Origin of the sequence: Mesorhizobium sp. WSM4904 (assembly GCF_029674545.1) — a bacterium.
Taxonomy (GTDB): domain Bacteria; phylum Pseudomonadota; class Alphaproteobacteria; order Rhizobiales; family Rhizobiaceae; genus Mesorhizobium.
Window position 1 is genome coordinate 1,912,992 of sequence record NZ_CP121354.1, and the last position, 54,611, is coordinate 1,967,602.

57 protein-coding genes, 1 pseudogene and 1 riboswitch (1 of these 59 only partly in view) are annotated in these 54,611 nt (G+C 64.1%); of the genes and pseudogenes, 30 read left to right on the forward strand and 28 right to left on the reverse strand.

Translation table 11 applies throughout. The features are described 5' to 3' along the window. Positions 1-65: 65 nt before the first annotated feature. Both QAZ47_RS09050 and QAZ47_RS09055 read left to right on the forward strand, forming a co-directional pair. Positions 66-1,238, forward strand: coding sequence for a D-alanyl-D-alanine carboxypeptidase family protein (locus tag QAZ47_RS09050; RefSeq protein ID WP_278232998.1), 1,173 nt, complete (start codon positions 66-68; stop codon positions 1,236-1,238). Positions 1,239-1,253: 15 nt separating this feature from the next. Further along, on the forward strand, positions 1,254-2,360 hold the full coding sequence (locus QAZ47_RS09055) for a GTP-binding protein (RefSeq protein WP_278232999.1): 1,107 nt from the start codon (positions 1,254-1,256) through the stop codon (positions 2,358-2,360). Between the two features lie 19 nt (positions 2,361-2,379). Here QAZ47_RS09055 and QAZ47_RS09060 read toward each other — a convergent pair whose 3' ends face one another. From QAZ47_RS09060 to QAZ47_RS09080, 5 genes are all read right to left on the reverse strand, one after another. Beyond that, positions 2,380-2,616, reverse strand: a complete 237-nt coding sequence (locus QAZ47_RS09060) for a sulfurtransferase TusA family protein (protein WP_278073614.1) — start codon at positions 2,614-2,616, stop codon at positions 2,380-2,382. An 11-nt stretch (positions 2,617-2,627) separates the two neighbouring features. After that, the gene (locus QAZ47_RS09065) at positions 2,628-3,920 is read right to left on the reverse strand and encodes a murein L,D-transpeptidase family protein (protein ID WP_278233000.1); all 1,293 of its coding nucleotides are present in this window, start codon (positions 3,918-3,920) and stop codon (positions 2,628-2,630) included. A gap of 316 nt (positions 3,921-4,236) precedes the next feature. Next, positions 4,237-5,187, reverse strand: coding sequence for an acetyl-CoA carboxylase carboxyltransferase subunit alpha (locus tag QAZ47_RS09070; protein ID WP_278206387.1), 951 nt, complete (start codon positions 5,185-5,187; stop codon positions 4,237-4,239). 99 nt (positions 5,188-5,286) lie between these two features. Next, positions 5,287-6,201, reverse strand: a complete 915-nt coding sequence (locus QAZ47_RS09075; protein ID WP_278233001.1) for a site-specific tyrosine recombinase XerD — start codon at positions 6,199-6,201, stop codon at positions 5,287-5,289. Between the two features lie 10 nt (positions 6,202-6,211). After that, positions 6,212-6,364: a histidine kinase gene (locus QAZ47_RS09080; protein ID WP_278207805.1), complete on the reverse strand. Its 153-nt coding sequence runs from the start codon at positions 6,362-6,364 to the stop codon at positions 6,212-6,214. Positions 6,365-6,559: 195 nt separating this feature from the next. On the opposite strand from QAZ47_RS09080, the gene QAZ47_RS09085 reads away from it, so the two are divergent. The 3 genes from QAZ47_RS09085 to QAZ47_RS09095 are packed head-to-tail and all read left to right on the forward strand — an operon-like array spanning position 6,560 to position 9,200. After that, positions 6,560-7,171, forward strand: a complete 612-nt coding sequence (locus QAZ47_RS09085) for a shikimate kinase (RefSeq protein ID WP_278233002.1) — start codon at positions 6,560-6,562, stop codon at positions 7,169-7,171. Then, positions 7,168-8,313 (forward strand): 3-dehydroquinate synthase, encoded by a 1,146-nt coding sequence (aroB, locus tag QAZ47_RS09090; protein WP_278233003.1) that lies wholly within the window; start codon positions 7,168-7,170, stop codon positions 8,311-8,313. Before QAZ47_RS09085 ends, aroB begins: the two co-directional genes overlap by 4 nt. After that, positions 8,310-9,200: a transporter associated domain-containing protein gene (locus QAZ47_RS09095; protein ID WP_278233004.1), complete on the forward strand. Its 891-nt coding sequence runs from the start codon at positions 8,310-8,312 to the stop codon at positions 9,198-9,200. The genes aroB and QAZ47_RS09095 overlap by 4 nt, the downstream gene beginning before the upstream one ends. Positions 9,201-9,313: 113 nt before the next feature. On the opposite strand, the gene QAZ47_RS09100 is transcribed toward QAZ47_RS09095, so the two are convergent. The 4 genes from QAZ47_RS09100 to QAZ47_RS09115 all read right to left on the reverse strand — a co-directional run bounded on the left by QAZ47_RS09100 (position 9,314) and on the right by QAZ47_RS09115 (position 14,791). Continuing rightward, complete coding sequence (locus QAZ47_RS09100; RefSeq protein ID WP_278233005.1) at positions 9,314-10,858, reverse strand: SpoVR family protein; 1,545 nt, start codon at positions 10,856-10,858, stop codon at positions 9,314-9,316. 15 nt (positions 10,859-10,873) lie between these two features. Continuing rightward, complete coding sequence (locus QAZ47_RS09105; protein ID WP_278233006.1) at positions 10,874-12,184, reverse strand: YeaH/YhbH family protein; 1,311 nt, start codon at positions 12,182-12,184, stop codon at positions 10,874-10,876. 18 nt (positions 12,185-12,202) lie between these two features. Further along, entirely contained in the window at positions 12,203-14,152 is a 1,950-nt protein-coding gene (locus tag QAZ47_RS09110; RefSeq protein WP_278206396.1) for a PrkA family serine protein kinase, read from the reverse strand. 327 nt (positions 14,153-14,479) lie between these two features. Next, a complete protein-coding gene (locus QAZ47_RS09115) occupies positions 14,480-14,791 on the reverse strand; it encodes a hypothetical protein (RefSeq protein ID WP_278233007.1) in 312 nt (103 codons plus the stop codon). A gap of 349 nt (positions 14,792-15,140) precedes the next feature. Between QAZ47_RS09115 and QAZ47_RS09120 the strand changes: the two genes are divergently transcribed. The 4 genes from QAZ47_RS09120 (at position 15,141) to QAZ47_RS09135 (ending at position 18,519) form a co-directional block, all read left to right on the forward strand. After that, complete coding sequence (locus tag QAZ47_RS09120; protein ID WP_278206398.1) at positions 15,141-15,953, forward strand: alpha/beta hydrolase; 813 nt, start codon at positions 15,141-15,143, stop codon at positions 15,951-15,953. A 31-nt stretch (positions 15,954-15,984) separates the two neighbouring features. Next, positions 15,985-16,284, forward strand: a complete 300-nt coding sequence (locus QAZ47_RS09125) for a hypothetical protein (RefSeq protein WP_278233008.1) — start codon at positions 15,985-15,987, stop codon at positions 16,282-16,284. 124 nt (positions 16,285-16,408) lie between these two features. Beyond that, a complete protein-coding gene (locus tag QAZ47_RS09130) occupies positions 16,409-17,458 on the forward strand; it encodes an SGNH/GDSL hydrolase family protein (RefSeq protein ID WP_278233009.1) in 1,050 nt (349 codons plus the stop codon). Continuing rightward, complete coding sequence (locus QAZ47_RS09135; RefSeq protein WP_278233010.1) at positions 17,455-18,519, forward strand: acyltransferase; 1,065 nt, start codon at positions 17,455-17,457, stop codon at positions 18,517-18,519. The genes QAZ47_RS09130 and QAZ47_RS09135 overlap by 4 nt, the downstream gene beginning before the upstream one ends. 12 nt (positions 18,520-18,531) lie before the next feature. Here QAZ47_RS09135 and QAZ47_RS09140 read toward each other — a convergent pair whose 3' ends face one another. Next, positions 18,532-18,834, reverse strand: a complete 303-nt coding sequence (locus QAZ47_RS09140; protein WP_278073627.1) for a BolA family protein — start codon at positions 18,832-18,834, stop codon at positions 18,532-18,534. Positions 18,835-18,970: 136 nt separating this feature from the next. Between QAZ47_RS09140 and QAZ47_RS09145 the strand changes: the two genes are divergently transcribed. The 4 genes from QAZ47_RS09145 (at position 18,971) to QAZ47_RS09160 (ending at position 23,674) form a co-directional block, all read left to right on the forward strand. Next, positions 18,971-19,594 (forward strand): J domain-containing protein, encoded by a 624-nt coding sequence (locus QAZ47_RS09145; protein ID WP_278206403.1) that lies wholly within the window; start codon positions 18,971-18,973, stop codon positions 19,592-19,594. A 123-nt stretch (positions 19,595-19,717) separates the two neighbouring features. Further along, positions 19,718-20,704 carry a cobaltochelatase subunit CobS gene (gene cobS, locus QAZ47_RS09150; RefSeq protein WP_278206404.1) on the forward strand — a complete coding sequence of 329 codons (987 nt, stop codon included), beginning with the start codon at positions 19,718-19,720 and terminating at the stop codon, positions 20,702-20,704. Positions 20,705-20,756: 52 nt separating this feature from the next. Further along, the gene (gene cobT / locus QAZ47_RS09155; RefSeq protein WP_278206405.1) at positions 20,757-22,655 is read left to right on the forward strand and encodes a cobaltochelatase subunit CobT; all 1,899 of its coding nucleotides are present in this window, start codon (positions 20,757-20,759) and stop codon (positions 22,653-22,655) included. Next, a complete protein-coding gene (locus QAZ47_RS09160; RefSeq protein WP_278233011.1) occupies positions 22,652-23,674 on the forward strand; it encodes an esterase-like activity of phytase family protein in 1,023 nt (340 codons plus the stop codon). The genes cobT and QAZ47_RS09160 overlap by 4 nt, the downstream gene beginning before the upstream one ends. A 39-nt stretch (positions 23,675-23,713) precedes the next feature. On the opposite strand, the gene QAZ47_RS09165 is transcribed toward QAZ47_RS09160, so the two are convergent. The 4 genes from QAZ47_RS09165 to rpmB all read right to left on the reverse strand — a co-directional run bounded on the left by QAZ47_RS09165 (position 23,714) and on the right by rpmB (position 27,579). Continuing rightward, the gene (locus tag QAZ47_RS09165; protein WP_278233012.1) at positions 23,714-25,495 is read right to left on the reverse strand and encodes a GtrA family protein; all 1,782 of its coding nucleotides are present in this window, start codon (positions 25,493-25,495) and stop codon (positions 23,714-23,716) included. Between the two features lie 191 nt (positions 25,496-25,686). Continuing rightward, positions 25,687-26,361: a hypothetical protein gene (locus QAZ47_RS09170; RefSeq protein WP_278206409.1), complete on the reverse strand. Its 675-nt coding sequence runs from the start codon at positions 26,359-26,361 to the stop codon at positions 25,687-25,689. Between the two features lie 104 nt (positions 26,362-26,465). Further along, positions 26,466-27,146: a queuosine precursor transporter gene (locus tag QAZ47_RS09175; RefSeq protein ID WP_278233013.1), complete on the reverse strand. Its 681-nt coding sequence runs from the start codon at positions 27,144-27,146 to the stop codon at positions 26,466-26,468. A gap of 136 nt (positions 27,147-27,282) precedes the next feature. Next, positions 27,283-27,579, reverse strand: a complete 297-nt coding sequence (gene rpmB, locus QAZ47_RS09180) for a 50S ribosomal protein L28 (protein ID WP_192251560.1) — start codon at positions 27,577-27,579, stop codon at positions 27,283-27,285. Positions 27,580-27,834: 255 nt separating this feature from the next. On the opposite strand from rpmB, the gene QAZ47_RS09185 reads away from it, so the two are divergent. The 3 genes from QAZ47_RS09185 to QAZ47_RS09195 all read left to right on the forward strand — a co-directional run bounded on the left by QAZ47_RS09185 (position 27,835) and on the right by QAZ47_RS09195 (position 30,329). Further along, positions 27,835-28,626 (forward strand): DUF3108 domain-containing protein, encoded by a 792-nt coding sequence (locus QAZ47_RS09185; RefSeq protein WP_278233014.1) that lies wholly within the window; start codon positions 27,835-27,837, stop codon positions 28,624-28,626. Between the two features lie 147 nt (positions 28,627-28,773). Then, positions 28,774-29,661: an EamA family transporter gene (locus QAZ47_RS09190; protein ID WP_278233015.1), complete on the forward strand. Its 888-nt coding sequence runs from the start codon at positions 28,774-28,776 to the stop codon at positions 29,659-29,661. Further along, the gene (locus QAZ47_RS09195) at positions 29,658-30,329 is read left to right on the forward strand and encodes a lysoplasmalogenase (RefSeq protein WP_278233016.1); all 672 of its coding nucleotides are present in this window, start codon (positions 29,658-29,660) and stop codon (positions 30,327-30,329) included. The genes QAZ47_RS09190 and QAZ47_RS09195 overlap by 4 nt, the downstream gene beginning before the upstream one ends. On the opposite strand, the gene QAZ47_RS09200 is transcribed toward QAZ47_RS09195, so the two are convergent. Beyond that, a complete protein-coding gene (locus QAZ47_RS09200) occupies positions 30,326-30,757 on the reverse strand; it encodes a cupin domain-containing protein (protein ID WP_278233017.1) in 432 nt (143 codons plus the stop codon). The two genes, QAZ47_RS09195 and QAZ47_RS09200, sit on opposite strands and share 4 nt — an antisense overlap. Before the next feature lie 68 nt (positions 30,758-30,825). Continuing rightward, positions 30,826-31,593 (reverse strand): hydroxyacylglutathione hydrolase, encoded by a 768-nt coding sequence (gene gloB / locus QAZ47_RS09205; RefSeq protein WP_278233018.1) that lies wholly within the window; start codon positions 31,591-31,593, stop codon positions 30,826-30,828. Positions 31,594-31,692: 99 nt separating this feature from the next. Here gloB and QAZ47_RS09210 point away from each other — a divergent pair, with 99 nt between their 5' ends. The 3 genes from QAZ47_RS09210 (at position 31,693) to QAZ47_RS09220 (ending at position 35,350) form a co-directional block, all read left to right on the forward strand. Further along, positions 31,693-32,475, forward strand: a complete 783-nt coding sequence (locus QAZ47_RS09210) for a methyltransferase domain-containing protein (RefSeq protein ID WP_278206417.1) — start codon at positions 31,693-31,695, stop codon at positions 32,473-32,475. Between the two features lie 107 nt (positions 32,476-32,582). Then, positions 32,583-34,394, forward strand: coding sequence for an ABC transporter ATP-binding protein/permease (locus tag QAZ47_RS09215; protein ID WP_278233019.1), 1,812 nt, complete (start codon positions 32,583-32,585; stop codon positions 34,392-34,394). A 155-nt stretch (positions 34,395-34,549) separates the two neighbouring features. Continuing rightward, positions 34,550-35,350, forward strand: a complete 801-nt coding sequence (locus QAZ47_RS09220; protein WP_278233020.1) for a DUF1194 domain-containing protein — start codon at positions 34,550-34,552, stop codon at positions 35,348-35,350. A gap of 49 nt (positions 35,351-35,399) precedes the next feature. On the opposite strand, the gene QAZ47_RS09225 is transcribed toward QAZ47_RS09220, so the two are convergent. After that, positions 35,400-36,329, reverse strand: a complete 930-nt coding sequence (locus QAZ47_RS09225) for a glycosyltransferase family A protein (RefSeq protein WP_278233021.1) — start codon at positions 36,327-36,329, stop codon at positions 35,400-35,402. Between the two features lie 194 nt (positions 36,330-36,523). On the opposite strand from QAZ47_RS09225, the pseudogene QAZ47_RS09230 reads away from it, so the two are divergent. Next, positions 36,524-36,724, forward strand: a pseudogene (locus tag QAZ47_RS09230) (DUF1330 domain-containing protein); the annotation flags it as partial. A 67-nt stretch (positions 36,725-36,791) separates the two neighbouring features. Here the strand turns inward: QAZ47_RS09230 and QAZ47_RS09235 are convergent. From QAZ47_RS09235 to QAZ47_RS09245, 3 genes are all read right to left on the reverse strand, one after another. Next, positions 36,792-37,784 carry a glycosyltransferase gene (locus QAZ47_RS09235; RefSeq protein WP_278206422.1) on the reverse strand — a complete coding sequence of 331 codons (993 nt, stop codon included), beginning with the start codon at positions 37,782-37,784 and terminating at the stop codon, positions 36,792-36,794. A 146-nt stretch (positions 37,785-37,930) separates the two neighbouring features. Beyond that, positions 37,931-38,545, reverse strand: a complete 615-nt coding sequence (gene metW / locus QAZ47_RS09240; protein WP_278073645.1) for a methionine biosynthesis protein MetW — start codon at positions 38,543-38,545, stop codon at positions 37,931-37,933. 79 nt (positions 38,546-38,624) lie between these two features. Next, positions 38,625-39,794 carry a homoserine O-acetyltransferase gene (locus QAZ47_RS09245; RefSeq protein ID WP_278233022.1) on the reverse strand — a complete coding sequence of 390 codons (1,170 nt, stop codon included), beginning with the start codon at positions 39,792-39,794 and terminating at the stop codon, positions 38,625-38,627. 67 nt (positions 39,795-39,861) lie between these two features. Continuing rightward, a riboswitch (SAM riboswitch) is annotated at positions 39,862-39,939 on the reverse strand. A 188-nt stretch (positions 39,940-40,127) separates the two neighbouring features. Between QAZ47_RS09245 and hisC the strand changes: the two genes are divergently transcribed. Further along, positions 40,128-41,189: a histidinol-phosphate transaminase gene (gene hisC / locus QAZ47_RS09250; RefSeq protein ID WP_278233023.1), complete on the forward strand. Its 1,062-nt coding sequence runs from the start codon at positions 40,128-40,130 to the stop codon at positions 41,187-41,189. 6 nt (positions 41,190-41,195) lie between these two features. Continuing rightward, a complete protein-coding gene (locus tag QAZ47_RS09255) occupies positions 41,196-42,131 on the forward strand; it encodes a prephenate/arogenate dehydrogenase family protein (protein WP_278233024.1) in 936 nt (311 codons plus the stop codon). A 360-nt stretch (positions 42,132-42,491) separates the two neighbouring features. Here QAZ47_RS09255 and QAZ47_RS09260 read toward each other — a convergent pair whose 3' ends face one another. Next, on the reverse strand, positions 42,492-43,427 hold the full coding sequence (locus tag QAZ47_RS09260; protein ID WP_278233025.1) for a sugar kinase: 936 nt from the start codon (positions 43,425-43,427) through the stop codon (positions 42,492-42,494). An 8-nt stretch (positions 43,428-43,435) separates the two neighbouring features. Beyond that, positions 43,436-44,434 (reverse strand): DUF2125 domain-containing protein, encoded by a 999-nt coding sequence (locus QAZ47_RS09265; protein WP_278233026.1) that lies wholly within the window; start codon positions 44,432-44,434, stop codon positions 43,436-43,438. Between the two features lie 123 nt (positions 44,435-44,557). On the opposite strand from QAZ47_RS09265, the gene QAZ47_RS09270 reads away from it, so the two are divergent. The 3 genes from QAZ47_RS09270 to QAZ47_RS09280 all read left to right on the forward strand — a co-directional run bounded on the left by QAZ47_RS09270 (position 44,558) and on the right by QAZ47_RS09280 (position 46,862). Next, positions 44,558-45,094: a gamma-glutamylcyclotransferase gene (locus QAZ47_RS09270; RefSeq protein WP_278073938.1), complete on the forward strand. Its 537-nt coding sequence runs from the start codon at positions 44,558-44,560 to the stop codon at positions 45,092-45,094. A gap of 117 nt (positions 45,095-45,211) precedes the next feature. Then, entirely contained in the window at positions 45,212-46,159 is a 948-nt protein-coding gene (locus QAZ47_RS09275; protein WP_278233027.1) for an aldo/keto reductase, read from the forward strand. Positions 46,160-46,247: 88 nt separating this feature from the next. Beyond that, the gene (locus QAZ47_RS09280) at positions 46,248-46,862 is read left to right on the forward strand and encodes a LysE family translocator (protein WP_278233028.1); all 615 of its coding nucleotides are present in this window, start codon (positions 46,248-46,250) and stop codon (positions 46,860-46,862) included. A gap of 6 nt (positions 46,863-46,868) precedes the next feature. Here QAZ47_RS09280 and QAZ47_RS09285 read toward each other — a convergent pair whose 3' ends face one another. Together QAZ47_RS09285 and QAZ47_RS09290 are read right to left on the reverse strand one after the other, a co-directional pair. Further along, positions 46,869-47,669, reverse strand: a complete 801-nt coding sequence (locus QAZ47_RS09285; RefSeq protein ID WP_278233029.1) for a 1-acyl-sn-glycerol-3-phosphate acyltransferase — start codon at positions 47,667-47,669, stop codon at positions 46,869-46,871. Positions 47,670-47,703: 34 nt separating this feature from the next. After that, on the reverse strand, positions 47,704-47,946 hold the full coding sequence (locus QAZ47_RS09290) for a hypothetical protein (protein ID WP_278233931.1): 243 nt from the start codon (positions 47,944-47,946) through the stop codon (positions 47,704-47,706). A gap of 115 nt (positions 47,947-48,061) precedes the next feature. Between QAZ47_RS09290 and QAZ47_RS09295 the strand changes: the two genes are divergently transcribed. Beyond that, the gene (locus tag QAZ47_RS09295; protein ID WP_278233030.1) at positions 48,062-48,679 is read left to right on the forward strand and encodes a pyridoxamine 5'-phosphate oxidase family protein; all 618 of its coding nucleotides are present in this window, start codon (positions 48,062-48,064) and stop codon (positions 48,677-48,679) included. Here QAZ47_RS09295 and QAZ47_RS09300 read toward each other — a convergent pair. From QAZ47_RS09300 to ftsE, 3 genes are all read right to left on the reverse strand, one after another. Then, entirely contained in the window at positions 48,669-49,421 is a 753-nt protein-coding gene (locus tag QAZ47_RS09300; RefSeq protein ID WP_278233031.1) for a YdcF family protein, read from the reverse strand. The genes QAZ47_RS09295 and QAZ47_RS09300 overlap by 11 nt on opposite strands. A gap of 168 nt (positions 49,422-49,589) precedes the next feature. Next, positions 49,590-50,582 (reverse strand): ABC transporter permease, encoded by a 993-nt coding sequence (locus QAZ47_RS09305; RefSeq protein ID WP_278207806.1) that lies wholly within the window; start codon positions 50,580-50,582, stop codon positions 49,590-49,592. Then, entirely contained in the window at positions 50,575-51,234 is a 660-nt protein-coding gene (ftsE, locus tag QAZ47_RS09310) for a cell division ATP-binding protein FtsE (protein ID WP_095816884.1), read from the reverse strand. Before ftsE ends, QAZ47_RS09305 begins: the two co-directional genes overlap by 8 nt. Positions 51,235-51,415: 181 nt before the next feature. Between ftsE and QAZ47_RS09315 the strand changes: the two genes are divergently transcribed. From QAZ47_RS09315 to QAZ47_RS09325, 3 genes are all read left to right on the forward strand, one after another. Next, positions 51,416-52,063, forward strand: a complete 648-nt coding sequence (locus QAZ47_RS09315) for a hypothetical protein (protein ID WP_278233032.1) — start codon at positions 51,416-51,418, stop codon at positions 52,061-52,063. 177 nt (positions 52,064-52,240) lie between these two features. Continuing rightward, on the forward strand, positions 52,241-52,783 hold the full coding sequence (gene hpt, locus QAZ47_RS09320) for a hypoxanthine phosphoribosyltransferase (protein ID WP_278233033.1): 543 nt from the start codon (positions 52,241-52,243) through the stop codon (positions 52,781-52,783). A gap of 75 nt (positions 52,784-52,858) precedes the next feature. Then, positions 52,859-53,230 (forward strand): response regulator, encoded by a 372-nt coding sequence (locus QAZ47_RS09325; protein WP_278233034.1) that lies wholly within the window; start codon positions 52,859-52,861, stop codon positions 53,228-53,230. A 4-nt stretch (positions 53,231-53,234) separates the two neighbouring features. On the opposite strand, the gene QAZ47_RS09330 is transcribed toward QAZ47_RS09325, so the two are convergent. After that, positions 53,235-54,185: a DMT family transporter gene (locus QAZ47_RS09330; RefSeq protein WP_278233035.1), complete on the reverse strand. Its 951-nt coding sequence runs from the start codon at positions 54,183-54,185 to the stop codon at positions 53,235-53,237. Between the two features lie 186 nt (positions 54,186-54,371). Between QAZ47_RS09330 and QAZ47_RS09335 the strand changes: the two genes are divergently transcribed. Continuing rightward, positions 54,372-54,611: the start of a LysR substrate-binding domain-containing protein gene (locus QAZ47_RS09335; RefSeq protein ID WP_278233036.1), read on the forward strand. It continues 645 nt past the right edge of the window; the window shows 240 of its 885 coding nt (coding positions 1-240); its start codon is at positions 54,372-54,374; its stop codon lies off the right edge, out of view.

The window sequence follows — 54,611 nt, forward strand, 5'->3', positions numbered from 1 at the left end:
CATCGCGTAACGAAATCTTACGGAGCCAGCGGCGATTACGGCAAGAGGCGATTTCGGAATAGATCATGCGGCAAAGGCATTTCCTCAACCTATTGCTTGCGGGAGCACTGGCGCTACCGATGTTTTGCGGCGCGGCCCGCGCCAATCCGGTCGTGCTGTTCGACCTGAAGAGCGGCAAGGTGCTCGAGCATCAGGATGCCTTCAAGCGCTGGTATCCGGCCTCGCTCAGCAAACTGATGACGGCCTATGTCACGTTTCGGGCGATCGCCGCCGGCGAGGTGGCGCTCGATTCGCCGATCAAGGTGACGAAGCATTCGGCCGGCGAGCCGCCGAGCAAGATGGGCTTCAAACCGGGTTCGGTGATGCGGCTCGACAATGCGCTGAAGATGATGCTGGTCAAATCGGCCAACGACATCGCCATGGCGGTCGGCGAGAACATCGGCGGGTCGCAGGCGGCCTTCGCCGACCGCATGAATGCCGAGGCCGCCAGGCTCGGCATGGTCGGAACGCATTTCGTCAATCCGAACGGTCTCTATTCCCCGGACCAGTACACGACCGCGCGCGACCTCGCCGTGCTGGTGACGGCGCTCCGCAACGACTTTCCGCAATATGCGCCGTGGTTCTCCATCGAGGGGCTCGCCGTCGGCAAGAAGGCGCTCCCGAACTACAATCTGCTCATCGGGCGCTATCCGGGCGCCGATGGCATGAAGACCGGTTTCGTCTGCTCGTCGGGCTTCAACATGATCGGCTCGGCGACGCGCAATGGCCGCACGCTGGTCGCCGTGGTGCTCGGCGAGAAATCCGCCATCAGCCGCGCCGAAACGGCGGCGAAGCTGCTCGATCAGGGTTTTGACACACCGGCGGCGGGCTCGACGACGCTCGCGGCGCTCAAGCCCTATGGCGACACGCTGTCGCCCAACGACATGCATGACGAGATCTGCAAGAAGAAGCCGAAGGACGAGCAGTCCGAGGCTGCCCCCACCGTGGAAGCCAAGGACAAGCCGAAATCACCCTATCAGGTGAAGCTCGACCATCCGACTCTGATCGCGGTCGGCCTTGGCGGCGCGACCGGACCGGCGCCCAAGGCTTTCGTCGACCAGACCGATCAGAATTACGCCGACGTGCCGCTGCCGACGTGGCGGCCCGACATGCCGCTGCCGGACGGTGCCGCGCCCGCGTCGACCCCGACGGCCGCCGCCGCCGCGCAGGGCGATCAGCCGGCCAAGGCCGCCAACTAGCCGGTGACCGGGCGGATGAGCGGCTTTCCCATTCCCGTCTCGGTGCTCACCGGCTTCCTCGGCGCCGGCAAGACGACGCTGCTCAACAGGCTGCTCAAGGATCCGCAGCTTGCCGACACGGCCGTCATCATCAACGAGTTCGGCGAAGTGGCGATCGACCACCTGCTGGTCGAGCAGGCCTCCGACGGCATCATCCAGCTTTCCGACGGCTGCCTCTGCTGCACGGTGCGCGGCGACCTCGTCGATACGCTGGCTGATCTCGTCGACCGGCTGCAGACGGGCCGTATCGCCAGGCTTGCCCGCGTCGTGATCGAAACCACCGGACTTGCCGACCCCGCGCCGGTGCTGCAGTCGATCATGGCGCATCCGGCGCTGGTGGAGGCCTTCCGGCTCGACGGCGTCGTCACGCTGGTCGATGCCGTCAACGGCGAGGCCGCGCTCGATGGCCATGTCGAGGCGGTGAAGCAGGCCGCGGTCGCCGACCGCATCGTGCTCACCAAGACCGACCTTGCCGATGCGAACGATGTCGAGGCGTTGCGGGCGAGGCTCAGGCAGATCAATCCGGGCGCGGTGCTGCTCGACGTCAACGATCCCGCTACGGGTGCCGCGTCCCTGTTCAATTGCGGCCTCTACAATCCCGAAACCAAGAGTGCCGACGTGCGGCGCTGGCTCGGCGAAGAGGCCGCGCACGATCACGATCATCATCACCACGATGATGAGGACCATGACCATCATCACCACGACCACCGACATGACAGCCGCGTGCGCTCCCACGCGCTCATCCACGACGGACCGGTGCCGTTCTCGGCGATCGAGATGTTCCTCGATCTCTTACGCTCGACGCACGGCGATAAGCTGCTGCGCATGAAGGGCGTCATCGAACTCGCGGAAGATCCGTCACGGCCCTTGGTGATCCACGGCGTGCAGAAGATCCTGCATCCGCCGGCAAGGCTGCCGACATGGCCGGATGGCCAGCGCGGCACCCGACTGGTGCTGATCACGCTCGATATGCCGGAAGACTATGTCCAGCGGCTGTTTTCCGCCTTCACCAACAAGCCGTCTATCGACACGCCCGACCGGGCGGCGCTCGAAGCCAATCCGCTGGCGATCGCCGGGCTGTAGACAAAGGAGGCAGGCAGGTTCAGGCCGCGCCGCCGCGCTCGACCAGGAAGCGATGGCCGCCGGCAACCGCGGCCGTCTCGATCAGCCGATGGCCGGCATCGGCACAGAAGGCCGGAATGTCGATCACGGCAAGCGGGTCGGTGGTTTCGAGCCACAGCCGGCTGCCGGGCCGCATCGCGGCAAGGCGCTTGCGCGCCTTCAGCACCGGCAATGGGCAGTTCAATCCCTTGAGGTCGTAAATGACGGGCCTGGGCAAGGCGAAAGCTCTCAGCCGCCGAACATGCCGAGCAGCTTCTTCTTCAGCTTCGAGACAGTACCTTCGTCAGCACTGGCCGCCTGTGTCTCAGCCGGCTGGGCAGGCGCCGCCTCGACGCCCGCCGTGGCCACCTGCTGCTGGGCTGCCTGCTTGGCGGCTTCCTTCTCGGCCAGAGCCTGCGCCTTGGCTTGCTCCTTGGCGGCCTTGGCCGCCTCGATCGCCGCCAGGTGCTGTTCCTCGGCCTTGCGCTTGGCCTCTTTCTCGGCGTCGAGCGCCGCCATCTTGCGGCCGAGCGGCGAATCGATGCGGCCCATGCGCACCGTCTCGGTCACCGAGCCGTCGGCATTCATCGACGGCGGGTCGATCGGCACCCGCTCGCCACGTGCGCGGCGCTTCGACCAGTCGGAAACGAGGCTGGCTTCCTTGATGCCGGCAATGGTCGGCTTGGGCGCCACCGAGCTCGACTTCACTGCCGAACTGAAGGCCGCGTCGTAGCTCTTCTCATAGTTGGCATAGGCCGTCTTCAGCGAGTCGGGCTGCGTCGTTGCCGGGCAGGGGCCGGTCGGGTCGAAGGTCGTGCCTTCGGGCGCCACCTGGTTGAAGACGTAGCGCTTCTCGCAGACGTCGACCTTGGGCGGCACCTTGGTGATCTCGAAATTGTCATAGCCGACCTTCAGCATCTTCCAGAACTCGTAGTTCGGGTCGTTGCGATAGCGCGCCATGTTGGCGGCGGTCATGCGGAACGGGAAGGCCTGGATCTGGAACTCGGTCTGGCCGCCCTGGAAGGCGTCACGGCCGAAGGCATAGATCTGCTCGATCTGTGCGTCGGTCATCGAATAGCAGCCGGAAGACGAACAGGCGCCATGCACCATCAGATTGGCGCCGGTGCGGCCGTTGGCGCGGTCATAGGCATTGGGGAAGCCAATGTTGAAGGACAGATGATAGTTCGAGCGCGGATTCATCTGCGACGGACGCACCGTGTAGAAGCCTTCCGGCGCCTGGCGGTCGCCCTCGGTGTATTTGGGGCCGAGCTTGCCCGACCATTTGCAGATGTCGTAGGTGGCGACGAGATCGTAGCGGCCGTTGGTCTTGGCCTTCCAGATCTCCAGCTTGCCCTCTTCCTTGAAGATGCGCGCCATCACCGAGGAGGTGCGCACCATGCCCTTGGCCTTCATGTCGGCCAGAATCTTGTCCGGCAGCGGCTTGTTGGCCTCCGGCGCGAAATTCTTCATCGACGAATCATTGCAGCCGGCGACGCCTATCGCGGCGATCAGGACTCCGGTGCGGGCAAGCTTGGCAAACATCGATACGGCTATGTCTTTTCTCTCGGGTCAACGGCTTCGGCTTGGCCGGCCCCGCAGGCTGAACACCAATGGACCGTAAGCCCGTTAACCTTGAAAATTCCTTACCGCAAGCTTCGACGAACCCCTCACGGCGATTTTCATTGAGCCGAATCCAGCGGCATTTTTGTGGCGAAATTGTTCATTGCCGCCACAGTTTACCACGGGCAGCCCGATTAAAGCGCGCCGCGTTGAAACGGATTCAGGCGACGCGCTTTAAGTTCTCGTCTTGATGCATGTCGTTCTCCCAAAACCGCTGCGCACTTTTGGGCGACATGCACTAAAGGCTGCGGCCCATCGCCAGGTATTTCTCGCGGCGCTGTTCGCGGAAATCGATGTTGGCGCCGGCAAAGTCCTTCATCGTCTTGGCGATGAGGTCGCCGGTGGCGGTGATCACCTTTTCCGGTGCTCGCTGGGCGCCGCCCATCGGCTCGGGAACGATGGCGTCGATGATCTTCATCTCGAGAAGGTCCTGGGCGGTGATCTTCATGCTCGTCGCCGCGTCCTTGGAGCGGGTGGTGTCGCGCCACAGGATCGAGGCGGCGCCCTCCGGCGAAATCACCGAATAGATGGCATGCTCCAGCATATAGACGCGATTGGCGGTGGCGATGGCGATGGCGCCGCCCGAGCCGCCCTCGCCGATGACGACCGAGATCGACGGCACCTTGAGCGCCAGGCAGGCGGAGGTGGAGCGCGCGATGGCCTCGGCCTGGCCTCGCTCCTCGGCGCCGACGCCGGGATAGGCGCCGGCCGTGTCCACCAGCGTCAGAAGCGGGATCTTGAAACGGTCGGCAAGCTCCATCAGGCGCACCGCCTTGCGGTAGCCTTCCGGCCGCACCGAGCCGAAATTGTGCTTGATGCGGCTTGCCGTATCCGAGCCCTTCTCCTGGCCGATCACCGCCACCGGCTCGCCGCGGAAGCGGGCGAAGCCGCCGACGATCGCCTGGTCGTCGCCGAAATTGCGGTCGCCGGCCAAAGGCGTGAAATCGCTGAACAGGCCCTTGATGTAGTCGACGCAGTGTGGCCTGTCGGGATGGCGCGCCACCTGCACCTTCTGCCAGGGGGTGAGCGCCTTGTAGAGGTCGCGCAACGCATCGCGCGACCGCTTTTCCAGTCGGCTGATCTCGTCGGCGACATCGACCGCCTCGCCGTTCTCCGCGAGCTTCTTCAGCTCAAGGATCTTGAGTTCCAGATCCTGCACCGGCTTTTCGAAATCGAGGTAATTGTACATGCTTGGGCGGACCGATCCGTCGGAAGGCAATGGCTGGCGGAACCCTGGAAATGCTGGCTCCGGGCGGTGGAACGTCGCCCTCACATAGCGATATGAGGCCTAGTCGGCAAGCGGATGATGATCGTTGACCAGTCGCACCAGCCGCTCCTCCAGCACATGGGTATAGATCTGCGTGGTGGAGATATCGGCGTGGCCAAGCAGTTGCTGCACGGCTCTCAGATCGGCCCCGTTCTGCAGCAGATGACTGGCGAAGGCATGGCGAAGCACATGCGGCGAGATCTTGGCCGACGCGATGCCGGCCCGAGCCGCTAGACCCTTGAGGTCGCGGGCAAAGACCTGCCGGGAGAGATGGCCGCTTTCGGAAGAAGCCGGAAACAGATAGGAGCTCTCGGCAAAGGCCGGGCGCTCGGCCCTGGCTTCAAGCCACGCCCGCATCGCGGCGCGTGCCTTGGCCGACAGCGGCACCATGCGCTCCTTGTCACCCTTGCCGCGTACCATGAAGAAACGGTCGTCGCGCTGCGCCACCGTCACCGGCAGGCCGACCAGCTCGGAAACACGCAAGCCTGTGGCGTAGAGCACCTCGACGAGGGCATGCAGGCGCAGCGCCGCCAGCCGGTCCTCGTCCGGCGCGGTGCGGCCCGCCTCCTCCGCCGCGCGGTCGAGCAGGCGGCCGGTCTCGGCCTCGGTCATGGTCTTCGGCAGCGGCCGGCCCTTCCTCGGGCTGTCCAGCGTTCCGGTCGGGTCGTCGCCGCGCAAGCCTTCCGTATAGAGGAATTTGAAGAACTGGCGGATCGTAGACAGTTTGCGCGCCTGCGAGGTCGGAGCGAAGCCGCGCGCGGCGATGTCATCGAGATAAGCACGGATGTCGGCCGCGCTCGCTCGCGCCAGCCCGCCGCCGATGGCTTCGGAGGCGTCCTCGAGGTCGCGGCGGTAGGAGGAAAGCGTGTTCTCGGCCGCCCCCCGCTCGGCACTCATCATCTCCAGAAAGGCTTCGATGCGGGCGGCGCTGTTCATCTGGCCGGGATCAGTTCTTCTTCGGATTGAGCTTCTCGGCGGGAATACGCACGCTCATTTCCGCCTGCTTCGGCTCCACGAACATCGCCAGGGCGAACATCACGCCATAGGCAATGCCTGCAAGAACCGCCAGCGTCACGACAAAGCGAAACAATGTCGGCATTAAAGTCTTCGCCCGTCTTCTTGTTCTGCGATTCCAACCCCTGTGCCCTTATGGGACGCCAATCCGGCCAATTCAAGGACGAAGGATTTGGTCGAGAAAGGTTCCCGGTGAAAAGCGTTGGATGCGGTCCGCTCGCGGCGCCGTGCTTGACGCAAACTGGCTTTTGATGTCGATACGGCGCAAAGAGGGTTCCGCATGAACGCGCTGCCAGCAAATCCGCCGGACGAAGGCCGTGTCGCTCTGCTCGGGCGGCTCGGCACCCGTTCCATCGTCTTTGTCGGCCTGATGGGCGCCGGCAAGACGGCGATCGGCCGCAAGGTGGCAACGATGCTTTCGCTGCCCTTCATCGACAGCGACCAGGAGATCGAAAGCGTGTCGCGCATGACGGTGCCGGAACTGTTCGAGCGCTATGGCGAGCCGGAGTTCCGGGCGCTGGAGCAGCGGGTGATCCTGCGTCTGCTCGAAAATGGACCGCAGGTGCTGTCGACCGGCGGCGGCGCCTTCATGAACGCGCAGACGCGGGAGGCGATCGCCGCTCACGGCGTCTCTGTCTGGCTGAAGGCCGATCTCGATCTGTTGATGGAGCGGGTCTCGAAGAAGCAGAACCGACCGCTGTTGAAGAATCCCGATCCGCGCGGCGTGCTGGAGAAGCTGATGGACGAGCGTTATCCGGTCTACGCCGCGGCCGACATCACGGTTCCGACCCGCGACGACCGCAAGGAAGTCATCGCCGGCGAGGTGGTGTGCGCGGTTTGCGCCTATCTCGGTGTCGCCGCGATCGCGACCAGCGACGAGGTGGAACAGTGAGCCAGACCGAACCGGTAAAGGTCGGGGTCGGACTTGGCGACCGTGCCTATGACATTTTGATCGGGCCTGGCCTGCTCTCCGGCGCCGGAGCGGAAATTGCCGACCGCCTTCCCGGCACGCGCGCGGCCATCATCACCGACGACAATGTCGCCGCCGCGCATCTCGGAACGCTGAGGTCCGGCCTGGAAAAAGGCGGCATCCAGGCGGCCGTCATCACGCTCCCGGCCGGCGAAAAGACCAAGAGTTTCGCCCATCTCGAAGAAGTGGTCGACGGCGTGCTTGCCGCCAAGCTCGAACGACGCGACGTGGTGATAGCACTCGGCGGCGGCGTCATCGGCGACCTTGCCGGCTTCGCCGCCGGCATCGTGCGTCGCGGGATGAACTTCGTGCAGGTGCCGACCTCGCTGCTGGCGCAGGTCGATTCTTCCGTCGGCGGCAAGACCGGCATCAACAGCGCCCGCGGCAAGAACCTGGTCGGCGTCTTCAACCAGCCCAAGCTGGTGCTGGCCGATACCGGCGTGCTCGACACGCTGCCGATCCGTGAGTTCCGCGCCGGCTATGCCGAGCTTGCCAAATACGGGCTGATCGACCGACCCGGCTTCTTCGCCTGGCTGGAGGAGAACTGGCAAAAAGTGTTCGCTGGCGGCCAGGAGCGGACGGAAGCCATCGCCGAGGCCTGCCGCGCCAAGGCCGACGTCGTTGCGCGCGACGAATTCGAGACCGGTGACCGCGCCCTGCTCAACCTCGGACACACGTTCGGCCATGCGCTCGAAGCGGCCACGAATTATGACGGCGCCCGCCTCGTCCATGGCGAGGGCGTCGCCATCGGCATGGCGCTGGCGCACCGTTTCTCGGCGCGCCTCAACCTGGCGAGCCCGGACGATGCCGAGCGCGTGGAAGCGCATCTTCGCGCCGTCGGCCTGCCCTGGCGGATGGCCGACATATCGGGCGATCTGCCGGACGCCGAAGCGCTGCTCGGCTTCATCACTCAGGACAAGAAAGTCTCGCGCGGCGCGCTCACCTTCATCCTGACGCGCGGCGTCGGCCAGGCCTTCATCGCCAAGGACGTGCCGCCCTCGGAAGTGCTGGCGTTCCTGAAGGCGAGCCATCCCGAACGGCTCAAGATGAGCCATTCCAGATGATCGACGCCGGCTGGATCGCCGCAGCCGTCCTTGCCGCCGTCATCCTGCTGGCGTTTCTTTTGCGCACGCGCCTCTTCGCCGCGCTCGGCTACAGTCTGCAACCGATCGAGCCGATGGCGCCCGAGGACGATGAATCGGACGAGAACGGCGACGACACCCGCCGCAACGGGCAGACGCGCGAGGACCGCAACCGGCTGGGCGAGCTTTTCGAACTCGAGGAGCTCGAAGTGTCGGACGTGATGGTCCATCGCACCAACATGCGCTCGGTCAACGCCGACGATCCGCCGGAAATGGTGGTGCGCGAGATCCTGCAGAGCCCGCACACACGCATGCCGCTGTGGAAAGGTTCGCTGGACAACATCGTCGGCGTGCTGCACGCCAAGGATCTGCTGAGGGCGCTCAACGAGGTCGGCAACGACTTTTCCAAGATCGACGTGACAAAAATCGCGTCGAAGCCATGGTTCGTGCCCGACACCACCACCTTGCAGGAGCAACTCAACGCCTTCCTGCGCCGCAAGGCGCATTTCGCCATCGTCGTCGACGAATATGGCGAGATGGAAGGACTGGTGACGCTGGAGGACATCATCGAGGAGATCGTCGGCGAGATCGCCGACGAGCACGATGTCGACATGCAGGGCGTCAAGCAGGAGGCCGACGGCTCGGTCGTCGTGGACGGCACGGTGCCGATCCGCGATCTCAACCGGGCGCTCGACTGGGACCTGCCGGACGAGGAGGCCACGACGATCGCCGGCCTCGTCATCCACGAGACACAGACCATCCCCGAGGAGAAGCAGGCCTTTACCTTCCACGGCAAGCGATTCGTCGTGATGAAGCGCGACAAAAACCGTATCGCAAGGTTGAGGATCCGGCCCGCCGGCGACGGCTAAAGCGCGTCGCGCTGAAACGGATTCATGCGACGCGTTTTAAGTCTTTGTTTTGATGCATGTCGTTCTCCCAAAACCGCTGCGCGCTTTTCCCGGAATTGCCGTAGGGGTCGGGGTCAGAGATCCTTTGTCGAACGCTCGCTGAGCATCGCACCCGTTTCAGTGTCGATCGCCGCCAGGCTGACGTCGTAGCCCCATAGGGTTCGGATATGGCGCAGGGTCGCGTCGCGGCTTTCGTCTTCGAGCAGGATGCCGTTCTTGACATTGTGCTGCAGCCGCAGATGCCGGTCGCCCAAGAGGTCCACGTCAACCACCTGGATGTCGGGCCGGCTCGCGCCCACGTCGTAGCTTTGCGCCAGCGCGGACCGTATCTTGCTGTAGCCGCGTTCATTATGGATCGAGGCGACTTCGTAGTGCGGCTCGTCGGCGCCGTCGGCCAGCACGAAGAGCCGCCATTTGCGGATCAGGGCCGGGCTCAGATATTGGCGAATGAAGGATTCGTCACGGTGATTGGCCCAGGCATCGAGCAGTGTGTCGCGCCAGTCGCCACGGCCGGCGATGTCCGGAAACCAGTCGCGGTCCTCCGCCGTCGGTTCGGTCGACATGCGCTGGATGTCCTGCATCATGTCGAGCCCGAGGGCATAGGGATTGATGCCGGAGAAGCGCGGGTCGTCGAAGGCCGGCTGGAAGACCACGTTCGAATGGTTGCGCAGGATCTCGAGCATGGCGCCTTCGCTGATGCGGCCACGGTCGAAAAGCGTGTTCATGATCGTGTAGTGTACGAAGGTGGCGCAGCCTTCGTTCATCACCTGCGTTTGGCGCTGCGGATAAAAATACTGCGCAATGACGCGGACGATCCTGACGATCTCGCGCTGCCAGGGCTCGAGGACGAGACTGTTCTTCTCGAGGAAATAGAGCAGGTTTTCCTCCGGCAAGTTGAGCGATTTCTTCCGCTCCGCCACGCCGTCGTCGCGTGTTCCGGTCTTGTCGGCTTCATGCGAGGGCGGCAGCGTGCGCCACAAGTCGTTATAGGACCGCTCCTCGTATTCGAGGCGCTCGCGGAGCCCCTCGCGCTGCTGCTCCGACGACAGCTTCGGGGGTCGATGGTAGCGGAAGACGCCCTGCTCCATCAGCGCATGGGCGGAATCGAGGATCGCCTCTACCGCTGCCAGGCCGTGCCGTTCCTCGCATCGGGCTATGTAGCTCTTTGCAAAATCGAGATAGCTCAGGATTCCCCCGGCGTCGGTCCATTGCCGGAAGAGATGATTGTTCTTGAAGAAGTGGTTGTGCCCAAGCGCGGCATGGGCGGTCACCAGGGCCTGCAGGGCCATGGTGTTCTCTTCCATCAGGTAGACGATGCAGGGATTGGAATTGATGACAAGTTCGTAGGCCAAACCGCGAGCGCCCTTGCGGTAGAGAAGTTCGTCATAGAGGAAGCGTTTGCCGAACGACCAGTGCCGATACATCAGCGGCATGCCGACCGAGGAATAGGCATCGAGCATCTGCTCGGAGGAAATGACCTCCATCTGCACCGGATAGATGTCGAGGCGAAGCTCTTCCCTGCCGATCGCCTCGATCTCGTCGTAGACGCGCGACAATTTGGCAAAATCCCAGTCCGACCCGGAAAACAGCAGCTCGGATTTGCGCGCCTGACTGACCATCGGCTGCCCCCGCCTTCACGCGGTCTTGCGCAGGTCGGGCTGCCTGGCGAACAGCTCGCGAAAGACCGGATAGATATCGGCCGGAGCAGCGATGCGCCGCATCTGGAAATTCGGCCATTTGCCGTCGACAGCGTTGTAGGCGCGCCAGAGCGATGTCCCGTTCTCGGTCGAGCCGAAAATGTGGCTTTCCCGTTCGTCGATGATCTCCACATAGGCGAAATACTGGCAAAGGCGCATGAGCTTGCGATCGAGGAGTTCTATGCAGCGCTCGGAATCGGTGGCGAAGTTGTCGCCGTCGGAAGCCTGGGCAGCGTAGATATTCCATTCCGCGACCGGATAGCGCTCCTCGATGATGCGGTGCATTTCCTCAAGCGCCGTGGAAACCACGGTGCCACCGCTTTGCGTGTGGTAGAAGAACGTATGCTCGTCCACCTCCTTGGCCTCATGGGTGTGGCGAATGAAGACGATCTCGGTGCGCTCATAACGCCGCGTCAGGAACAGATGCAGCAGCACGAAGAAGCGTTTGGCCAAATCCTTCTCGCGCTCTCCCATCGATCCAGAGACGTCCATCAGGCAGAACATGACCGCGCTGGCATTTGGCACCGGCTGGGGATCGAAGCGATTGAAGCGGATATCGACCGGGTCGACATAGGCAATTCGCTTGCGCCGGCGTTGAAGCCGATCAAATTCCGTGCGCAGGGCCGCGAGGCGTTCTCGTATCGCCGGGCTTGGCGGCTTCGATTCCAACTCGGCAATCTGCCTGGCAATCGCGTCCAGCTCCGCCTGCTTGGGACGCCCGAGCGCGATGCGGCGCCCATGGCTGTTTCGCATCGTGCGTCCGACATTGATGTTGGTCGGCGCCCCACTTGCCGTGAAGCCTGCCCGTCTTGGCTTGAAACTCAGTATCTGCTTGAGATTGAGCTTGACCAGATCGGGCAGTTCGAGGTCCTCGAAGAAGAGGTCGAGCACTTCCTCGCGCGACAGGACGAAGCGAAAGTCGTCCTCGGATTCCGTGGTCCCCGGACCCGAAGGGCCAGCGCCCCCGCCGCCAGGCTTGGGGATCAGATCGCCGGGGCTGAACGACCTGTTGCCGGGCAGGACGTGCTGGCGCTGTCCGCTGTCCTTGGCGTTGTTGAAGGTTGGTTCGCCGGTGCCTTTGCGAGGCATCGGCACGGCATGCTCGCGGTCGATCTCGGCGATGCCGCCCGTGCGAACCTTATCGCGGATGCTGCGCTTGAGCTCGTCCCGGGCGCGCCTGAGGAAGCGCTGACGATTGCCCAGGCTTTTGTCCTTCGGGTTGAGGCGGCGGTCGATGAAGATCGGCATGGAACCGTTCGGGCTTGCTCAACCCGCCTTGTTCACGCGCATGTACCAGTCGACCAGCCGGCGCACCTGCCGCTGTGTATAGCCGCGCTCCACCATCCGCTGCACGAACTCGTTATGCCGCTTCTCCGTGACGCTGTCCTGCTTGGAACCGAAGCTGATCACGGGCAGCAGATCTTCGACCTGGCCGAACATGCGCTTCTCGATAACCTCGCGAAGCTTTTCATAGCTCGTCCAGGACGGGTTGCGGCCGTGATTGCGCGCGCGTGCGCGCAAGGTGAATTTGACCACTTCGTTGCGGAAGTCCTTGGGATTGGCGATGCCCGCCGGTTTCTCGACCTGCGACAACTCCTTTTCCAGGACCTCGCGATTGAGGATCTGGCCTGTATCGGGGTCCTTGAAGTCCTGATCCTCGATCCAGGCATCGGCGTAGGCGATATAGCGGTCGAAAAGGTTCTGGCCGTATTCGCTGTACGATTCCAGATAGGCCTTCTGGATCTCATGACCGATGAACTCGGCATAGCGTGTCGCCAGTTCCGACTTGATGAATTCGAGATAGGCGGCTTCCGTTTCCTTCGGGAATTGCTCGCGCTTGATCGCCTCCTCGAGGATGTACATCAGGTGCACGGGATCGGCGGCGACCTCCTTGGTGTCGTAGTTGAAAGTCTGGGACAGGATCTTGAAGGCGAAGCGCGTGCTGACCCCGGTCATGCCTTCGTCGACACCGGCGGCATCGCGATATTCCTGGACCGACTTCGCCTTCGGGTCGATCTCCTTGAGGTTCTCGCCATCATAGGCGCGCATCTTGGTGTAGAGCGGCGAATTCTCGTGCTCGGCAAGGCGGGTCGAGACGGTGAAGCGGCTGAGAATGTCCAGCACCTCGGGCGCGCAGGGACTGTTCGCCAACTCGCTCTCGCGCAGCAGCTTCTCGTAGATGTGCCTTTCCTCGGTGATGCGAAGGCAATACGGCACCTTGACCACGAGGATACGGTCGAGGAAGGCCTCGTTGTTCTTGTTGTTCTTGAATTGCTGCCATTCCGATTCGTTGGAGTGCGCTACGACGATGCCCTGATAGGGGAAGGAGCCGAAATTCTCGGTGCCGTTGTAGCTGCCTTCCTGGGTTGCCGTCAGCAACGGGTGCAGGACCTTGATCGGCGCCTTGAACATTTCGACGAATTCGAGCAGGCCCTGCGTGGTCCGGTTCAAGCCGCCGCTGTAGGAATAGGCATCCGGATCGGACTGGCTGAAGTGTTCCAATTGCCTGATGTCGACCTTGCCGACCAGGGCGGAAACATCCTGATTGTTCTCGTCGCCAGGCTCGGTCTTGGCGATGGCGATCTGACGCAGACGCGACGGCGACAGCTTGACCACGCTGAATTTGGAAATGTCGCCGGATAGCTCGTCGAGGCGCTTGGCCGCCCAAGGCGAGATGAGGCCGTGCAAGCGACGGCGGGCTATCCCGTATTTATCTTCCAGCAAATCACCCATCCGGTCGGGATGGAAAAGGCCGAGCGGCGATTCGAAAATCGGGCTGATCTGGTTGCCGACCTTCAGCGTATAGATAGGACGCTGCTCCATCAGCTTCTTCAGCCGTTCGGCGAGCGAGGACTTGCCGCCGCCGACGGGGCCGAGGAGGTAGAGGATCTGCTTGCGCTCCTCGAGACCCTGCGAGGCATAGCGGAAATATCCGGCGATGCGCTCGATCGTATCCTCCATTCCGTAGAAGTCGGAGAAGGAGGGGTAAATCTTGACGGTGCGGTTCGAGAAGATGCGGCCGAGTCGCTCGTCCTTGCTGGTGTCGACCAGGTTCGGCTCGCCGATAGCCTCGACCATACGCTCAGGTGCCGAGGCATACATGGATTTGTCCTCTCGGCATCCAAGCAGATACTGTTGGAGGCTGATCTCTTCCTGGGCCGCGTTGGCGTAAATCTCCGAAAACAGATCGAAGACGTCTGATTGGTTCTCGCGCATGATGTTTTGCCTCGGAGCCGATAGGCTGCCAATCGGCTCATCGTTCCTTCAACTGTCGGAAAGCGCCGTTTGTTCCCGACAAACGCAATAAGCCAGCTGCGATCACTGAGGTTTGAGGAACCGCGCCGCGTGGCCGGAAAGAAGCGCCGCGTTGCGCGTCCCGATGCAGACTAAAAATCGCCCACCCGAATCAACAGCCAGGATCAGTGTGCGCTCGGTCGACCCATTTGCCAACCCATAACGGACGCGTCGACGCTGCGGTGCATTGTCGCCCGACAGATAGCTACCTATCCAAGAGCTTCAAGGGGGGGTGACCGGTTTTCGCAGCTACATGTCGTGGTCGGGAACATAGAGGCAGAACGAATGCTGCGACTTCGCGTCGCCGCCTGGCTTGCATTCGTGAAAGAACTCGTCGCGCGAGCGCTTGATCCGGCTGTCGGAGTAGGGGATGACCTCTCCGGTGGAGAGCTGGTATCCATACTTCGTTTCCTTAACATCGGACGTGGGTGCCTGATAGCAGTCCATTCCCGAGCAACATGAGCTGTCGTACTGCCAGCCCTTGGGCGACTGATGCGCGATCGCTGGAGCCGGAAGGAAGGCCGCAAGCGCAATTGCCGCAAGCAGCCGCAGAAGCCGCAAGCCGCCTCGGCGACCGTTGCTGTGCGCGGCTGGAACTCGATACGTCTTCATCATTGGTGGTCACCGTTCGGAAGCGCCGGCCGAGGGCATCGGCTCTCCGGTCTGACTAGCAATCCGCCCGGCAATCAAAACTGCCAGACCGGGGAAATGTTCCATGGTCCTGCTCGGGCGGCCGGGTTGCGCGCCGGCGCATTTGATGGTGCGAAAGGGGTGCCGGCCCACCGCCGACGCGCCGGCCGTGCGGCCGATGAACAATCCTTAACTGGACGCCCGCCGAGCTTGCATGCACTCTGTTTTTGTCTGGTGGGGGCCGAGGCGGTCGGGGCAGAGGGGCAGTCAGGAGATGATGATGATCGATCGGCGCCACTTTGTCCTTGCGTCCGTTGCCGCGCTCATGCCGACGGCTGCGTCGGCAGCCCGGCGCTTGCGCCAGCCGGCGCCACGGACGCTCGACTATGGACCGGCCAAGCTCGACGTCTACGCGCGGGAGGGCGCCAAGGGCGATCCGGTCGTCTTCTTCATCCATGGCGGCGCCTGGCGGATCGGCAACCGCTCCAATGTCAATGCCAAGCCGGGCTTCCTGCTCGCCGACGGCTTCCTGTTCGTCTCGATCGACTACCGCATGCTGCCCACGGCCGATGTCGCGACCCAGGCAAGCGACGTCGAGAAGGCTTACGGCTATGTGCGGGCCAACATAGCCAAATATGGCGGCGATCCCGACCGCATCGTGGTGATGGGCCACTCGGCCGGTTGCCATCTCGCGGCACTGACGGGGTTTCGCGGCGGCTTGCCCGGCGTTGCCGGGCTGGTGCTCGATGACACCGAAGCCTATGACATCGAGGCCCTGGCCAAGGCGCAGGGCGGCAAGCTGCGGCCGATATACGCGCAGGCGTTTTCGGATCCGAGCCAATGGCGGGCGTTGTCGCCCGCAACCTATATCGGCAAGGGCAAGCATCCGCCCGTGTTCATCGCCTATTCGAACGCGTCGATCCGCGCGGCCATGGCCCATGATCTCGCGGACCGGCTGCGGGCAGGGGGCACCAAGGTCACGCTGTTCGACGGCAGCGCCTATTCGCATATGGCGATCAACCGCCGCGTCGGTGAGGACGGCGATGCGCTGACTGCAGCGGTTATGGCCTTCCTGAAGGCAACGGTCGCCTGATCGTCGGCGAAACTGGATCACGTCAAGGTCGGTGGAAGCGGCCCGCGCCGACACATGCGAACGCTTCGAGGCGCTGCTCGACGGCGCGCTGTCGCGCCTGGGGCCGTTCCCCACCGAAGCGGTGATTTGGGGCGGTTCATCGTTTCGCGGAAACGCTGAACCGCTCTATCCCTTTGTTTTTGACGCATTCCGGATGGTGGCTACGGCGAAGTCGCCGAGCCTAGGCGTTCGCCATTTTCCTGGAACTGCTCAGAGCGGGCTCGGGCAGCATCGGTCAAGCTCCGCCGAGGAGTTCGACGGCATGGTTCGGGTGCCGGTCGATCCATCCTGATGATTGGTCAGCCACGCCGCGACCAATTGTGGGCGAGGCGGTGCAACCTTTGGAGGGAAGGGGCGTTCGCGTTCTAGTTGAGCGTCACCCCTGAAAGGTCCTGCCCGAGATGATTGATAAACGCATGCAGGCAACCCTGATGGCCGCATTGTTGCTCGTCATCGGGATCGCTGCCTGGCCAACATATGCTGCCGAGCCAGCCTTCAAGAATGCCCGGCTGATCGGACGGTTTCTCGACGCCGGCGATCAGGCGGCTTTCGAGTGGCCCGGCAGCGCGATCGAGTTCGCGTTCGCGGGCAGTTGGCTGGACGTCGTGCTCGACGATCGCGGCAAGAACAGCCTGGTGCTGGATGTCGACGGCAAACTGTCCCGGATCGATCTGAAGAAAGGCTCCAACACCTACCGTCTCGTCGCGACGCAGGGCGCGGATCGCCACTCCGTCCGGCTCGTGCGCCGTACCGAGGCGTTTTTCGGAACCACCACTCTCAAGGATGTGCGCACCGATGGCACGCTTCTGCGGCCTGTGCCGAAGAAGCGCAGCCTGTTGGTGATCGGCGACTCGATTTCCGTCGGTTACGGCATCGAGGGCAAGGACGCGAAATGCAAGTTCAGCGCCGATACGGAAAATCAGTACCTGACCTATGCCGCGATCGCGGCGCGACGCTACGATGCGGACGTAATCACCTTGGCCGCTTCGGGAAAGGGGCTCGTTCGCAACTTTCAGGGAGCCAAGGGGCGCACAATGGCGGATTTGTACGACCGGGTTCTGCCCTCGCGGCGGGATCGCGAAGCGCTGCCCAAAACCGACGTCATCATCGTTCATCTCGGGACGAACGATTTCAGCGGCGGCGCCCGGCCCGCCAATTTTGCCGCCAGCTATGCCGAATTGCTGGCGAAACTGCGCGCCAATGCACCTGATGCGATGATCTACGCCGGGTTCGGGCCATCGCTAACGGGGGAGAACCTCGCCGCGGCGGACAAGGCGGTGGACGACGTGGTCAAGCAGCGGCGTGACGCCGGCGACAGCAAGACGGCGATGATCCGCTTCACCGAACCGCCTGGGGCATCGTTGCGCGGCTGCGACTGGCATCCCAACGAGGCCGGCCAGCAACGCATGGCCAATCAGCTTGGGGACAGGATCGAGGCGGACCTCGGCTGGACGCAAGCCCGATGAAGGCAGCATCCGCTGCTGGCTTGCAAGACGCCGCCGGGCCGGCGCGCGTGCGGACCATCCAATCCAAACTGCTCGGCCTGCAGGTGCTGCGGTTTGCGGCTGCCTTTTTCGTGGTCCTGTTCCATCTTGGCGTCGGCTTGCAGATCGAATTTGGAAACCGGACCAACATCTTTCACAACGGGGCGATTGGGGTCGACATCTTCTTCGTCATCAGCGGCTTCATCATCGCCTACACGACCGATCCCCAAAAAGGCGTGCTGTATTTCGTCAGACGTCGGCTTATGCGCATCGTCCCACTCTACTGGACACTGACGGCGGGCATTGCGGTCCTGGCCACGCTGAAGCCCGGTCTGCTGAATTCGACCGCGATCGACGGCGAGACCTTGATCAAGTCCCTGTTCTTCGTCCCGTTCGCAAAAGCGAATGGAGCCGTGCAGCCGATCCTGTTTCTGGGTTGGACGCTGAATTATGAGATGTTCTTCTACGGCATCTATGCCGCGTGCCTGGCGTTCGGCCTGTGCAGCCCGCTCGTGCCGGCCGCAATCATCGTGCTTCTCGTCGCCGCCACGAGCCTCGTGAAGCTGGATTACGTCCCGTGGCGGTTCTACACCAGTCCTTTGATGCTCGAATTCGTGCTCGGCATCGGCCTTTATCTTCTTTACAGGCGCAGCCCCGCGATCTTTCGTGGGCGCTCGCTGCCGATATTCCTCGTGTTCGTGGCGGCTATGGCGTTGCGCGCGCCGCTGCTCGAGATCCATTGGCTGGTGGCCAACGGCATTCCGGCGGTGCTGCTGGTCGCCGCCGTCCTGCCATGGGCGCCGGCCCCGACGCCAATCGTCCTGTTCATGGTTCTGCTGGGGAACGTGTCCTATTCGCTCTATCTCTCGCACCCTTACGTGCTTCAACTCGCCGTCAAACTGATGCCGGACCATGCGGGAGCCGCCACGCAGATCCTGCTGGGCGGTGCCGCCTGCGTGCTTTCAGTCGCCCTCTCGATCGTGTTGTACTTTACGATCGAACGGCCGGCGCAGCTTGCTGCGCCTGTCCCGAAGCGTCGATGACAAGGTTCGCTGCTACCAAGGGGTCTTCTCGCCGGGCGCGGCCGGCTCGATCGCCAGCGCGTGCACGCCGGCCTTCAGTTCGTCGGCAAGCAGCTGGTTGACGGCGCGGTGGCGGTCGATGCGGCTCATGCCGGCAAATTCCGGGGAGACGATGCGGACACGGAAATGCGTCTCGCCGGTGCCGTCGAACACGGCCTCGTGGCCCGACTCGACGTGATGGTGGCCGGCGTGAAGGTGGCTTTCGTTGATGACGGAGAGCCTCTCCGGCGAAAATGCCGCCTTCAGCTTGTTTTCCATCGTCGACTGTATGGACATCGGGGCTTCCCTTCACCACATCTGCGGCACTGCCGCAAAATCTGCATTTTCGACCGCTTTTAAGCCGCGATTCAGCGGTTAGGGCGATCATCGGCGAAATGTCAATTCTTGTTTCGCACTAGCGAACAGCCCATAAATGGGTGAGATGAAACCGTATCCCAAATATTTCGAGAAAATCCGTATCCGGCCGGAAAAGGACGCGGAGCTGAAGTCGCGCGCCCCGATCTGCCAGTGGGACGGTTGCAGCGAGGCCGGCACGCATCGCGCGCCGGTCGGACGCCTAAAGGAGGGCGAGTATTTCCGCTTCTGCTTCGATCACGTGCGTGAATACAACAAGAGCTTCAATTACTTCTCGGGCGTGTCGGACAGCGAGATCGCCCGCTTCCAGAAGGAGGCGCTGACCGGCCATCGGCCGACCTGGCGCATGGGCGCCAATGGCGGCGGAATGCGTTCGGCGCCCGATTTCGCGCAGCTCCGTTCGGGACGCGCCGGCTACTACAATCGCATGCGCGACCCCTTCAACCTGTTCGGCGGCGGCTCGCGGGAGGTGCGCGAGCGCAAGGCAAAGCCGCTTGAGGCCAAGGCGCTGGAAACGCTTGGCCTTGATACAAAGGCGACTGGCAAGGATATCAAGGCGCGCTATAAGGAACTCGTAAAGCGCCACCATCCGGATGCGAATGGCGGCGACAGAGGTTCGGAAGACCGGTTCCGCGATGTGCTGCAGGCCTATCGCGTGCTCAAGCAAGCAGGATTGTGCTGAGCGGCCCTACGGTCCGTGTCGTTTTCCAACTTTCATAAGGTTGGAAAAGGCTCTAAGACCGCCCCCGGACAAAATCGATTGCCGGCGAAACGCGGCGTTTCGCCCGTGGAGACGTTGATAGTGATGAACAAGGTCGATCGCGACATCGCCAACCTGCCGGACACGACGGTGTCGGTGAAGGAGAAGTTCGGCTTCGATTCCAAGATGGTGGTTCCCGCCTATTCGGTCTCGACCGAGCATGTGCCCGACATCGACCCGGACTATCTGTTCGACAAGGCGACGACCTTGGCGATCCTCGCCGGCTTCGCCTACAACCGCCGTGTCATGGTGTCCGGCTATCACGGCACCGGCAAGTCGACCCATATCGAGCAGGTCGCCGCGCGGCTCAACTGGCCCTGCGTGCGCGTCAACCTCGACAGCCATGTCAGCCGTATCGACCTCGTCGGCAAGGACGCCATCGTCGTCAAGGAAGGCCTGCAGATCACCGAGTTCCGCGACGGCATCCTGCCCTGGGCCTATCAGCACAATGTAGCGCTCTGCTTCGACGAATACGACGCCGGCCGCCCGGACGTGATGTTCGTCATCCAGCGCGTGCTGGAATCGTCGGGCCGGCTGACGCTGCTCGACCAGAGCCGGGTCATCCGCCCGCATCCGGCCTTCCGGCTGTTCGCCACCGCCAACACGGTCGGCCTCGGCGACACCACCGGCCTCTATCACGGCACGCAGCAGATCAACCAGGCGCAGATGGACCGCTGGTCGATCGTCACCACGCTCAACTACTTGCCGCATGACAATGAGGTGAGCATCGTGCTGGCCAAGGCCAAGCACTATCGCGACAACAAGGGCAAGGAGATCGTCAACAAGATGGTGCGCGTCGCCGACATGACGCGCTCGGCCTTCATCAATGGCGACCTGTCGACGGTGATGAGCCCGCGCACCGTCATCACCTGGGCCGAGAATGCCGAGATCTTCGGCGACATCGGCATGGCGTTCCGGCTGACCTTCCTCAACAAGTGCGACGAGCTCGAACGTTCGGTGGTCGCCGAATTCTATCAGCGCGCCTTCGGCGAGGATCTGCCGGAGAGCGCCGCCAACGTGGTGCTGGGGTAGGCGCGTGCCGGAAGGCTTGGCCTTTCGGACCAAAACGCGCAGGGAATGATCGATGGCGGGTCCGGGCGACAACACGCGCAACAAGCCGAAGAACGGGTCTGAAGCGGACAGCTTCAAGCGCGCCGTCACCGTCTGCATGCGCGCCGTCGCCGGCGACAAGGACCTCGAGGTAAGCTTCGCCAAGGACCGGCCGGCGCTGGCCGGGAATCGCGCCCGCCTGCCCGAACTGCCGAAAAAGGCTTCCCGCAACGACATCGCGATCACCCGCGGCATCGGCGATTCCATGGCGCTGAAGCGCGCCTGCCATGACGCGCGCGTCCACGCGAAGCTGGCGCCGGAAGGTAAGCTCGCGCGGGCGATCTTCGATGCCGTCGAACAGGCGCGTGTCGAGGCGATCGGCAGCCGCGCCATGCAGGGCGTTGCCGACAATATCGGCTCCATGCTCGAGGACAAATACGCAAGGGCAAACCTCGTCGACGTCAAGGACAAGGCCGACGCGCCGCTCGAGGAGGCGGTGGCACTGATGGTGCGCGAGAAGCTCACCGGCCGCCCAGTGCCGAAGAGCGGCGAGCGGCTGGTCGATCTGTGGCGCCCCTGGGTCGAGGAAAAGGCCAGCGGCGATCTCGACGGCCTGTCGGCCAAGCTCGACGACCAGCAGGCTTTCGCGCGCGTCGTGCGCGACATGCTCGTCTCCATGGAAATGGCCGAGGAGCTCGGCGACGACCAGGAGACGGAGGACTCCGAGGACAACGAAGAGGACGAGCAGCAGGGCGAAGAGCAGAGCGAGGAAGGCGGCGAGGACGATTCCGGCTCGGAGCAGTCGCAGTCGGAGGACGCCGAAGCTTCGGCCGATGAGGAGGAGTCCGCCGAGACGGAAGCGACGGACGCCACATCCGACGACCTCTCCGACGAGGACGATTCCGACGCCGAGACGCCTGGCGAGGCACGCCGCAACGACAATCCGTTCCTCAACCTGCCGAAGGAGATCGACTACAAGGTCTTCACCACCGCCTTCGACGAGACGGTCGGCGCCGAGGACCTGTGCGAGGAAGAGGAGCTCGACCGGCTGCGAGCCTTTCTCGACAAGCAGCTCGCCAATCTCTCCGGCGTCGTCGGGCGCCTGGCCAACCGGCTGCAGCGCCGCCTGATGGCGCAGCAGAACCGCTCCTGGGATTTCGACCTGGAGGAGGGCTATCTCGATCCGGCGCGGCTGGTCCGTGTCGTCATCGATCCGATGCAGCCGCTCTCCTTCAAACAGGAGCGCGACACCAAGTTCCGCGACACGGTGGTGTCGCTGGTGCTCGACAATTCGGGCTCGATGCGCGGTCGACCGATCACGGTGGCCGCGACCTGCGCCGACATTCTGGCGCGCACGCTGGAGCGCTGCGGCGTTTCGGTGGAAATCCTCGGCTTCACCACCCGCGCCTGGAAGGGCGGGCAGGCACGCGAGAAATGGCTGAAGGACGGCAAGCCGCCGAATCCCGGCCGGCTCAACGATCTGCGCCACATCATCTACAAGTCCGCCGACCATCCGTGGCGGCGCGCGCGCCGCAATCTCGGCCTGATGATGCGCGAGGGCCTGCTCAAGGAGAACATCGACGGCGAGGCGCTGCTGTGGGCGCACAACCGGCTGATCGGCCGGCCGGAGCAGCGCAAGATCCTGATGATGATCTCGGACGGCGCGCCGGTCGACGATTCCACCTTGTCGGTCAATCCCGGCAACTATCTGGAGCGCCACCTGCGCGCGGTGATCGACCTCATCGAGACGCGCTCGCCGGTCGAATTGCTCGCCATCGGCATCGGCCACGACGTGACCCGCTACTACCGGCGCGCCGTCACCATCGTCGATGCCGAGGAACTGGCGGGCGCCATGACCGAGCAACTGGCCTCGCTGTTCGACGAGGAGAGTGCGCGCGACATGCGCCGCGGCGGCTTGCGGCGCGCCGGATGATCTTTTCGCGAGGCGGGATCCGGCGGACGGTTTTCGCCTGCACGCTGATCTGCGCGGTGGTTTCGCCGGCGATTGCGGCCCAGCGAGCTCCGGTCGAGGCGATAGGGATTTCGGCGCGACCGATCACCGAGTTCCGCGTCGGCCGCGACCAGAAACAGTTCGGGCCGCTCGAGTTCGTCGGCGGGCTGGAGATGACCTCGCCGTCGCGCGATTTCGGCGCGCTGTCGGCGCTTCGCTTTCTCAAGCCCGGCAGCGATTTCATCGGCGTCGCCGACACCGGCTTCTGGTTCTTCGGCACCATCACCCATGATGCCGACAAGCGCCCGTCGGGCGTGTCGAATTTCCGCATGCAGCAGATGGTCGACGCCTCTGGCCAGCCGATCGACGAGAAATGGGAGGTCGACGCCGAAGGCCTCGCCGTCAAGGACGGCATCGCCACGGTCGGTTTCGAGCGCGAGCAGCGCGTCGTCCAGTTCAAGATCGAGCCGGACAATATGAAGGCGCCGTTCAAGACGCTCGACTATCTGGTTCCGGCCAGGGAGCTGCGCCAGAACCGCGGCTTCGAGACGGTCACGCATGCCAATCCTTACGGCCAGCATCAGGGTGGCCTGGTCGTGGTGTCGGAAAAGAGCCTCGACAAGGCCGGCAACATCTATGCGGCAATCATCGAGGGACCGAAGAAGGGCGTCTTCACCGTCAAGCGCAAGGGCGATTTCGACATCACCGACGGCGCCTTCCTGCCGGATGGCGACCTGCTTCTACTCGAACGCAGTTTCTCGATGGCGCGCGGGATGAAGATGCGGCTGAGGCGCATTTACGGCGAAAGCGTCGAGCGGGACGCGGTCGCCGACGGCCCGGTGCTGTTGGAAGCCGACATGGGCTACCAGATCGACAATATGGAAGGGCTCGACGTCTGGACCCGCGCCGACGGCGCGCTGATGGTGTCGCTGGTGTCGGACGACAACCACTCGATCCTGCAGCGGAACCTTTATCTGGAATTCATCCTGCATCAGGACTGAACAGCGCTCAGTTTCCGTTTCAGGCAGTACCTGAAATCATCAGCGGACCTTGTAGATCTCGACCGGCTTGTTCGCCGTCGTGCTGTCCAATTCCAGCCAGTCGGGGACGTCTCGCTTCAGCAGCCGCGCGGCGAGGCCCGTGGGAGCCTCGACGGCGAGCGACAGCTCTTCCGAATTGCCGCGGCATATGGCGACCAGCCCGACATGTTCACGTTGGACGACGGCGAGGGCCGCGTCCGGCGTTCCCATGAAGGCGTCAAGCATGGCGAGGTTGCCGGCGACATTGCGATGATAGGGGCCGGCCAATGCCCGGTGGCCGGTAAACATCACTATGGCGGAGCCGAGATTGGAAGACGCAAGTACCGTCGTCGCCGGCATGGCGGCAAGATCGCTGAAGTCTTCGGCCTTACCGCAGGTCAGCGCATGATCCGCGTCGGAATTGATGCCCGTGGGCGCCCTCTGGACCACGGACTGCGCCGCGACAGCGACGCCGGCCCAGGTCGCGTTGAGCGACACCAGCCATGCCGCCGCGATGCGGGTGGAGACGCGCCATGACTGGGCGGCGGCGTTTGCCTGCAGGCGAATCCCGGCGATCCAGGTCGAGAGCGGCAGCACCGCGAAGGCGACCGAGAAGGTCGAGCCGCGCACCTGCCAGAGGCTGACGACGAAAGCGACGATCAGCGATGCGGCGGCAAGGACTTCCTCACGGCGCAGGCGGCGGCCGCGCAGCTGAAGGCCGATCAAGAGGATCGCGATGAACGGCGTCACATAGCGCGCCGCCATCAGCTTCGGCTGATTGACGGCGACGCTGAGGAAGGGCTGCGCTTCGACGACGTCGTTCAGCCAATAGGTGCGGACGCGCTCGTCCATGCCGGCATAGGGCGATGCCAGGCATTGCGGGAAGAAGACGATCGCAACGGCCGCGACCGCCAACGCCAAAGCCGACATCCAGACAAACCGCTTCCTGGCCGTCGACGGTCCGGACAGGCCGGCAATCGCCGCCAGGCCGAAGCCGGACAGCGCCGCTATGACAAATTGGAAGGCCGAGAAGGCATCGCACTGGGCTACGCCCCAGGCCGATGGCGGTATGGTGGCGACAACGACGACCGAGGCCATTGCGGCAAATCCGATGCCGAAGCCGCGCGCGGTCTGGCGCTCCCGTTCGTCAAGGATGAAGAGCACGGCGGCACAGGCGCCAAGCGTGGCCACATAAAGCGCGGTCTCCATGCCGACGGCAAGGGTGAGGCCAGCGCACAGGCCGGACAGGAGGGCCGCGGGCCGCCAGAAGGGAGCCTCCATCAAAAGGTAAAGGCTGGCCGCCGTCAAAAGGAGCTGGACATTGTGGTGGTCGAGGGTGCCGGGGTTGAAAATGCCGAGAAAGAACAGCGCCGCGGTCGCCAGCACCACCGATGGCATCGCTACGTCCGCGCCGGCGAAACGCCGCGAGGCACGCAGGATGACGAATATGGTCAGTCCATAAAGCGAGAGCGGCCAGATGATCTGCGCGGCTCTTTCAGCGGCTGCCGTGCTGGTGCCCAGCGCCTGGAAGGCAAGGATGATCAGCGCGATCGGCGTGTCGACCAGCCGCGACCAGTGCATGACGAAGCCGCCCGCGAGGCCCATCCGGTACTGGTGAAGATCGAACCAGCTCTGCCCCGCCAAAAGGTCGCGAACCTCGACCAGCCTCAGCATGCTGTCGTTGTCGGCGCCAAGGTCCGCGATCGTCGGGAAGCCGGAGACCGCATTGATCGCCAACACGACCAGCATCGCGCAGAGCGCGAGCAGGAGATCATGTTTCCAACCGGTGCCCTGGATGGCCATGCCGTCGCGATGTCCTGGATCGTTTTCGTGATCCTGCATCATCGGCCGTAACAAAGCGTAAAGGCGTTGGCGATGGCCGGCGCTAACGCGCGTCGCGTTGGAACGGATTCAAGCGATGCGCTCTGTCTCTGTTTTGATGCGTGTCGTTCTCCCAAACCGCTGTGCACTTTTGGGCGACCCGCATTGGGGGATCAGCGTTCGTTGGCCGCGATCCAGATCACGTGGCGGGCACCGCGCTTGCCGTTGGCGCGCGTGTTGATCTCCTCGACCACGAAGCTGGCCTGCTTCAGCCGCCGCGTGAAGCCGCTGTCCGGTCCCTGCGACCAGACCGCCAGCACGCCGCCGGGTCTCAACGCGGCGCGCGCGGCTGCGAGGCCGGCCGCGCTATAGAGCGAGTCATTGCCCTTGTAGACGATACCTTCGGGACCATTGTCGACGTCGAGCAGGATGGCGTCCCAAGCGGCTGCGTCCGTCTTTATCAGTTGACCGACGTCAGCCTCGCGAATGGTGACGCGGGGATCGTCGAGGCAGCCGTCGAAAATCCCGGCCATCGGGCCGCGTGCCCAGGCGACGACTTCGGGGACAAGTTCTGCGACGGTGACGGCCGCGTCTCCATCAAGCGCCGCGAGAGCGGCGCGCAAGGTGAAGCCCATGCCGAGCCCACCGATGAGGAGTCTTGGCTGCTTGCGGCCAGCGATCCGTTCGCAGGAAAGTCTGGCGAGCGCCTCCTCGGAGCCGCTCAGGCGGCTGTTCATCAGCTCGTTGGTGCCCAGCATGATCGAGAATTCATTGCCGCGCCGTTTCAGGCGAAGCTCCTGAGCGCCATCGGGCGTGCGGGCTGAAGCAAGCTGAACCCAGGGGATCACGGTTTCGAGCCTATTCCATCCCGATGGAATCGGGATGGGGCTCGATCTGCCAGTCCGAGCATGATCTTTTCCAAAAACCGGATTCCACTTTTGGGATCATGCTTTTAGACCGCGACTGCCGGCTGGCTCCAGCGGGCGGCGAGCAGCCGGTAGGGGATCAGCGCCACCACCGCGATGATCAGCTTGACCGACAGGTCGCCCAGTGCCCAGGAGACCCAGCGCATCGTCTCGACCGGCAGCACGCCCATCAGCGGCGCCGTCTCCAGCGCGAAGCTGTCGTTCGGCCCGATAAAGGCGAAGGCGGCGGAGAAGGCGACGCCGAAGAAAACGACGGTATCGAAGATAGAACCGGCCAGGGTGCCGACGATCGGCGCACGCCACCAGCTCTGCCGGCGCAGCCGGTTGAACACGGTCACGTCGAGCAGTTGCGCGGTGAGGAAAGCGGCGCCGGAAGCTGCCGCGATGCGCACCAGCCGGTCGGCGGCGGTCTCGAATTCGATCAGGCCGTGACGGAACAGGAAGGGCGGAACGAGGATCGAGCAGGTCACCGCCGTCATGAAGCCGACGAACACCACCTTGCGCGCCACGGCGGGACCGTAGCGGCGGTTGGCAAGGTCGGTGACTAGGAAGGAGAAGGGATAGGTGAAGGCGCCCCAGGTGAGCAGGTCGGCCAGCGACAGGCCGCCGATCTGACCTTGCATAGGGAACTGGACGAGGATGTTCGACGCCACGACGACAAGCGCCATGGCGGCCACGAAGGGCAGGTATCGTGTGAGGAAGTTCATTTTTTTATCCTGGGTAATGGAACCAGCTGAGCGTCCGAGCGGACGCTCGCTCTGTTTGAGAACCGGATTGATCGAAGGCCGCGTCGCGGCCTTCGGTCCGGTGCTCGAGGCGGTCGCCCCGCCCCCAAAAGGCGCGTCAGGCGGCCGACTGCTCGGCCAGCTTCTTGGCGATCTGCTTCTTCAATAGGCGGGCGCGCTGCGACAGTTCCTTGGCGTCGGCCTTGGCCAGGAACGCGTCGAGACCGCCGCGATGCTCGACCGAACGCAGCGCGTTGGCCGAAATGCGCAGGCGCACGTTCTGGTTCAGCACTTCGGAAATCAGCGTCACATTGACCAGGTTCGGCAGGAAGCGACGCTTGGTCTTGTTGTTGGCATGGCTCACATTGTTGCCGGTCTGGACTGCCTTGGCAGTGAGCTCGCAGGTACGGGACATCTTGTCTAACCTTCAGTTCTAGACCTGCCAAACCATTCTGCCCGCGCCAGGCGGCGCGCGGTCTCGGTCAGGCGGCCTTTGGAAAAGTTGGCGTTCCATAGTTGCATTTCGCCACTACGTCAAGCTCCGGCACGTGCGCTGCGACATGGCGCGCTCCATATAAAGGTCGGATTTCGCCCTATATGCCCTTCGCGAAGGGATTGCCAGGCTGGAACCATTGCATTTCCGGCCAGTATCAAGGACTCGCCGCCCGCCATGCTTCGACCATCCTACGCCCTTGCCGCGCTGCTTGCCGTCGCCGTGCCGTCGACAGGCGTCGCCGCGGCCGCGCCGCAAGCCTTCAAAGGCGAATATACCGTCTCCTTCCTCGGCCTTTCGGTCGCCAGGGCGACGTTTTCGAGCCGTTACGACGGCGACACCTATGCCATCAACGGCACGGTCTCAGCCGCCGGCATCGCCAAGCTGTTCGACGACACGAAAGGCACGATTTCGTCCAAAGGCACGATTTCGGGCCAGCAGATGCGGCCGCAGGCCTTCAGGGCCGATTACACTTCCGGCAAGAAGGCCTCGGCGGTCGACATACGCTTCGCCAATGGCGGGGTCGCTTCGACGAAGGTCGTCCCGGAGCCAGGCAAGCGCGATCCGAAGAGCTGGGTGCCGGTCGGCGACGGCGATCTGAAATCGGTGCTCGATCCGATGGCGGCGACCGTCATCCACGCCGACAGCCTGGACAAGGTCTGCGGGCGGACCGTCAAGTTCTACGATGGCGAGATGCGCGCCAACCTGTCGCTGACCTACGCCTCGAAAGGCTCGATCTCGGTGCCCGGCTACAAGGGCGACACCGTCACCTGCAAGATGGGCTTCGAGCCGGTGGCGGGCTACCGCAAGGGGCGCAAGGCGCTGGAGTTCCTCAAGAACAAGAGCCGCATGATGGTGACATTTGCACCGCTCGGCCAATCCGGCGTATATGCGCCGATCCGCGCCACGGTCGGGACCCAGATCGGTCCGCTGACCATCAGCGCGAGACGGTTCGAAGCCGTCGAGTAAGTTTGTTTTACGCAATTCCTGACGGGAAAGTCGCAGCACGCTTTCCTGGAATTGCTCTTTGTTTTGCGCAATTCCGAACGGAAAACCGTTACACACTTTTCCTGGAATTGCTTTAGAGGCGCCCCTGCGCGCCGCCGGGGGGAATTCATGGGGCGCGCAACACTGATCGGCTTCTCGGCGGTTGCCATGTGGGCGCTGCTCGCATTGCTCACCAACGCCTCCGGGCAGGTGCCGCCATTCCTTTTGTCGGCCATCACCTTCGCCATCGGCACCTGCGTCGGGCTTGCCGCCAGGCTGGTCATGCCTGCTCCCGACAAGAGCCGGAAGATTCCGCCGCAGGTGTGGCTGATCGGGATTGCCGGCCTGTTCGGCTACCATTTCTTCTACTTCACGGCGCTGCGCAACGCGCCGGCGGTCGAGGCAAGTCTGATCGCCTATCTGTGGCCGCTCTTGATCGTGCTCGGCTCGGCGCTGATGCCGGGCGAGCGGCTGGCCTGGAACCATGTCGTCGGCGCGCTGCTCGGCCTTGCCGGCACTTTCCTCATCGTCACCAAGGGCGGCGGACTCGCCTTCGACGCGCGCTACGCCTTCGGCTATGCGATGGCGGGCGTCTGCGCGCTTTTGTGGTCGTCCTACTCGCTCTTGTCGCGGCGCTTCCCATCGGTGCCGACCTCGATCGTCACCTGGTTCTGCGCCGCGACGTCGGTGCTCTCGTTCGTCTGCCACCTGTTGCTCGAAAAGACCGTGCTGCCGGACGGTCCGGGCCAGTGGCTGGCGGTCGTCGGGCTCGGCCTGATGCCGGTCGGCGCCGCCTTCTACGCCTGGGACATTGGCGTCAAGCGCGGCAACATCCAGGTGCTGGGGGCGGCAAGCTATGCCGCGCCGCTTTTATCGACGCTGGTGCTGATCGCCGCGGGCGTGGCCGAGCCGTCATTGCGCATCCTCGCGGCCTGCGTGCTCATAACCGGCGGGGCGGCGCTCGCCGCGAAGTCGCTCTTGCTGCGCAAGCCGGCGACCGGCGGAGCAAGCGCATGATGCCGTTTCCGGGCGGCATCGACGCCAATCCGAATGCGACGCTTCTGTTCTCGGTCGCCGCCGCCGCGATCTATGCCCTGGCGCTCGAACTGTCGCCCCGCATCGCCCGTTCCGCCGCCAAGACTCTGGCCGTAGGCTTGCTGGCGGCGCTCGCCGTCATGCAGGGCGGTCCGCTGCTGCTCGTCGCGGCGCTGGCGCTCAGCTCGGTCGGCGACGCGTTCCTGTCGCGCGACGGCGAGAAGGCCTTCCTTGGCGGGCTGGCGAGCTTCCTCGTCGCGCATGTCGCCTACGTCGCCCTGTTCCTGGAGGTGGGTGGCGGGATCGGACTGCTCAGCACGGAACCGTGGCGCGGCGCGGTCGCGCTGGCGATGGCTGTGTTCGTCGTCGTGATGCTCGCCACGCTGTGGCGCCGCGTCGGCCCACCCTTGCGTATCTCGATCGCCGTCTATGTCGCGGCGATCCTTGCCATGGGCATTGCGGCGCTCACCACGAGCTATCCCTGGGTCGTTGCCGGCGCGGTGCTGTTCATGGCCTCGGACGGGCTGCTGGCGGCGGAGCGCTTCCTGCTTGCCGCGATCTCGCCGCATCGCGTCTGGATGCGCTACGCGGTCTGGGTGCTTTATTATGCAGCCCAGCTGGCGATCACGCTTGGTTTTCTCTTGAGTTAAGCGGTTTTCGGCTGCCAGCCGGGCTCGGCCAACTCGAAGGCGGCGAAGTCGAAGCCAGGCGCCACCGTGCAGCCGACCAGCGTCCATTCGCCGAGGCTGCGCGCCGACTGCCACCAGCCGGCCGGCACGACGATCTGCGGCCGCTCGCCCGCGGCAAGGGCTGTGCCCAGCACCTGTTCGATGACGGCGCCGGCGCCTTCCTCGTGCATGGCGAGCGCCAGCGGCGCGCCGGCATAGAAATGCCAGACCTCAGCCGCGTCCTTCACCCGGTGCCAGGCCGAAAGCTGGCACTGCTCCAAAAGGAAATAGATCGCGGTCGAATGGCCGCGCGGGCCTCCCGAGCCGTCGCGAAAAGTCTCGGCATACCAGCCGCCTTCGGGATGCGGCTGGAGACCCAGCGTTGCGATGATTTCAGCGGCGCCGGTCACGCAGGGAAATCTCTATTCTGATGCATGTCGTTGTCCCAAAACCGCTGCACACTTTTGGGCGACATGCATCAGAAATGGTCCTTGCGCTTGCGGACCTCGGCGAACACCTCTGCGTCGCTCGCTCTCTCCATGCCGAGATGCTTGCGGATCACCGGGTCGTGCCAGCGCAGGAACGGGTTCGTCGACAATTCCTCGCCGATCGTCGTCGGCAGGGTCGGCTTGTTGTCGGCGCGCAGCGCCTCGATCCTGGCGGCGCGCTCCTTCAAGGCCGAATTCGTGGGGTCGACGGTCAGCGCGAAACGGGCGTTGGCTAAAGTATATTCGTGGCCGCAATAGATCACCGTCTCGGCAGGGAGAGCAGCGAGCTTCTTCAGCGATTCGTACATCACGGGCGGCTTGCACTCGAAGATCCGGCCACAGCCCAACGCGAACAGCGTGTCGGCGGTGAAGGCCAATTTCGAGGCCGGCAGATGGTAGGAGACGTGGCCCGCGGTGTGGCCGGGCGTTTCGATGACGTCGATCCTTTCCTCGCCAAGGCGGATGACGGAGCCTTGCTTGACGGTCTCGTCGATGCCTGGGATCTTTGCCTTTTCCGCCTCCGGCCCGACGATGGTGAGCTTGAAGCGCTCCTTCAGCGCCAGATTGGCTTCGACGTGGTCGCCATGATGATGCGTGGTCAGGATCATGGTCGGCGTCCAGCCGGTGCGCTTGACCGCGGCCAGGATCGGAGCTTCCTCCGGAGCGTCGATGATCGCCGTCTGGCCGCTTTCGGGGTCATGGACCAGCACGCCGAAATTGTCGGTGCGGCACATGAACTGTTCGATTTCGACCGGCATCTCGTCGCTCTCCGTTATCGCCGCAGACATAGGGCGGTCAGCCGCCGATGTCATCCGCCTTTGTTGAACTCGGCATTTATCGCGGCTACCGTCCGGCGCATGCATTCGGATATCGTCGACCTCCGCTCCTTCTATTCGACCACGCTCGGCCGCCTGGCCGAACGCGCGATCACCATGGCGCTGTCGTCGATATGGGCAACCGTCCCGAACGAGCGTCTGGTCGGCCTCGGCTATACGCTGCCCTGGCTGGAACGGTTCGGCACCGATGCCGAGCGGGTCTTTGCCTTCATGCCGGCGACGCAGGGGGCGGTGGTGTGGCCCGCGACCGGTCCGACGGCGACGGCGCTGGTCTTCGACGAGGAACTGCCGCTGGTCGATTCCTGCATCGACCGCATGCTGCTCGTGCATTCGCTCGAACATGTCGAAAATCCGCGCGAGACGCTGAACGAGATCTGGCGCGTGCTGTCGCCGGCAGGCAGAGTTGTCATCGTCGTGCCCAACCGGCGCGGCGTCTGGGCGCGCTTCGAGCACACGCCCTTCGGCAACGGCCGGCCGTTCTCGCGCGGGCAGCTCACCGAACTGCTGCGCGAGGCCAATTTCACGCCCGCCGCATGGTCGGACGCGCTGTTCTTCCCGCCGTCGCCGCGACGCTTCATGATGCAGTTCCACAACGTGCTGGAGCGGGCCGGCCGGCGCCTCTGGCCAATCTTTTCCGGCGTCATCGTCGTCGAGGCGCAGAAGCGGCTCTACCAGGGCGTGCCCGTCGCGCAGCGTGCGTCACGCAGGGTCTTCGTGCCGGTGTTCTCGCCGCAGGGCGCGACAACGCTCGGGCGCCAGGCCGCCAGCTCGGTGCCACCGGGCAGGCGGATGACGCGTTCGTGATCGGGGACAAGCCTTGCGCCGCATGGCGATCGTCACCCTATCTCAGGGGCGGGTTCGGGGCGCGGCACCACCGCCGATGATCGCTCCCGGCAGCAGGGATTTCGCATATGGATGACACGCCCAGTATCGAGCAGGCCGCGTTCTCGGTCGAGTCGAGCAGCCTCTCAGACCAGGTGGCGACGATCAGGCTGGCGCTGAAGACGTCGCCGGTGCGCAGGCAGCTTCTGTGGGTCTTGATCGGTATTGTCGGCGTCATCGTCGCGACCTCGATCGGGCAGGTGCTGCTCAACCGCTGGAACCAGCCGTTTTACGACGCTCTGGCACGGCGCGACCTGCAGGGGTTCCTGCACCAGCTGATGGTGTTTGCCGTGATCGCCGGCAGCCTGCTGGTGCTCAATATCGGCCAGACCTGGCTCAACCAGACGATCCGGCTGAAGCTGCGCGAGGCGCTGACGCTGGACCTCATCGATGAATGGATGCGGCCGGCGCGCGCCTTCCGGCTCACCCATGCCGGCGCCATCGGCGTCAACCCCGACCAGCGCATGCAGCAGGACGCCGGCCATCTTTCCGACCTGTCGACCGATCTCGGTGTCGGCCTGCTGCAATCCTTCATCCTGCTTGTGTCCTTCATCGGTGTGCTGTGGGAGCTCTCTTCCGGCTTCGTCTTCCATGTCGGCGGCTATTCGCTGACGATACCCGGCTACATGGTCTGGGCGGCGATCCTCTACGCCGGCATCGCCTCCTGGCTGAGCTGGCTCGTGGGCCGACCGCTGATCCACTTCAACAGCGATCGCTATACGCGCGAGGCGGAGCTGCGCTCCTCCATGGTCCGCGTCAACGAGAATGTCGACGCCATCGCGCTCGCCCATGGCGAGGCGGACGCCAGGCGGCAGCTGGAGTTCGACCTCGGCAGCGTGCTCGGCGCCATGCGGCGCATCTACAGCGCCCAGATCAACCTGTCCTGGGTCACCGATGCCTATGGCTGGATCACCGTGGTGGCGCCGATCCTTGTCGCGGCGCCGGTCTATTTCGCCGGCGACATAAGCTTCGGCGGATTGATGATGGCGGTCGGTGCCTTCAACCAGGTGAATTCCTCGCTGCGCTGGTTCATCAACAACATCGGCGCCATCGCCGATTGGCGGGCAACGCTGATGCGCGTCGCCGACTTCCGGATCGCGCTTGGCGAAACCGACATCCTGCATGCCAAGGAAAGGCGTATCGAGTTGAGCGAGAACGCGAATGGCACGCTGACATTCGAAAAGCTCGAAGTCGCATCGCCCGACGGGTGCACGAGGCTTGCCGAGACGGATGTCGAGATAAAGGCCGGCGAGCGCGTCATGATCACCGGCGATCCGCGTGCCGGCAAGACGCTGTTCTTCCGCGCCATCGCCGGCCTCTGGCCGTGGGGAGGCGGGCGCATCGGCATGCCGGCCGGGGAGAAGCCGTTCTTCCTGCCGCGCATGCCTTATTTCCCGCTCGGGACGCTGCGCGACGTGCTCAACCATACCGAAGGCGGTAAAATCGAGGACGCCGAGATTTCCGCGGTGCTCGGCGAAGTCGGGCTGGAGCGCCTGTCGTCCCAGCTCGACCGCTCGGCGCGCTGGGAGCATGAGCTGGCCGACGACGAACAGCGGCTGCTCGCCGTTGCCCGGCTGGCGCTGCGAAAGCCGAAATGGGTGATCATCGACGAAGCGCTGGACACCTTCGACGGCGCCACGCTACGGCGCGTGCTGGCGATGCTGCAGGCCAGGCTGCCGGACGCCGCCATCCTCAATATCGGGCGCGGCCTGCACAACATCCAGTTCTTCCCGCGCGCGCTCACCATCGTCAAGGACAGCGGCCGATCGGCGCTCAAGCCGGCCCGCCTCCGCGCCGGGGCGATCGAACCGCCACCGCGTGCGGTGCGCGCCAAGAAATAGCTTTATTTCGCCGCGATCGCCGGGAAGAATCCCAGCCTAAAGCGCGTCGCGCTGAAACGGATTCAGGCGACGCGCTTTAAGTCTTTGTCTTGATGCATGTCGTTCGCCAAAACCGCTGCGCACTTTTGGGCGACATGCATCGGTCGGAGCCTGCCATGCTCAAGCTGCTCAGCCTGCTTGCATGCCTTGCCTGCGCCGAGGCAGCGCCAATGCCTGCAATCGGCGACGGCACCCCTGTCGATGTCGAACTCGTGCTGGCCGTCGACATCTCGCAATCGATGGACGAAGGGGAGTTCGCCCTGCAGCGTGCCGGCTATGTCGAGGCGCTGCGCCATCGCGACTTCATCAGCGCTGTGCGCTCGGGCCGGAAAGGCCGCATCGCGCTCGCCTATTTCGAATGGGCGGGGGTCGTGCGCGACGACGGCGTGATTGCCTGGCAGATCATCGACGGCGCGGACAGCGCCAACGCCTTTGCCGACAAGATCGCCGGCCGGCCGTTCCGGAGCTTTCGCGGCACGTCGATCTCGGGCGCTCTCGGCTTCGGTGCGGGGCTTTTGGAGAAAAACGGCTTTTCGGCGCCGCGCCGGGTCATCGACATATCGGGGGACGGGCCGAACAATGCCGGACTGCCTGTCGCCATGACCCGCGACGCCGCTTTGGCCGAGGGCATAATCATCAACGGCCTGCCGATCCTGATCAGTCCGTCGCCGAGCGTCAGCCGCCTCGACCGCTACTATGCCGACTGCGTCACCGGCGGTCCCGGCTCGTTCGTACTGCCGATCTATGCGGCGTCCGAATTCTCGACGGCGATCCGCCGCAAGCTGATCCAGGAGGTGAGCGGCATCGATGATGCCAGAAGGATTCGCGTCGATGTGCAGGCGCCAACCGATTGCCTGCTCGGCGAGCGGCTGCGGCAACGGTTTTCCGATCCGTATTTTCCCGAGCTGGATCGGTGAGGTGCCTGTCTTGCGGTGTTTCGGCTGGAACGCCGCTCCGTGCGCTTAATCAGACCGCCCGGGCGCCGTATTTGGCGCGGAACTCGTCATAACAGTCACGACGCCAGCGGCGGCCGACGACGTAACCGCGCAGCAATTCGGGCAGCGAGTAGCCGAGCGCCTTGGACGACCGGTTGGCGAGATAGCCGGAAAAAGCCTGCGGCAGCCTGCCCTTCAGTATATCGGCGATAATCTGCCGGGCGATCATATAGGGCGGAACGTCGGGATAGCGGTCGGCTATGTAAGGGTGTTTGCCGATCAGGTTGGCATAGGCCTCGACATAGCCGTCGCGACGACCGGAGATCGAATTCTCCGAATTGTACTTCTTCCAGTCGATATCCTCCGACAGCAAGGCACCGCTGCGGCGGGCAAAACGCAGCAGCAATTCGCGGTCCTGCATGCGCGTGATGTCGCTGTCATAGCCGCCGATCGCAAGCAGCGACTCGTGCCGGGCGGTGATCGCCGAGCCGGCAATGAAGATCGTCTGCGAGACCAGGGCGCGCTGCAGCGTGCTCTTGTCGAGCAAGGCCTCGCGGTTGATACACTTGGTGCTGCGCTGGCCTTTCACCGAGACGTAGGAACTGATCAGCACTTCGAGCGACGGGTTCTTGTCGAACCGCGCGAGCGTCCGCTCCAACCGGTCCGGCAGATAGACATCGTCCGAATCAAGGAAGGTCACGATCGGCGCCCGCGCGCGCTCGATGCCCGCGTTGCGCGCGGCATTGGCGCCTCGCCATTTCGCTCCGACATAGATTAGCCTGGGATCGCGAATCTCGGCCAGGGCCAGGGCCGTTCCATCGGTCGAACCGTCGTCGACCACGATGTGCTCGAAGCGGGTAAGTGTCTGGGCAAGAACGCTTTCTACCGCACGAACGACCTGATGGCGCCGATTGTGCGTCGGCGTGATCACGCTAATCAACGGAGCGACTTCGCTCGACATCCGGCTGCCGCTGCCACCGGTCGCGCCCGGCGTTTGATCTAAGGGTCTGATGGCTACCTTCCATTCCCCCCCGGAATCGCAGCCAAGCTACTAAAAAGCGGTCTCCGTGTCACCCAAGCGCAGCGGGAAAGGAGACGGATTCCGGTCGGTTTCCGCGCCATTGCGGTTTGAAGGCAACACCGGCGTCTGTCCGCGGTGAAGTCGAGGTGGTCGAGAACAGCTGGCCGGGCCACCTGATCGTCATCGAATTCCCGGACAGGCAGCATGTGCGCGACTGGTACCGGTCGCCGGCATATCAACAGATCCTCGCGTTGCGCACCGGCAATTCCGAATCCGACGTTATCTTCGTCGACGGCGTCGAGCATCCGCACAAGGCTACCGATGTGCTGGGCTGAATGAGGCGGCGAGAATGCGAACGATTAGCGGCGAGTCCGAGCGATCGTGGCTACAATTGCAGATAGGCTAACTGTGGTCGACATAGTCGGGCAAGGTTTCGATCTCATCGCGTACGAGGCCCGTCGCCAGGCCGAAATGACCGAAAAACGCCAGAGTGTAGAAGGCCAGCCCGACAATCAGCGACAACGGGATTTGCCAGAGCGACATGCCTGTCTGCGGCGCATGGCGTATCACCCGTCGTACCACGCGCCACGAATTGGTCACCCATCGGCTGAACGACTTGGCGATGCGTCGAGAGCGACTGGGGGACTTGATCTCGACGAACTTCCTGTCGGCATCCCTGCCGGTCACCAGTGCGCGCCACAAGAAGAAACGCCAACCCCGCGGGGGATAGTGATAGACGCGTGCGCCGGCATGGACGATTTCGTGACCCTCGCGGCGAAGCTGATGCATAAGCAGCGTGCAGGAAACCTTGAATCCATTGTTCTGCGGGAAGGGATGGCTGGCGATCCAGTCGCGCCGGAAGGCGACGTTGTTGGCGTTGATCGCCCGTTTCGCGGCGAATTTCTCGTCTCCCCGAGCCATAGGGAAGAACCAGATCAGCGCAAAGGTTCGCGAGAAGAAATCGTCGTAGAAAAGGTAGGTATAGCCGTTGACGCAAACGGTCCCGGGTTTCTGAAACGGGCCGAGCAGGATCGACAGCCAGCCCGGTTCCGGAACCGTGTCTGAGTCCATGAAGATCACAATGTCCGTGTCGGTTGCCAGGACTCCGTTGTTCTTGAGTTCGTAATAGCGGCCGCCGGGACAGGCGGCGAAGCGAAGCTCGGCCACCTCTTTCAGCCGTGGTGCTTCCCTATTGATGTGGTCCTGCAGCGACGGGGCGTCCGCGTCGTGCCCGGCGTGCGAGATGACGACTTTCGGGCTTGCGAGACCGGCCGCCGAAACCGAGGCGATTTCATCCGCCAGGATGGTCAGCCCAACGCCGATCTCGTCCCAGTCGATCGACTTGGCATTTTCCATTTCCACGACGACTGAATAAGTCGGGAGATCGCCGACCATCGCTGTTCACCCACCATGTTGCCTGATTGAGGTCAGTATAGCCGTCTCAATTCGCTGTCAAATGACAGAAACAACAATGCAAATATTTGGTGCTCCACCGACATTCGCGGCTGTGCTGCGAGCGAGGAGAACAGATTCGAGCGCTACTACCGCCGCAGCAAGAACACCGCTTGCTGGCCGAAGAAGTTCCAGAACCACCACGGCATCGACAGGCCGATCTTCTGGCCGTTGGCGTCGAGCGCGGTCGCCTTCTCGACCGTCGCGCCGAGCTCTTCGCACAGATTGACGAAGTCGCGGATGGTGCAGAAGTGGATGTTCGGCGTGTCGTACCAGGAATAGGGCAGGTCCTTGGTGACCGGCATCCTGCCCTTGATCAGCAGCGAGAAGCGCACCCGCCAATGGCCGAAATTGGGGAAGGAGACGATGGCGCGGTTGCCGATCCGAAGCAGCTCGTCGAGCACCAGCTTCGGGTTGCGGGTCGCCTGCAGGGTCTGCGACAGCACGACGAAGTCGAAACCCTTGTCGGGATAGAATTCGAGGTCCTTGTCGGCATCGCCCTGGACGACGGAGAGGCCGCGCGCCACGCATTCGTTGACGCCGCGCTGCGACAATTCCAGGCCGCGGCCGTCGACCTGCTTGGTCTCCTGCAGCAGTTCCAAAAGCACGCCATCGCCCGAGCCGACATCGAGCACGCGCGAATGCGACGGGATGAGATCGGTGACGACCTCGAGGTCGACACGCTGGGCGCGGTTGACGCTCATCAGGCAACCTCCGGCCTTATGGCATTTGCAGCCGATGGCGTCGCAGGAATGCGGCTAGAACAAACGAATCGCGACCCGCTCATAGGCTGAGCCCCCTGGCGCGGGCGGCGGAGGCAATGAAGCCGTTGATGGCCGCGAACAGTTCCGGCTCGTCGAGCAGGAAGGCGTCATGGCCGCGATCGGTCTCGATCTCGACGAAGGAGACGGAGGCGCCGGCGGCATTGAGCGCATGCACGATCGAGCGGCTTTCCTCCGTCGGGAACAGCCAGTCGCTTGTGAAGGACACCAGGCAGAAACGCGTCCTGGTTCCGGCGAAGGCATCGGCCAGCCGTCCGCCATGGTCGGCGGCGAGGTCGAAATAGTCCATCGCGCGGGTCAGATAGAGGTAGGAGTTGGCGTCGAAGCGATCGACGAAAGTCATGCCTTGATGGCGCAGGTAGCTTTCGATCTGGAAATCGGCATCGAAGCCGAAGGTGAGCGCCTCGCGGTCCTGCAGGTTGCGGCCGAACTTGCGGTGAAGGGCCGCCTCCGACAGATAGGTGATATGGGCGGCCATGCGGGCCACCGCGAGCCCCTTTTCCGGACGCCGGCCGAAATCGAGATATTTGCCGCCATGCCAGTCCGGATCGGCCATGACGGCCTGCCGTCCGACCTCGTGGAAGGCGATGTTCTGCGAGGAATGGCGGGCGCCGGTGGCGATCGGCAGCGCGCAGAAGACGCGTTCCGAATGGCTGGCGGCCCATTCCAGCACCTGCATGCCCCCCATCGAGCCGCCGATCACGCAAAACAGCTTCTCGATGCCGAAATGGTCGACCAGCATCAGTTGCGCGCGCACCATGTCGCGGATGGTGATGATCGGCAGGTCGAGGCCATAGGGCCGGCCTGTCGCCGGATTGGTCGAGGCCGGGCCGGTGGAGCCGAGACAGCCGCCGACGACGTTGGCGCAGATGACGAAGAAGCGGCTGGTGTCGATGATCTTGCCGGGGCCGATCAGCACCTCCCACCAGCCCGGCTTGCCGGTCACCGGATTGGTGTTGGCGACATGCTGGTCGCCGGTCAGCGCATGGCAGACGAGGATGGCGTTGGAGCGGGCGTCGTTGAGGGTGCCGTAGGTCTGGTAGGCGACCTGGAATGGCGACAGGATCGTGCCGGCATCGAGCTTCAGCGGCTTGTCGGGACCGAACCGCAGCACCGGGCTCGACGGATGGTCGGCCTCGTTGTTGGTCCTTGCAACGCGCTGAGCGGACATTTGCATTCCCCATCCAGTCCGGCCGGCGGCGGACAACAAAAAACCGGCCTGCCTTCGCAAAGCCGGTTACAGGTTGCAAACGGCCCTTTAGCGAATTGTTTAACGTGGCTGCAAGCCGACCGGCCAAATCACCACGGGAAGTCCGGCTGCTCTTCTAGGACCAGCGCCGCGCTTCGTCAACGGGCAGCTACCTGGGATCGGCATGGTGGCGCAAGCACCGGCACTCGACATTCGGGGCCACGGCCTGTATTTCCGCTGCGGCCTCGAAGGCCTTCTCGACGGATTTGTGACATGAAGCAGGATCAGGCACGTCCAACACCTCGCGCGGGCATCATGGACATCGATGCGTACGTGCCGGGCAAGAGCACCGCGCCGGCCGGCGTGACGAAGGTCTATAAGCTGTCGTCCAACGAGAATCCGCTCGGGCCCTCGCCGAAAGCGATCGAGGCCGCGCGGGACGTGGCTGCCAGGCTCGACGTCTATCCGGACGGCAGCGCCCGCCGGCTGCGCGAGGCGATCGCTGAAGTGCACGGCCTCAACCCGGCAAACATCGTTTGCTCCAACGGCTCCGACGAGATCCTGGGGCTCTTGGCACAGACCTATCTTGCGCCGGGAGACGAGGCCGTGTTCACCGAACATGCCTTCATGGTCTACAAGATCTACATCCAGGCGGCCGGCGCGAAGCCGGTGGCAGTCAAGGAAACCGACGAGCGCGCCGACATCGACGCGATCCTCGCCGCCGTCACGCCGGCGACGCGGATCGTCTTCCTTGCCAATCCCAACAATCCGACCGGCACCTACGTGCCTTTCCAGGAAGTGCGCCGGCTGCATGCCGGACTGCCGAAGAACGTGCTTCTGGTGCTCGACGCCGCCTATGCCGAATATGTACGCCGTAACGACTACGAGGCCGGCATCGAGCTGGCGGGCAGTTCCGAGAACGTCGTCATGACGCGCACCTTCTCCAAGCTCGGCCTCGGCGGGGCGCGCGTCGGCTGGATGTACGGGCCGGCGCATATCGTCGATGCCATCAATCGGGTGCGCGGTCCCTTCAACGTCAACGCAACCGCGATCGAGGCGGGCATCGCGGCCATCCGCGACCGCGCCCATGTCGAGCGCAGCGTGGCGCACAACGAGAAATGGCTGGCCTGGGTCAGCGAGCAGGTGACCCTGCTCGGGCTGCGCGTCACGCCCAGCGTCGGCAATTTCGTGCTGATCCATTTTCCCGATGACAAGCGGCATTCGGCGGCGGCGGCGGACGACTATCTGAGCGCACGCGGCTACATCCTGCGTCGCGTCACCGGTTACGGCTTCCCCAATGCGCTGCGTATGAGCATCGGCACCGAAGAGGCCAATCGCGGCGTCGTCGAAGCGCTGACGAATTTCCTGAAAAGCTAGAACACCATGACCTCACCGATGTTCGAGAAAATAGCGCTGGTCGGCATCGGCCTGATCGGCTCGTCGCTCGCCCGCGTCATCCGCCGCGAAGGCCTGGCGCGCCATATCGCCATCGCGACGCGCAGCACATCGACGCTGAGGCGGGCCGAGGAACTCGGTCTCGGCGATTCCTACACGACCGAGGCCAAGGAAGCGGCGCGCGACGCGGATCTCGTTATCGTCTCGGTTCCGGTCGGGTCGTCCGGCGAGGTCGCCGCCGAGATCGCGCCGGCGCTGAAGAAGGGGGCGATCCTGACCGACGTCGGCTCGACCAAGGCTTCGGTGATCGCGCAGATTGAGCCGCATGTGCCGGAGGGCGTGCATTTCATCCCGGGCCATCCGCTGGCGGGCACGGAAAAGTCGGGTCCGGACGCCGGCTTCGCCGATCTCTTCGACAACCGCTGGTGCATCTTCACGCCGCTGCCGGGAACCGATGCCAAGGCTCTGGAGAAGCTCTCCGAATTCTGGCGGCGCTGCGGCTCGAACATCGACACGATGGACCCGCAGCATCACGACATGACCCTTGCGATCGTCTCGCACCTGCCGCACATCATCGCCTACAACATCGTCGGCACCGCCGACGACCTGGAATCGGTGACCAAGACGGAAGTCATCAAATACTCCGCTTCCGGCTTTCGCGACTTCACTCGACTGGCTGCCTCCGACCCGACCATGTGGCGCGATGTGTGCCTGCACAACAAGGACGCGATCCTTGAGATGCTGGCGCGCTTCTCGGAGGATCTTGCCTCGCTGCAGCGGGCGATCCGATGGGGCGACGGCGAGAAGCTGTTCGACCTCTTCACCCGCACACGCGCCATCCGCCGCTCGATCATCGAGGCCGGCCAGGACATCGACGTGCCGGATTTCGGACGTCAGGCGGTCGAACACCCGGTCAAATCGTAGGCGGGTTCCTTAATTTCCCGGCACCGGATTTTGATGCGTCGGCTACGTCTGCATTGGCAGCCTTGGAGATTGGCTGAAGCCTTTCCAACCTCGTCATTCTATGGCGGAGCAAGGAGCGAAGCGACGCAGCGCAGACCATAGAATCCATTCCGTGACTTGGAAGTGCCGCCACGGTGCAGAATTCTACTCCGTTGCACTCCCTGGCGAAGGTAACGGCATGGATTCCAAGGTCTTCGCGACGGAGCTTCGCTCCTGCTCCGCCCTGGAATGACGATCGCGATGGGCGTTTAGGCCAACCTCCAACGCATACCGCCTGCCAACGCAAACGGAGCTGATCGGTCAAATCCCTGTGCAGTGCCACTAGCCCTGGGCCGACGGCGGCCAGTGGGCTGCCATCATCGCCATTGTCTCGGCCTTGTTCGGCGCGCCGAGCCGGCCGCCGAAGCGCAGGCATTTGAGCGCGGCGGCGGCACTGGCAAAGCGCAGCGCCTGCTCGGGCGGCATGGCTTCGGCAAGACCGACGGCAAAGGCGCCGTGGAAGACGTCGCCGGCGGCCAGCGTGTCCACCGCCTTGACCTTCGGCGCCTCGACATGGCGGATGCGGCCGGCTTCTTGGTCGTGCCACCAGGTTCCGGCGGCGCCTCCTGTCACCGCGACAAAGGCGTCGGTGCGCGAAGCGAGGTCGGCGCAGGCGCTTTCCGGGTCGAGCGCATGACCGCAAACGATACGCGCCGCCGGCTCCGAGGCCACGATATGCGAGGCTAAAGGCAAAAGCCGCTCCAGCACCTCGACCGGCGCGGTGTCGGCGTCGAGGATCGCCGGGCGGCCGGCGCCCCGCGCGGCCGTCAAGGCGAGCGCCGCGGCGCCCGGCCAGCGCACGTCCACAAGCACGGCGTCAAAGGCGGAAAGATCGGCAAGCGGCAGCGTCTCGGGATCGGCCTGCGCTTGTCTGTCATAGAACGGCACGATGACGCGCTCGCCATGAGCATCCACCAGGATCGCGGCCAGCGCCGAGCGCGCGCCGGCGACGCGGCGGATCAGGCTGCAATCGACGCCTTCCGCCTCGATCTCGGCGACCAGCCGATCGCCGACCGCATCGTCACCCGCACTCGCCCAAAGCGATACGCTGGCGCCCAGGCGATGCGCGGCGCAGGCGGCGCTCGTCGCCATGCCAGAGGCGATCTGGATGCCGTCGCTGGCGATGAACTTGCCCTGATGCGTGGGCAGCGTGTCGACACGCAGGATCGTGTCGAGGGTGAACGCGCCGACGCTGAGCAGCCTGACGGGTCCCACCATCGCAGCCCTCAATCGACCGGCTTGATCTTGCCCAGCGGGATGAAGCCGAGCGAAGCCTTGCCCTTGACGATCCTGAGCGGCATGGACGGCTCGTTGCCGAGCATGGCCAGGCCGGCAAAACCCTGCTCGATCTCGCTTTTGTGCTCGGGAATGGCGCCGCCGAGGATGGCCGCCACCGCTTTCGGGTCCTTGAGCTTGATCGTCAGATTGGCATCGACCAGGCCGTCCGCGTCGACCGAGATCGGTCCGGACACGGTCACGCGCGCCGTTCCCGACGACAGGTCGAGCTTGGCGATATCGACCGATTGGCCGCGCAGGCTTTTCGGCGGCGCCGCGATCAGCGCGACACCGTTCTTCACCGTCGCCTCGCCGCCGCCGTCCAGCGCCGGCAGCACGCGGCCGCCGATCGCGTTGGCGTTGATCTCGAGATCGCCGACGCTGCCGGTATAGACGACGTCCTGCTCCTTGGGCTCCAACTGCCCGGCCGCGTTTGCCGCGTAGAACAATTCGGCCGGATCGGAATCGTCGGCCGGGTCGGTCTGGCCCGACAGGCCTTCGGCCTGCAGCGAAACGCGCCGCGGCAGGGGCCAGGACAGTTTGACCGTCGCGCTCAGCCTGTCCCAGTCGATCCAAAGCGGCGGCATGCCCGGCACCGAGGTTCGGAGCGGGCCCCGCACATCGGCCACCGGCGACAGAGGCTGTGTGATCCCTGCGACGGCGTTGAAGCTGCCGGTGGAGGCGGCAATGCTCTTGGCGTCATCCTGATAGGCCAGGCTGTCGCAGGAAACGGCGAAGCTCAGCGGATAGCCGCTGACGGTAAGGTTGGCGCAGCCGGCGGCGATGCCTTTGGTACCGAGGTTGGCCACGGCCTGGTCGGCCTCCGTCTTGAGGCGGCCGGCAAGATAGAACCAGCCGGCGCTGTAGATGGCGAACAGCGCGACTATGAACGCGGCAAGCCAGAACAGCCGGCGGCCAGGTTTGCGCGATGGCTCGTCACTTGACGTCATGCTGCGGCTCTCGTTAACCCCTCATGCGGCGAGCGGGCTGTTAATCTCACGCACAACAAGCGGGGACGGAAGAAACACCTTACGGTGCGACGTCGTCACTCGAGCGCGATCAGGCTTGGCGATATGGGCGATTTTTGGGTTTTTGGCTACGGGTCGCTGATCTGGCGGCCGGGATTCGCACATGTCGAGACGCGGCGAGCCCGTCTTTACGGCTATCGCCGGTCGCTTTGTGTCTATTCCTTCGTGCATCGCGGCACACGCGAGCGGCCGGGACTGGTGCTCGGCCTCGACCGCGGCGGCTCCTGCATCGGCCTTGCCTTCCGCGTGCCCGGCGATCTGCGGGACGAAGTGCTTTCCTATCTGCGCGAGCGCGAGCTGGTGACCAACGTCTATCTCGAACGCATGCTCGACGTCCGGCTCGACGGAAACGGGGCGGGAGGGGACCGAACGGTCGAGGCGGTCGCCTACATCGTCGACCGTGCGCATGAGCAATATGCCGGCGGGCTCGACGCCGGCCATGCCGCGGCAGTCGTTCGCGGCGCCGTCGGCCAGTCGGGCAGGAACGAGGATTATGTGCTCAGCACGCTCGAGCACCTGAAGGCGCTCGGCATCCGCGACCATTGGCTGGAACAGGTGGGGCGGCAGGTCGCGCCTTCGTGACGGCCTGGCCCGATCAAAAAGCAAAACCATGCCTTTGACCTCGGCAAGCCACGACCTAGCTTACCGGCAATCCATTCCCGGGCGTCGCGGCCCATCCCAGCATCACGGAGATCAATCTTGCAGAAACGCCGTCTCGGTCGTACCGACCTTTCCATCGCGCCGCTGGTTCTGGGGGGCAACGTCTTCGGCTGGACCGCCGACGAGAAGACCTCCTTCGACCTGCTCGACCGGTTTGCCGAAGCCGGCTTCAATGCCGTCGACACCGCCGATGCCTATTCACGCTGGGCTCCGGGCAACAAGGGGGGCGAATCCGAAACCATCATCGGCAACTGGATGAAAAGCCGCGGCAACCGCGACAGGATCGTCGTCATCACCAAGGTCGGCTCCGATATGGGCCAGGGAAAGAAAGACCTCTCCGCGGCCTATATCGAAAAGGCGGTCGATCAATCGCTGAAGAGGCTGCAGACCGACGTCATCGACCTCTATCTGTCACATTGGCCGGACCCGGCCACGCCTTACGAGGAGACGCTCGGCGCCTATCAACGCCTGCTCGAGAAAGGCAAGATCCGCTATCCGGGCTGCTCCAATCTCGATGCCGGGCAATTGCGCGCTGCTCTCGATGTCGCCAGCCTGCGCAGCCTGCCACGGTACGAGATCCTGCAGCCCGAATACAATTTGTACGACCGTTCCTCGCTGGACGGACCGCTGCTCGACCTCTGCAAGACGGAGGGCCTCGGGGTCATCACCTATTTCAGCCTCGCCAAGGGATTCTTGAGCGGCAAATACCGCGGCAAGGCCGATCTCGGCCAGAGCGAACGCGGCGAAGACGTGGCAGAGTATCTCAACGAGCGCGGCATGCGCATCCTCTCCGCGCTCGATGCCGCGGCTGCGCGCCATTCGGCCAAGCAGGCGGAAGTGGCGCTCGCCTGGATCATGGCGCGGCCGGGCATCACCGCGCCGATCGCAAGTGCCACGACGCCAGCCCAGATGGACAGCCTGATCCGCGCGGCATCGCTCAAGCTTTCCGCCGACGACATCGCAGCGCTGGACCGGGCCAGCGCCTAGGCGTGTAAGGTAGCGCACGATCGTCCAAGACCTTGTTGGAGCCCTGCGATAATTCCTAGCCGCATCGCGGCAGGAATTGAGGTTCGGCATGGCCGCAGGAATTGGCGCGCAGTCCTGGCAGCAATTGCTGGCGCTGGTCATGGCGGCGGCCGTCGTCATGGGCAGTCCCGGTCCGGCGACGATCAGCGTCACCGCCATCGGCGCCGCCTTCGGGCTGCGGCCTTCGCTGGGCTACACTTTGGGCGTCGTGCTTGGAACGACCGTCGTGCTTCTGGTGGTGGCCGCCGGCCTGGTCGGTGTGCTCGCCTCGATGCCGGGGCTGGCGCCGCTGCTGACGGTCGCTTCGGCCGCCTACATCCTCTACCTCGCCTTCAGGATCGCGACGGCGCCGCCTCTTGCGGAAAACGAGAACAAGGCGGCGCGCCCTACTTTTCTCGGCGGCTTGATGCTCGCCGTCGCCAATCCGAAGGCCTATGTGGCGATCGGCGCCGTGTTTGCCGGCGCCTCGGCACAGGCCGATGCGCTCGGCGTGCCAACCAGGCTGCTGGTGCTGGCAGCGATGATCGTTGCCATCCACGCGATCTGGCTTCTCGCCGGCACTGTTTTCGCGCGGTTGCTGCGCAATCCGCTGGCATCGCGGATCATCAACCTCGTCTTTGCGGCGACGCTGGTGCTGACCACCGCGCTCGCGGCACTGCCGTGAGCGGGATCAAGCCTTTGTCGTTGGCGCAGCGCCGAGCTCCGCCAGCCGCTTCACCGCCGTCGGCGGCAGAGGCGGCGGGTTCGGCGCGCGCGCGGCCTCGACGAGCAGCTCGTCGCAGGCGGCCTCCGTCTCGCCGATCAGCCGCTGCATGAATTCCTCCTTGCCGAGACCCGGAGGAATGGGCGGCAGGAAGCGGGCCTTGATGGTTCCGGGATAGCGCATGAATTTGCGGCGCGGCCAGTAGAGGCCGGCGACGTGGGCGACCGGCACCACGGGAACGCCGAGCTGGGTATAAAGCTCGACGATGCCGTATTTGTAGGACGGCTCGGCGCCCGGCGGGCGGCGCGTGCCTTCCGGATAGATGATGAGCTGACGAGGATTGCGCGCCATCTCCTGCCTGGTCGCGACGACGACCGCTTTCAACGCTTTCGAGCGGCTGCCGCGGTCGACCGGGATCATGCGCATCTTCATGATGTACCAGCCGAAGAAGGGGATCCAGGTCAGTTCCCGCTTCAGAATATACAAGGCGTCGTCGAGATAAGGAAAAAAGGCGATCGCGTCCCAGAAGGACTGATGCTTGGGCGCCAGGATGAACGACCCTTCCGGCAGGTTCTCGACGCCCGTGATCTCGCTCCTGGTGCCGGCGATCTTGTCGTAGAGCCACATCGAGGTGCGCGACCAGAATTTCGGCACGAACCAGGCGCGGTGGCGCGGCGACAGGAAATAGAAGGGCGTCCAGAAGATCATCTGGACGACCAGGCTGAGATAGAAGGCAAGGTTGAACGCCAGCGAGCGGATATAGAGCATGCGGGAAAGGGCCCGGTGTGGAGGTGTGCGTTGGTTACACCAAGCGCGGCCAAAAAGAAAACGGCGCCGTGGTCGAACTGCGCCGCTCCTTCAGGCGTGGCGCGGCGAGATCGAGGAAGGCGCGCAGTTTCACCGGCAGCAGGCCCTGGTCGGCATGAACGAGGCGGACCGGCCAGGGCGGCTGCTCGAACGGCTCGAGCGGCGGCACGCCGGCACGGCGCGCCGCAGCGGAAAGACTGCCGGCTTCCACCGTGGCGAACGAGCAGGGGAATGGCATCGAGGCGGTCCATCCATTCTTCCAGAAAATGGAAGCTTAGATTGCAGATATGCGTTCTTCCTCCGGATTTCGGAAGGGGTTAAATACGGTGCTATTTCGTCCGGGGAGCGCCGCCATGAACGCCTTCACCAGCGATGTCGCCTTCACGCCCACGGTCAAGGCCATCCAGTCCCGCAAAGGTTCGCGCGAGTCCTATGCTCGCGTCGAGGAGCGCGGCGGCTGGCGGGCGGCGATCACGCCCGATCTCGCCGCCTTCGTCGAGGCGCAGACCAGCGTGTTCCTGGCGACGGCCAATGGCGGCGGCCAGCCCTATATCCAGCATCGCGGCGGCCCTGCCGGCTTCCTCAAGGCGCTCGACGAGCATACGATCGGCTTTGCCGACTTCTCGGGCAACCGGCAGTTCATCACCCAGGGCAATCTTGCGGACAATGCCCAGGCCTTCCTGTTCCTGATCGACTACATGCTTCGGCAGCGCATCAAGATCTGGGGCCGGGCGCAGGTGATCGAGGACGATCCAGACCTAACGGCAAGGCTGATGCCGGCAAATTACAGGGCGCGATCGGAGCAGGCGATCCTGTTCACCGTCACGGCCTGGGATGCCAATTGTCCGCAGCACATTCCGCAGCGTTTTGAAGCAGCGGATGTGGCCGCGGCGCTTGCCGAGCGCGACCGGCGCATAGCAGACCTCGAGCAAGAAGTTGCGCGCCTGCGTGGAGTTGCGACTAAGGGATGACCTGGCCTGGCTGCTTCTCGTCCTTGGCGACCGAGGCTTCGGCCAGGGTGACGCCCTCGGCGGTCGGGCGAAGCGGAACGATGCCGCGCGCCAGCGCCAGCACATATTTGCTGTATTCGGTGAGCAGCACGCGCAGCGCTTCCGGCTTGGTCAGCCAGCTGCCGTTGCCGAGCTTGGTGTTGACCACCGGATACGGTTCGAGCCGCGCGCCATGCAGCAGCCGGCCCATTTCCAGCAGGCTGCGCGGCATGTGGTAGTTGTTGGTGACGAGGATGATGCTGCCATAGGCGTGGCTTTCCACCCATTTGGCGCTTTCCTCGGCATTGCCGATGGTGTCGAGCGCGGCACGGTCGATGTCGACGCAGCAAGAAAACAGCTGCTTGTCGCCGCCCATCGCCATTTGCAGCTGGCGGCGGCTGGCCGAGGGATGGACGCCGCTTATCAAGAGCCGCTCGCCCTTGCCCGACGCCAGCAGGTCCATGGCTGCGTCGAGCCGCGACTGGCCTCCGGTGAGCACGATGATGGCATCGGCCTTGGCCGGATTGACCGGCGTCGTCATGCTGCTGACCTTGTCGGCAAACCAGCCGAAGCCACCAGCGAAAAGCGCCAGCAGGGCAAGCACGAAGAAACCGCAGATACGAAGCGCAAATCTGAGGCGACCAGACCTCGCAGACCCAGCGCCGCGCGAAAGCGCCGCTGGCATCCGTCCAGCCGTTCCGATCGAGTCCCGCGCGTCCATCATCCTCAGGTTAATCCTGAAAACATCCTATGGTTAACTCCGAAATGCGCCCTTTCATAGATAAGGCGGCGCACTTTGCGTTACGGCAGCTGCTCGGTCCGTGATCGTTTTCCTTCCTGAATATAACGGTTTAGACCGGTTCCGTTTTCGTCCCACGGCGTCTCGTCATGATCAGCCCGAGTCCGGCTGGCGGATGTCGATATCGCTGAGATAGGCGACGACGGTGGCATGCGAGGTCGCCGCCGTGAGCGCGCCGATCACCAGCACCATCAGGCCGACGCCGAGATAGCCGGTGGAGCCGATGGCGAAATTGCCGAACAGCGCGGTCGCCTGGTCGGCCTCCGGCGTCGCCATGTTGCGCGACGACCACCAGGAAAAGACGATGAACACGAGAATAGCGGCGGCACCTCCGGCGGCAGCGCCCTTCATGCCGGTGACGAGGAAATGCCAGCGGAATTCGCGCGCGATGAAGCGGGCCTCGGCACCGACGAAATGCAACACCTCGATGATGTGACCGTTGCCGGCCATGGCGCCGCGCGTGGCGAACACGACCGTCAGCACCGTCGCCGACAATATCAGCGCCAGCACGGCAAAGCCGATCGTCACCGTCGTGTGCGCCATGGCGACCAGCCGGTCGACCCACGTGCGATGGTCGTCGAGCGCCGCGCTCGGCAGTTTGGGCGTGATCGCGGCGCGCATGGCGGCGAAGTCGGGCGGGCTGGCCTCGTCGATGGTGACGACGATGAGCCGCGGCACCGGCAGTTCATCGATATTGAGGCCGGTGCCCAGCCACGGCTCCAGGAGCCGCGCCGTCGCATCGCGGTCGACGATCCTCGTGCCCTTCACGCCGGGGAATTCGCTGGCGATCTGCGAGGCCTGCGCAAGTGCCGCCTCCATGTCGAGGCCCTCGACCGGCTTGATCTGGATCGTCGCCTCGCGCGAGATCTGGTTCTCCCACACCGAGGCAGTGTCGCGCACCAGCGTCACGGCGCCGAAGGTCAGGCAGGACAGGAAGGTCATGATGGCGATGACCAGCACCAGCGCCCGGCCGGCGATGTTCTGCGCCGGCACGATCGGCGCCATCTTGCGCTGGACGCGCCGAACGGTTGCCGTCGTCTCGGCGGCAGCCTCGTCATGCAGGTGGTGGGCCGGAAGATCAGTCATAGACATCCAGCCTTCCGCCGGCGAGAATCATGCGGCGCGCATCGACCTGCTCCATCAGGCCGAGGTCGTGGGTGGCGATCACCACGGCGGTGCCAAGCCGGTTGAGCTCGATGAAGAGCCGCAGCAGGCGGCGCGCCAGCGGCGGATCGACATTGCCGGTCGGCTCGTCGGCAAGCAGGATCTCCGGCTGCTCGATCAGGGCGCGGGCGATCGCTGCGCGCTGCTTCTCGCCGCCGGACAGTACCGGCGGCAGCACATGCATGCGGTCGCCGAGCCCGACCCATTTCAAAAGCTCGGTGACGTCGGTGCGATAGCCTGCCTCCTCGCGCCCGCGCACGCGCAGGGGCAGCGCGACGTTCTCGTAAGTGGTCATGTGATCGAGCAGGCGGAAATCCTGGAACACCACGCCGATGCGGCGCCTGAGCAGCGGCAATTCGCTGCGCGAGATGCGCGAACGGTCCTTGCCGAAAATGGTGATCAGACCGCGCGTCGGCTTCAGCGACATGAAGAGCAGGCGCAGCAAGGTCGTCTTGCCGGCGCCCGAAGGACCGCTCAGGAACTGAAAGGAGCGCTCCGGAATGTGCAGGGAAATGTCGCGGAGGATCTCCGGACCCATGCCATAGCGGAGGCCGACATTTTCGAAGCGGATCACTTTCGGCGACCTGAAACCTTAGGCGGCGTCCTGCCGGCCTGTTCTCTGCCAAGACCATCGGCCGGCATGGTTAATCGTCGGTTAATTTCTGCGCGTTTTAGACGTTTCACAATGGTTCCGGTGGGGAAGCGTTAACCATTTGCGTTTACCCAAAAGCAACGAAGATTGCACTGGGGCCGTAATGGCTGAAGACAGAACCGCGCGCCCTGTTTCCGGCGAAATCATGACCGGCACGCCGGCAAATGCCGCGCCGGAGCGCGTCATGCTCGACGCGCCGGCCGACATCGTCGACGCCGACTATGTGGTGCTGCCGCGTTTCGCCGCCCGTTCCGAGCCGACCGTGGCGCCGCCACCGCCGCAAGCGCCCTCGACGCCATCCGTCGAAGGCATGGGCATGCTGCGCAAACCGGAGGCCGCGCCCACGCGGCCGGTCTCGCGCGGCGGTCCGATCTTCTGGATCGCCGGAGTGGGCGCCGCACTCGTCGCTTTCTGGATCTCGGGCGGGCACGCGCTGGTGCGCCAGAGCCCATTGTGGACGACCGCGCAGCCGGCAAGCGCGCTCAGCATTTCCGGCGTGACGTCACGAATCGATGACTCGGGATTGAAGCCCGTCCTGTTCGTCGACGGCGAGGCAGCCAATGACGGCGCAAGAGCGGAAGCGCTGCCGCCGCTCGAAATCCGCGTCACCGACAAAGCCAGCAACGTCATCCGCTACAGGCTGGGGACATCCAACCGCTCGCTGGCGCCGGGCGAAAGATTCGGCTTTTCCAGCCGCCTCGATGTGCCTAGAAACGGTGTCAGGGCCGTATCGGTCACCTTCGCCGGCTGAGGCGTATTGATATTCAGGTGAGGCCGGCCTGCAAATAGCGGCTTCCTGCGCTTCCGGTGCTCACGTACTGAAACGTACGCTCCGCTCCGGTTCTCGGAAGCCACAATTTTCGGCTCGGCCTGACCTGAATCTCAACCCGTCTATCGACACCGCTGCCGATTTTTTGAAGGAAAAACGATGCCAGTTGTTCGCGGCAAGGAAATCGAGGTCCTGTTTTCGGCTTCGGCGATCGCCCGGCGTAATCTCGAACTCGCCAAGGAGATCGCCGGGCGCGACTATCATGACCTGCTTGTGATCTCGATCCTGAAGGGCTCGTTCGTCTTTGCCGCCGATCTCATCCGCGCCATGCACGATGTCGGCCTGTCGCCCGAGGTCGAGTTCATCTTCATCTCCAGCTATGGCGCCGGCACCACCAGCGGCGAGGTCAGGGTGCTGCGCGATATCGACAACGAGGTCGCCGGACGCGACGTTCTGCTGATCGACGACATCCTCGAATCCGGCAAGACGCTTTCCTTCACACGCGATCTCATGCTGTCGCGCGGCGCCAGGAGCTGCGCCATTGCGGTGCTGCTCGACAAGCGCATGCGCCGTCAGACCACGCTCAACGCCGACTATGTCGGCTTCGACTGCCCCGACTATTTCGTCGTCGGCTACGGCATGGACGTGGCGCATGCTTTCCGCGAACTGCCGTTTGTCGGGGTCGTGAAGGGCGACGCGTAAGGTCGCGCTCCAAAGACCGCACAGACGTTTCGAATTTTCAGAAAACGTCAACGTTTCGGCGGCATCTATCTCGCCATGGCAAAGCTTCTGATCGTCGAGGACGATGAGTCCGTCCGCACCCTCGCCGCCCGCGCGCTGGAGCGCGACGGGCATACTATCGCCATCGCCGCCGACGGCGCGCAGGGGCTGGCGCTGATCCAGCAGAACCGCGGCGGCTACGATCTCGTGGTGTCCGACATCCGCATGCCGGAGATGGACGGCATCGAGATGGCGACGGCGGCAGCGAAACAGTACCCGGCGATGAAGATCATGCTGATGACCGGCTACGCCGACCAGCGAGAGCGCGCCGAGGAACTGAACGGCATCATCCTCGACGTTGTGCAGAAGCCGTTCACGCTGGCAGAGATCCGCGCCCGCGTCGGTCGGGCATTGAGCTGCTTCGCCTGACTGTTTAAACGGCATCGCCGGTCGCGGCGAGCGCAGGCGCTGCGCTGCGCCGGCGTTCGCCGTCGAGCGCGACCAAGCCGGCGCCGATGATCAGCGCCGCGCCAAGCACCGTCGTTGCCCGCGGGACCTCGGCGAAGAACAGGAAGCCCCAGAGCGGCGACCAGAGAATGCCGGTATATTCGAAGGTGGCGACGCGGTTGGCGGGCGCCATCCGATAGGCTTGCGACAGCAAAATCATGCCGGCGGAGGCGACGAAGCCGCAGGCCGCCATCCTGAGGAAGTCCGGCAGCGCCGGCCACACCCACGGCCGCACCAGGAAATCGAGGCTCGGATGGCCCGCATGGGTGATGCCGGCCAGATGAAACATGATGGTGACGGCCACGGCGCCGGTGAGATAGGCGCCGTTCTGGTAGAAGGCCATGACGGTGGAGGATTCGGTGTCGCCGATCCGGCGCGCCATCAGCTGCGAGAAGCCGTAGAGGAACGCCGAGCCGAGCGACAGCAGCGCCGCCCAGTCGAACAACCCGGCGCCCGGACGCAGCATCACGACCACCCCGACCAGGCCGATCAGCACCGTCGTCAGCGTCCGCCAGGCGACGTGCTCGCCGAGATAGGGCCCGGCAAGCGCCATGATGAAGAGCGGCGCCATGAAATAAAGCGCTATGGCGTCGGCCAGCGACAAGGCGGCGATCGCCAGATAGTAGACGGTGTAGGACGAAAACTGGATGAAGGCGCGCAGCGTCAGCATGCCCGCTCGCTTCGACAGCAAGGCCTTCAGGCCGACATCGGCCTGGACGATGACGATCAGAATCGGCAGCGCAACGACGGCGCGAATCGCCATCACTTCCGTCACCGGATAGCCGCCCGAAACCGCCTTCACCAGCGGGTCCTGCAGCGAAAAAACGAGAACGCCCAGGCAGAGGCTCAGAATGCCAAGCACCATCCGGTTCCGCATGTTCGTTCCAGCGAAAAAGAGCCCGCTACCGTTTCGGGCAGCGGGCACGAGTGAGGACTCTTCGAATTGGTCCGCGGCCGATTTCGCGGCCGCATATCCAATGGGAGAGACGACTATCCTGTGGCGTTTGACATGTTGCAAACGAATTGGAATGATATCAGCAATCAAAACTTCTTATGGCGGCACATGAAGCCCACCCTCGACAGCGACCTCCTGCGCACCTTCGTGGTGGTGGCCGAGACGGGCAATTTCACCAAGGCCGCCGAAAAGGCCGGGCGCACCCAGTCGGCCGTTTCCATGCAGATGAAGAGACTGGAGGACATCGTCGGCGACAGCCTGTTCGAGCGCGGCTCGCGCGGGGTGGCGCTGACGCGGCGCGGCGGCGAGCTCATCGGCAACGCCCGCCGGATCGTCTCGCTGCTCGAC

What these genes read in the sequence shown, in the direction of transcription:
- QAZ47_RS09050 (WP_278232998.1), top strand. Translation starts at nt 66, where the DNA reads ATGCGGCAAAGGCATTTCCTCAACCTATTGCTTGCGGGAGCACTGGCG.
- QAZ47_RS09055 (WP_278232999.1), top strand. Translation starts at nt 1,254, where the DNA reads ATGAGCGGCTTTCCCATTCCCGTCTCGGTGCTCACCGGCTTCCTCGGC.
- QAZ47_RS09065 (WP_278233000.1), bottom strand. Translation starts at nt 3,920, where the DNA reads ATGTTTGCCAAGCTTGCCCGCACCGGAGTCCTGATCGCCGCGATAGGC.
- QAZ47_RS09070 (WP_278206387.1), bottom strand. Translation starts at nt 5,187, where the DNA reads ATGTACAATTACCTCGATTTCGAAAAGCCGGTGCAGGATCTGGAACTC.
- QAZ47_RS09075 (WP_278233001.1), bottom strand. Translation starts at nt 6,201, where the DNA reads ATGAACAGCGCCGCCCGCATCGAAGCCTTTCTGGAGATGATGAGTGCC.
- QAZ47_RS09080 (WP_278207805.1), bottom strand. Translation starts at nt 6,364, where the DNA reads ATGCCGACATTGTTTCGCTTTGTCGTGACGCTGGCGGTTCTTGCAGGC.
- QAZ47_RS09085 (WP_278233002.1), top strand. Translation starts at nt 6,560, where the DNA reads ATGAACGCGCTGCCAGCAAATCCGCCGGACGAAGGCCGTGTCGCTCTG.
- QAZ47_RS09095 (WP_278233004.1), top strand. Translation starts at nt 8,310, where the DNA reads ATGATCGACGCCGGCTGGATCGCCGCAGCCGTCCTTGCCGCCGTCATC.
- QAZ47_RS09100 (WP_278233005.1), bottom strand. Translation starts at nt 10,858, where the DNA reads ATGGTCAGTCAGGCGCGCAAATCCGAGCTGCTGTTTTCCGGGTCGGAC.
- QAZ47_RS09105 (WP_278233006.1), bottom strand. Translation starts at nt 12,184, where the DNA reads ATGCCGATCTTCATCGACCGCCGCCTCAACCCGAAGGACAAAAGCCTG.
- QAZ47_RS09110 (WP_278206396.1), bottom strand. Translation starts at nt 14,152, where the DNA reads ATGCGCGAGAACCAATCAGACGTCTTCGATCTGTTTTCGGAGATTTAC.
- QAZ47_RS09120 (WP_278206398.1), top strand. Translation starts at nt 15,141, where the DNA reads ATGATCGATCGGCGCCACTTTGTCCTTGCGTCCGTTGCCGCGCTCATG.
- QAZ47_RS09130 (WP_278233009.1), top strand. Translation starts at nt 16,409, where the DNA reads ATGCAGGCAACCCTGATGGCCGCATTGTTGCTCGTCATCGGGATCGCT.
- QAZ47_RS09135 (WP_278233010.1), top strand. Translation starts at nt 17,455, where the DNA reads ATGAAGGCAGCATCCGCTGCTGGCTTGCAAGACGCCGCCGGGCCGGCG.
- QAZ47_RS09140 (WP_278073627.1), bottom strand. Translation starts at nt 18,834, where the DNA reads ATGTCCATACAGTCGACGATGGAAAACAAGCTGAAGGCGGCATTTTCG.
- QAZ47_RS09145 (WP_278206403.1), top strand. Translation starts at nt 18,971, where the DNA reads ATGGGTGAGATGAAACCGTATCCCAAATATTTCGAGAAAATCCGTATC.
- cobS (WP_278206404.1), top strand. Translation starts at nt 19,718, where the DNA reads ATGAACAAGGTCGATCGCGACATCGCCAACCTGCCGGACACGACGGTG.
- cobT (WP_278206405.1), top strand. Translation starts at nt 20,757, where the DNA reads ATGGCGGGTCCGGGCGACAACACGCGCAACAAGCCGAAGAACGGGTCT.
- QAZ47_RS09160 (WP_278233011.1), top strand. Translation starts at nt 22,652, where the DNA reads ATGATCTTTTCGCGAGGCGGGATCCGGCGGACGGTTTTCGCCTGCACG.
- QAZ47_RS09165 (WP_278233012.1), bottom strand. Translation starts at nt 25,495, where the DNA reads ATGGCCATCCAGGGCACCGGTTGGAAACATGATCTCCTGCTCGCGCTC.
- QAZ47_RS09175 (WP_278233013.1), bottom strand. Translation starts at nt 27,146, where the DNA reads ATGAACTTCCTCACACGATACCTGCCCTTCGTGGCCGCCATGGCGCTT.
- rpmB (WP_192251560.1), bottom strand. Translation starts at nt 27,579, where the DNA reads ATGTCCCGTACCTGCGAGCTCACTGCCAAGGCAGTCCAGACCGGCAAC.
- QAZ47_RS09185 (WP_278233014.1), top strand. Translation starts at nt 27,835, where the DNA reads ATGCTTCGACCATCCTACGCCCTTGCCGCGCTGCTTGCCGTCGCCGTG.
- QAZ47_RS09190 (WP_278233015.1), top strand. Translation starts at nt 28,774, where the DNA reads ATGGGGCGCGCAACACTGATCGGCTTCTCGGCGGTTGCCATGTGGGCG.
- QAZ47_RS09195 (WP_278233016.1), top strand. Translation starts at nt 29,658, where the DNA reads ATGATGCCGTTTCCGGGCGGCATCGACGCCAATCCGAATGCGACGCTT.
- gloB (WP_278233018.1), bottom strand. Translation starts at nt 31,593, where the DNA reads ATGCCGGTCGAAATCGAACAGTTCATGTGCCGCACCGACAATTTCGGC.
- QAZ47_RS09210 (WP_278206417.1), top strand. Translation starts at nt 31,693, where the DNA reads ATGCATTCGGATATCGTCGACCTCCGCTCCTTCTATTCGACCACGCTC.
- QAZ47_RS09215 (WP_278233019.1), top strand. Translation starts at nt 32,583, where the DNA reads ATGGATGACACGCCCAGTATCGAGCAGGCCGCGTTCTCGGTCGAGTCG.
- QAZ47_RS09220 (WP_278233020.1), top strand. Translation starts at nt 34,550, where the DNA reads ATGCTCAAGCTGCTCAGCCTGCTTGCATGCCTTGCCTGCGCCGAGGCA.
- QAZ47_RS09225 (WP_278233021.1), bottom strand. Translation starts at nt 36,329, where the DNA reads ATGTCGAGCGAAGTCGCTCCGTTGATTAGCGTGATCACGCCGACGCAC.
- QAZ47_RS09235 (WP_278206422.1), bottom strand. Translation starts at nt 37,784, where the DNA reads ATGGTCGGCGATCTCCCGACTTATTCAGTCGTCGTGGAAATGGAAAAT.
- metW (WP_278073645.1), bottom strand. Translation starts at nt 38,545, where the DNA reads ATGAGCGTCAACCGCGCCCAGCGTGTCGACCTCGAGGTCGTCACCGAT.
- QAZ47_RS09245 (WP_278233022.1), bottom strand. Translation starts at nt 39,794, where the DNA reads ATGTCCGCTCAGCGCGTTGCAAGGACCAACAACGAGGCCGACCATCCG.
- hisC (WP_278233023.1), top strand. Translation starts at nt 40,128, where the DNA reads ATGGACATCGATGCGTACGTGCCGGGCAAGAGCACCGCGCCGGCCGGC.
- QAZ47_RS09255 (WP_278233024.1), top strand. Translation starts at nt 41,196, where the DNA reads ATGACCTCACCGATGTTCGAGAAAATAGCGCTGGTCGGCATCGGCCTG.
- QAZ47_RS09260 (WP_278233025.1), bottom strand. Translation starts at nt 43,427, where the DNA reads ATGGTGGGACCCGTCAGGCTGCTCAGCGTCGGCGCGTTCACCCTCGAC.
- QAZ47_RS09265 (WP_278233026.1), bottom strand. Translation starts at nt 44,434, where the DNA reads ATGACGTCAAGTGACGAGCCATCGCGCAAACCTGGCCGCCGGCTGTTC.
- QAZ47_RS09270 (WP_278073938.1), top strand. Translation starts at nt 44,558, where the DNA reads ATGGGCGATTTTTGGGTTTTTGGCTACGGGTCGCTGATCTGGCGGCCG.
- QAZ47_RS09280 (WP_278233028.1), top strand. Translation starts at nt 46,248, where the DNA reads ATGGCCGCAGGAATTGGCGCGCAGTCCTGGCAGCAATTGCTGGCGCTG.
- QAZ47_RS09285 (WP_278233029.1), bottom strand. Translation starts at nt 47,669, where the DNA reads ATGCTCTATATCCGCTCGCTGGCGTTCAACCTTGCCTTCTATCTCAGC.
- QAZ47_RS09290 (WP_278233931.1), bottom strand. Translation starts at nt 47,946, where the DNA reads ATGCCATTCCCCTGCTCGTTCGCCACGGTGGAAGCCGGCAGTCTTTCC.
- QAZ47_RS09295 (WP_278233030.1), top strand. Translation starts at nt 48,062, where the DNA reads ATGAACGCCTTCACCAGCGATGTCGCCTTCACGCCCACGGTCAAGGCC.
- QAZ47_RS09300 (WP_278233031.1), bottom strand. Translation starts at nt 49,421, where the DNA reads ATGATGGACGCGCGGGACTCGATCGGAACGGCTGGACGGATGCCAGCG.
- QAZ47_RS09305 (WP_278207806.1), bottom strand. Translation starts at nt 50,582, where the DNA reads ATGACTGATCTTCCGGCCCACCACCTGCATGACGAGGCTGCCGCCGAG.
- QAZ47_RS09315 (WP_278233032.1), top strand. Translation starts at nt 51,416, where the DNA reads ATGGCTGAAGACAGAACCGCGCGCCCTGTTTCCGGCGAAATCATGACC.
- hpt (WP_278233033.1), top strand. Translation starts at nt 52,241, where the DNA reads ATGCCAGTTGTTCGCGGCAAGGAAATCGAGGTCCTGTTTTCGGCTTCG.
- QAZ47_RS09325 (WP_278233034.1), top strand. Translation starts at nt 52,859, where the DNA reads ATGGCAAAGCTTCTGATCGTCGAGGACGATGAGTCCGTCCGCACCCTC.
- QAZ47_RS09330 (WP_278233035.1), bottom strand. Translation starts at nt 54,185, where the DNA reads ATGCGGAACCGGATGGTGCTTGGCATTCTGAGCCTCTGCCTGGGCGTT.